Source organism: Sphingomonas sp. P3_C6, assembly GCF_056402595.1.
This window is the reverse complement of the sequence record NZ_JBFUHB010000003.1, coordinates 171247-227185: the sequence shown is the minus strand read 5'-3', so window position 1 is coordinate 227185 and position 55939 is coordinate 171247. Positions and strand designations below refer to the sequence as shown.

General features: G+C 65.7%; 51 protein-coding genes, 2 tRNA genes, 1 pseudogene and 1 other annotated feature (2 of these 55 running past the window's edge). Of the genes and pseudogenes, 32 read left to right on the top strand and 22 right to left on the bottom strand.

Annotated features, from left to right (window positions below):
• From AC1DT7_RS06000 to rnc, 9 genes are all read left to right on the top strand, one after another.
• A protein-coding gene (locus AC1DT7_RS06000; protein ID WP_478034901.1) for an MFS transporter crosses the window boundary here: on the top strand, positions 1-639 show its final stretch. The gene continues 669 nt to the left of window position 1, outside the view; the window shows 639 of its 1308 coding nt (coding positions 670-1308); its start codon lies off the left edge, out of view; its stop codon occupies positions 637-639.
• Between the two features lie 241 nt (positions 640-880).
• Positions 881-1729, top strand: coding sequence for a 4Fe-4S dicluster domain-containing protein (locus AC1DT7_RS05995; RefSeq protein ID WP_478034900.1), 849 nt, complete (start codon positions 881-883; stop codon positions 1727-1729).
• Positions 1726-2409 (top strand): hypothetical protein, encoded by a 684-nt coding sequence (locus tag AC1DT7_RS05990; RefSeq protein ID WP_478034899.1) that lies wholly within the window; start codon positions 1726-1728, stop codon positions 2407-2409. Before AC1DT7_RS05995 ends, AC1DT7_RS05990 begins: the two co-directional genes overlap by 4 nt.
• An 18-nt stretch (positions 2410-2427) precedes the next feature.
• Positions 2428-2694: a hypothetical protein gene (locus AC1DT7_RS05985; RefSeq protein ID WP_478034898.1), complete on the top strand. Its 267-nt coding sequence runs from the start codon at positions 2428-2430 to the stop codon at positions 2692-2694.
• A gap of 200 nt (positions 2695-2894) precedes the next feature.
• Complete coding sequence (locus AC1DT7_RS05980; RefSeq protein ID WP_478034897.1) at positions 2895-3116, top strand: hypothetical protein; 222 nt, start codon at positions 2895-2897, stop codon at positions 3114-3116.
• A gap of 54 nt (positions 3117-3170) precedes the next feature.
• Complete coding sequence (locus AC1DT7_RS05975; RefSeq protein WP_478034896.1) at positions 3171-3434, top strand: hypothetical protein; 264 nt, start codon at positions 3171-3173, stop codon at positions 3432-3434.
• 62 nt (positions 3435-3496) lie between these two features.
• Positions 3497-3745, top strand: coding sequence for a hypothetical protein (locus AC1DT7_RS05970; protein ID WP_478034894.1), 249 nt, complete (start codon positions 3497-3499; stop codon positions 3743-3745).
• Positions 3746-3859: 114 nt separating this feature from the next.
• Positions 3860-4723 carry a signal peptidase I gene (gene lepB, locus AC1DT7_RS05965; RefSeq protein ID WP_478034986.1) on the top strand — a complete coding sequence of 288 codons (864 nt, stop codon included), beginning with the start codon at positions 3860-3862 and terminating at the stop codon, positions 4721-4723.
• Positions 4720-5406, top strand: coding sequence for a ribonuclease III (gene rnc / locus AC1DT7_RS05960; RefSeq protein WP_478034892.1), 687 nt, complete (start codon positions 4720-4722; stop codon positions 5404-5406). Before lepB ends, rnc begins: the two co-directional genes overlap by 4 nt.
• Positions 5407-5529: 123 nt before the next feature.
• Here rnc and AC1DT7_RS05955 read toward each other — a convergent pair whose 3' ends face one another.
• The gene (locus tag AC1DT7_RS05955) at positions 5530-5928 is read right to left on the bottom strand and encodes a ribosomal maturation YjgA family protein (protein WP_478034890.1); all 399 of its coding nucleotides are present in this window, start codon (positions 5926-5928) and stop codon (positions 5530-5532) included.
• 179 nt (positions 5929-6107) lie between these two features.
• On the opposite strand from AC1DT7_RS05955, the gene era reads away from it, so the two are divergent.
• On the top strand, positions 6108-7004 hold the full coding sequence (gene era / locus AC1DT7_RS05950) for a GTPase Era (RefSeq protein ID WP_478034889.1): 897 nt from the start codon (positions 6108-6110) through the stop codon (positions 7002-7004).
• 36 nt (positions 7005-7040) lie between these two features.
• Here era and AC1DT7_RS05945 read toward each other — a convergent pair whose 3' ends face one another.
• Both AC1DT7_RS05945 and AC1DT7_RS05940 read right to left on the bottom strand, forming a co-directional pair.
• Entirely contained in the window at positions 7041-7739 is a 699-nt protein-coding gene (locus AC1DT7_RS05945; protein ID WP_478034888.1) for an NAD-dependent deacylase, read from the bottom strand.
• 33 nt (positions 7740-7772) lie between these two features.
• Positions 7773-7949, bottom strand: a complete 177-nt coding sequence (locus tag AC1DT7_RS05940; RefSeq protein ID WP_478034887.1) for a hypothetical protein — start codon at positions 7947-7949, stop codon at positions 7773-7775.
• A 118-nt stretch (positions 7950-8067) separates the two neighbouring features.
• Here AC1DT7_RS05940 and AC1DT7_RS05935 point away from each other — a divergent pair, with 118 nt between their 5' ends.
• The 6 genes from AC1DT7_RS05935 (at position 8068) to AC1DT7_RS05910 (ending at position 13137) form a co-directional block, all read left to right on the top strand.
• Entirely contained in the window at positions 8068-10380 is a 2313-nt protein-coding gene (locus tag AC1DT7_RS05935) for a TonB-dependent receptor (protein ID WP_478034885.1), read from the top strand.
• 8 nt (positions 10381-10388) lie between these two features.
• A complete protein-coding gene (locus AC1DT7_RS05930) occupies positions 10389-11072 on the top strand; it encodes an acid phosphatase (RefSeq protein ID WP_478034884.1) in 684 nt (227 codons plus the stop codon).
• A gap of 136 nt (positions 11073-11208) precedes the next feature.
• Positions 11209-11937, top strand: a complete 729-nt coding sequence (gene dapB / locus AC1DT7_RS05925) for a 4-hydroxy-tetrahydrodipicolinate reductase (protein ID WP_478034882.1) — start codon at positions 11209-11211, stop codon at positions 11935-11937.
• Positions 11938-11950: 13 nt separating this feature from the next.
• A complete protein-coding gene (nth, locus tag AC1DT7_RS05920; protein WP_478034881.1) occupies positions 11951-12613 on the top strand; it encodes an endonuclease III in 663 nt (220 codons plus the stop codon).
• A 2-nt stretch (positions 12614-12615) separates the two neighbouring features.
• Positions 12616-13002, top strand: a complete 387-nt coding sequence (locus AC1DT7_RS05915; RefSeq protein WP_478034880.1) for a hypothetical protein — start codon at positions 12616-12618, stop codon at positions 13000-13002.
• 58 nt (positions 13003-13060) lie between these two features.
• Positions 13061-13137, top strand: a tRNA-Arg gene (locus AC1DT7_RS05910).
• Positions 13138-13435: 298 nt separating this feature from the next.
• Here AC1DT7_RS05910 and AC1DT7_RS05905 read toward each other — a convergent pair.
• Together AC1DT7_RS05905 and AC1DT7_RS05900 are read right to left on the bottom strand one after the other, a co-directional pair.
• Positions 13436-13739: pseudogene (locus AC1DT7_RS05905) on the bottom strand (IS3 family transposase); the annotation flags it as partial.
• Positions 13442-13556, bottom strand: a sequence feature (AL1L pseudoknot). Its footprint overlaps the pseudogene before it by 115 nt.
• 226 nt (positions 13740-13965) lie before the next feature.
• Positions 13966-14051: transfer RNA gene (locus AC1DT7_RS05900), tRNA-Tyr, on the bottom strand.
• Positions 14052-14194: 143 nt separating this feature from the next.
• Here AC1DT7_RS05900 and AC1DT7_RS05895 point away from each other — a divergent pair.
• From AC1DT7_RS05895 to AC1DT7_RS05885, 3 genes are read left to right on the top strand one after another with little or no spacing between them, the layout of a single operon-like run.
• Positions 14195-15805, top strand: a complete 1611-nt coding sequence (locus AC1DT7_RS05895; protein WP_478034879.1) for a M20/M25/M40 family metallo-hydrolase — start codon at positions 14195-14197, stop codon at positions 15803-15805.
• Between the two features lie 44 nt (positions 15806-15849).
• Positions 15850-16596, top strand: a complete 747-nt coding sequence (gene rlmB / locus AC1DT7_RS05890) for a 23S rRNA (guanosine(2251)-2'-O)-methyltransferase RlmB (RefSeq protein ID WP_478034878.1) — start codon at positions 15850-15852, stop codon at positions 16594-16596.
• Between the two features lie 25 nt (positions 16597-16621).
• Positions 16622-17395 (top strand): hypothetical protein, encoded by a 774-nt coding sequence (locus AC1DT7_RS05885; protein WP_478034876.1) that lies wholly within the window; start codon positions 16622-16624, stop codon positions 17393-17395.
• Positions 17396-17509: 114 nt separating this feature from the next.
• On the opposite strand, the gene AC1DT7_RS05880 is transcribed toward AC1DT7_RS05885, so the two are convergent.
• Positions 17510-17827: a 2Fe-2S iron-sulfur cluster-binding protein gene (locus AC1DT7_RS05880; protein ID WP_478034875.1), complete on the bottom strand. Its 318-nt coding sequence runs from the start codon at positions 17825-17827 to the stop codon at positions 17510-17512.
• Between the two features lie 66 nt (positions 17828-17893).
• On the opposite strand from AC1DT7_RS05880, the gene AC1DT7_RS05875 reads away from it, so the two are divergent.
• On the top strand, positions 17894-18517 hold the full coding sequence (locus tag AC1DT7_RS05875; RefSeq protein WP_478034874.1) for a DNA-3-methyladenine glycosylase family protein: 624 nt from the start codon (positions 17894-17896) through the stop codon (positions 18515-18517).
• A gap of 39 nt (positions 18518-18556) precedes the next feature.
• Here the strand turns inward: AC1DT7_RS05875 and AC1DT7_RS05870 are convergent, their stop codons facing one another.
• Positions 18557-18973: a DUF2147 domain-containing protein gene (locus AC1DT7_RS05870; RefSeq protein ID WP_478034873.1), complete on the bottom strand. Its 417-nt coding sequence runs from the start codon at positions 18971-18973 to the stop codon at positions 18557-18559.
• A 130-nt stretch (positions 18974-19103) separates the two neighbouring features.
• Between AC1DT7_RS05870 and AC1DT7_RS05865 the strand changes: the two genes are divergently transcribed.
• From AC1DT7_RS05865 to AC1DT7_RS05855, 3 genes are all read left to right on the top strand, one after another.
• A complete protein-coding gene (locus AC1DT7_RS05865) occupies positions 19104-19457 on the top strand; it encodes a hypothetical protein (RefSeq protein ID WP_478034872.1) in 354 nt (117 codons plus the stop codon).
• Positions 19454-20323 carry an S-methyl-5'-thioadenosine phosphorylase gene (locus AC1DT7_RS05860; protein WP_478034870.1) on the top strand — a complete coding sequence of 290 codons (870 nt, stop codon included), beginning with the start codon at positions 19454-19456 and terminating at the stop codon, positions 20321-20323. Before AC1DT7_RS05865 ends, AC1DT7_RS05860 begins: the two co-directional genes overlap by 4 nt.
• A 61-nt stretch (positions 20324-20384) precedes the next feature.
• Positions 20385-21740 carry an Nramp family divalent metal transporter gene (locus AC1DT7_RS05855; protein ID WP_478034869.1) on the top strand — a complete coding sequence of 452 codons (1356 nt, stop codon included), beginning with the start codon at positions 20385-20387 and terminating at the stop codon, positions 21738-21740.
• A 31-nt stretch (positions 21741-21771) separates the two neighbouring features.
• Here the strand turns inward: AC1DT7_RS05855 and AC1DT7_RS05850 are convergent, their stop codons facing one another.
• From AC1DT7_RS05850 to AC1DT7_RS05835, 4 genes are all read right to left on the bottom strand, one after another.
• Positions 21772-22611, bottom strand: coding sequence for an HpcH/HpaI aldolase/citrate lyase family protein (locus AC1DT7_RS05850; RefSeq protein ID WP_478034868.1), 840 nt, complete (start codon positions 22609-22611; stop codon positions 21772-21774).
• 64 nt (positions 22612-22675) lie between these two features.
• Positions 22676-23455, bottom strand: a complete 780-nt coding sequence (locus AC1DT7_RS05845; protein ID WP_478034867.1) for an SDR family NAD(P)-dependent oxidoreductase — start codon at positions 23453-23455, stop codon at positions 22676-22678.
• An 11-nt stretch (positions 23456-23466) separates the two neighbouring features.
• Positions 23467-24657: a zinc-dependent alcohol dehydrogenase gene (locus AC1DT7_RS05840; protein WP_478034866.1), complete on the bottom strand. Its 1191-nt coding sequence runs from the start codon at positions 24655-24657 to the stop codon at positions 23467-23469.
• Positions 24658-24661: 4 nt separating this feature from the next.
• The gene (locus AC1DT7_RS05835; RefSeq protein ID WP_478034865.1) at positions 24662-25252 is read right to left on the bottom strand and encodes an SRPBCC family protein; all 591 of its coding nucleotides are present in this window, start codon (positions 25250-25252) and stop codon (positions 24662-24664) included.
• 183 nt (positions 25253-25435) lie between these two features.
• Between AC1DT7_RS05835 and AC1DT7_RS05830 the strand changes: the two genes are divergently transcribed.
• Positions 25436-27145: an ATP-binding cassette domain-containing protein gene (locus AC1DT7_RS05830; RefSeq protein ID WP_478034864.1), complete on the top strand. Its 1710-nt coding sequence runs from the start codon at positions 25436-25438 to the stop codon at positions 27143-27145.
• Positions 27146-27379: 234 nt separating this feature from the next.
• On the opposite strand, the gene AC1DT7_RS05825 is transcribed toward AC1DT7_RS05830, so the two are convergent.
• A complete protein-coding gene (locus AC1DT7_RS05825) occupies positions 27380-28207 on the bottom strand; it encodes an arylamine N-acetyltransferase family protein (protein ID WP_478034863.1) in 828 nt (275 codons plus the stop codon).
• A gap of 77 nt (positions 28208-28284) precedes the next feature.
• Positions 28285-30630: a GH92 family glycosyl hydrolase gene (locus AC1DT7_RS05820; RefSeq protein WP_478034862.1), complete on the bottom strand. Its 2346-nt coding sequence runs from the start codon at positions 30628-30630 to the stop codon at positions 28285-28287.
• Positions 30631-30851: 221 nt separating this feature from the next.
• On the opposite strand from AC1DT7_RS05820, the gene AC1DT7_RS05815 reads away from it, so the two are divergent.
• The 3 genes from AC1DT7_RS05815 (at position 30852) to AC1DT7_RS05805 (ending at position 35842) form a co-directional block, all read left to right on the top strand.
• Positions 30852-31874 carry a LacI family DNA-binding transcriptional regulator gene (locus AC1DT7_RS05815; RefSeq protein ID WP_478034861.1) on the top strand — a complete coding sequence of 341 codons (1023 nt, stop codon included), beginning with the start codon at positions 30852-30854 and terminating at the stop codon, positions 31872-31874.
• 135 nt (positions 31875-32009) lie between these two features.
• Complete coding sequence (locus AC1DT7_RS05810; protein ID WP_478034860.1) at positions 32010-34526, top strand: glycoside hydrolase family 3 protein; 2517 nt, start codon at positions 32010-32012, stop codon at positions 34524-34526.
• Positions 34523-35842, top strand: a complete 1320-nt coding sequence (locus AC1DT7_RS05805; RefSeq protein ID WP_478034859.1) for an MFS transporter — start codon at positions 34523-34525, stop codon at positions 35840-35842. Before AC1DT7_RS05810 ends, AC1DT7_RS05805 begins: the two co-directional genes overlap by 4 nt.
• Before the next feature lie 47 nt (positions 35843-35889).
• On the opposite strand, the gene AC1DT7_RS05800 is transcribed toward AC1DT7_RS05805, so the two are convergent.
• Positions 35890-38091 carry a penicillin acylase family protein gene (locus AC1DT7_RS05800; RefSeq protein ID WP_478034858.1) on the bottom strand — a complete coding sequence of 734 codons (2202 nt, stop codon included), beginning with the start codon at positions 38089-38091 and terminating at the stop codon, positions 35890-35892.
• Positions 38092-38139: 48 nt separating this feature from the next.
• On the opposite strand from AC1DT7_RS05800, the gene AC1DT7_RS05795 reads away from it, so the two are divergent.
• Positions 38140-39399 (top strand): metal-dependent hydrolase family protein, encoded by a 1260-nt coding sequence (locus AC1DT7_RS05795; RefSeq protein ID WP_478034857.1) that lies wholly within the window; start codon positions 38140-38142, stop codon positions 39397-39399.
• Between the two features lie 458 nt (positions 39400-39857).
• Here AC1DT7_RS05795 and AC1DT7_RS05790 read toward each other — a convergent pair whose 3' ends face one another.
• Complete coding sequence (locus AC1DT7_RS05790) at positions 39858-40790, bottom strand: Gfo/Idh/MocA family oxidoreductase (protein ID WP_478034856.1); 933 nt, start codon at positions 40788-40790, stop codon at positions 39858-39860.
• A 10-nt stretch (positions 40791-40800) separates the two neighbouring features.
• The gene (locus AC1DT7_RS05785; RefSeq protein ID WP_478034855.1) at positions 40801-42369 is read right to left on the bottom strand and encodes an alpha-N-arabinofuranosidase; all 1569 of its coding nucleotides are present in this window, start codon (positions 42367-42369) and stop codon (positions 40801-40803) included.
• Between the two features lie 93 nt (positions 42370-42462).
• Between AC1DT7_RS05785 and araD1 the strand changes: the two genes are divergently transcribed.
• The 3 genes from araD1 (at position 42463) to AC1DT7_RS05770 (ending at position 47544) form a co-directional block, all read left to right on the top strand.
• Entirely contained in the window at positions 42463-43446 is a 984-nt protein-coding gene (gene araD1 / locus AC1DT7_RS05780; RefSeq protein WP_478034854.1) for an AraD1 family protein, read from the top strand.
• Between the two features lie 60 nt (positions 43447-43506).
• Entirely contained in the window at positions 43507-44247 is a 741-nt protein-coding gene (locus AC1DT7_RS05775) for a FadR/GntR family transcriptional regulator (RefSeq protein WP_478034853.1), read from the top strand.
• Between the two features lie 348 nt (positions 44248-44595).
• Positions 44596-47544: a TonB-dependent receptor gene (locus tag AC1DT7_RS05770; protein WP_478034852.1), complete on the top strand. Its 2949-nt coding sequence runs from the start codon at positions 44596-44598 to the stop codon at positions 47542-47544.
• Positions 47545-47758: 214 nt separating this feature from the next.
• On the opposite strand, the gene AC1DT7_RS05765 is transcribed toward AC1DT7_RS05770, so the two are convergent.
• Together AC1DT7_RS05765 and AC1DT7_RS05760 are read right to left on the bottom strand one after the other, a co-directional pair.
• The gene (locus tag AC1DT7_RS05765; RefSeq protein ID WP_478034850.1) at positions 47759-49558 is read right to left on the bottom strand and encodes an IlvD/Edd family dehydratase; all 1800 of its coding nucleotides are present in this window, start codon (positions 49556-49558) and stop codon (positions 47759-47761) included.
• Positions 49558-50694, bottom strand: a complete 1137-nt coding sequence (locus tag AC1DT7_RS05760; protein WP_478034849.1) for an aldose epimerase family protein — start codon at positions 50692-50694, stop codon at positions 49558-49560. The genes AC1DT7_RS05765 and AC1DT7_RS05760 overlap by 1 nt, the downstream gene beginning before the upstream one ends.
• Before the next feature lie 105 nt (positions 50695-50799).
• On the opposite strand from AC1DT7_RS05760, the gene AC1DT7_RS05755 reads away from it, so the two are divergent.
• Complete coding sequence (locus AC1DT7_RS05755; RefSeq protein WP_478034848.1) at positions 50800-52140, top strand: sugar MFS transporter; 1341 nt, start codon at positions 50800-50802, stop codon at positions 52138-52140.
• A 5-nt stretch (positions 52141-52145) separates the two neighbouring features.
• On the opposite strand, the gene AC1DT7_RS05750 is transcribed toward AC1DT7_RS05755, so the two are convergent.
• From AC1DT7_RS05750 to AC1DT7_RS05735, 4 genes are all read right to left on the bottom strand, one after another.
• Entirely contained in the window at positions 52146-53672 is a 1527-nt protein-coding gene (locus tag AC1DT7_RS05750; RefSeq protein WP_478034847.1) for a M28 family peptidase, read from the bottom strand.
• 119 nt (positions 53673-53791) lie between these two features.
• On the bottom strand, positions 53792-55498 hold the full coding sequence (locus tag AC1DT7_RS05745) for a cation acetate symporter (RefSeq protein ID WP_478034846.1): 1707 nt from the start codon (positions 55496-55498) through the stop codon (positions 53792-53794).
• Positions 55495-55806 carry a DUF485 domain-containing protein gene (locus tag AC1DT7_RS05740; protein WP_478034845.1) on the bottom strand — a complete coding sequence of 104 codons (312 nt, stop codon included), beginning with the start codon at positions 55804-55806 and terminating at the stop codon, positions 55495-55497. Before AC1DT7_RS05740 ends, AC1DT7_RS05745 begins: the two co-directional genes overlap by 4 nt.
• Positions 55807-55922: 116 nt before the next feature.
• Positions 55923-55939: the 3' end of a TonB-dependent receptor gene (locus tag AC1DT7_RS05735; protein ID WP_478034844.1), read on the bottom strand. 2437 nt of this gene lie beyond the right edge of the window; only the last 17 of its 2454 coding nucleotides appear in the window; its start codon lies off the right edge, out of view — the gene reads right to left on this strand; the stop codon is at positions 55923-55925.

Genomic DNA, 55939 nt, shown 5'->3' with positions numbered 1-55939 from the left:
AGCCGCGCGGTCAGGGTGCCGTGGTCGAAGCTGCTGGGCAACAGCCAGATCTGGACGCTGTCGGCGATGTATTTCTGCTATGCCTACAGCATCGGCATCTTCCTCACCTGGTTCCCGACCTATCTGAAGGAAGTGCATTCCTTCAACCTGACCAGGATGGGCCTGTACGCCAGCCTGCCGCTGATGGCCGGCGTGGCGGGGGACGTCGCCGGCGGCTGGATCTCCGATCGCATGGCGCATCGGTCGGGCAACCTCACCATGTCGCGGCGGCTCGTCGCCATGGTCGGCTTCCTGATCGCGGCGGCGACCATCCCGATGGCGGTGCTGTCGGCCGATCCCATGACCAGCGTCGCCTGGTTCTGCCTCGCGGTGTTCGGGCTGGAGCTGACGGTCGGCGTGTCCTGGGCGGTGACGCTCGATATCGGCGGCAATTATGCCGGATCGGTCTCGGCGGTGATGAACAGCTGCGGCAATATCGGCGGCGCGATCGCGTCCTTCGCGACCGGCTATATCGTCACCTATGCGGGCTGGAACCCGGCTTTCTTCGTGCTGGCGGTGCTGTGTTTCGCCGCCGCGCTGCTGTTCCTGCGGATCGATGCATCGACGCCCCTCTACTCGGGTGAGCCGATCCCCGCATGACGGGTTTTCGTCTCGCAAGGTGAAAGGTTTGCCCGGAATCGACCATCAAGACCATTGACTCGATCAGCCAATGGCTTGATGCATACAAACGGGTATTTTAGTATGCAATAAGCCCGGAAGCCGGACCGGCGGCGGCACGGGCTGCCACCGGTGAGTGGGGAGTACCCGCTTCGACGCGATGGGTAAGGCCGGCAGGGGAAGGGCATTTTCCCCACCGGCAGTCTGGGGAGGTCAGGCAGGTATGAAGATCGACGAAACGAAATGCGTCGGGTGCGGCAATTGCACCTACGCCTGCACGATGGGGGCGATCTATATCGACCCGAAGACACGCAAGGCGACCGTCAACAGCGACGAATGTGTCGAATGCTATGCCTGCTATAACGGGCTGAGCAAGGAGCACCTGCCGCCCAGGACGGTTCGCTTCACGCGCCGCATGATGTCCAAGCTGTGGCTCCGGTTCGAGCCGGATCCCGATATCTGCCCGACCGACGCGCTGCTGCCCGACGAGCTCAGTTGGCCGCGCGTCGTGCGCCGCGCCTTTTCCGATCCGCGCGTGCCGCATGAATCGACCGGCGTCACCGGCCGCGGCACCGAGGAGGTGAAGACCAACGAGATCTCCAACCGCATCGCGGTCGGCATGGTCGGCTTCACCATCGAATTCGGCCGGCCGGGGGTGGGCGTGCGTTTCCACCAGATCCAGGAAATGAGCATGGCGCTCGCTGCCCTGGGCGTGAAGATCCAGCCGAAGAATCCGGTCACCGCGATGATGAGTGATGTCGAAACCGGCAAGATCCGCGACGACATCCTGAACGAAAAGGTGCTGTCGGCGATCCTCGAGATCACCGTGCCGGTGGAGCGCACCGAGGAGATCGTGCGCACCGTCTGGGCTGTCGAGAAGAAGATCGACACCATCGTGGTGCTCGGCGTCGGCACGCGCTGCGACGAGGATGGCGAGGAGCGCGTCGTCGCCCCGATCCTGGAGAGCCTCGGCTACACGCTGAAGCGCGCCAAGACCAATCTCGGCCTGGGCAAGCTGCAGATCCGCGAGCTCTCCCATGAAGCCCCGGCCAAGGAGGCAGTGACAGCATGACCAACACCCTGCACCGTTATGGCACTGCCGAGAGCTTCAAGGACGATTATGTGATCTTCGCGCTGCCGGCCAAGGGAGGCGCGCAAAAGGGCGATCCGAAGCCGGCGCTCAAGCGCTTCCTCGAAATCGCGATGGAATATAATCCGGTGAACATCGGCGATGCGATGCACGGCGGCGCGACCCGTCCGACCGAGCACACCCATGCGCTCGAGCATTTCGCCAAACGCCCGACCAAGCCCGATTTCCAGCAGGTGATCGACGGCGCCGGGGATCCGACGACCTTCTCCGCGGTGTTCGCCACGAAGGAGGATGCGGAGGCGTTCGTGACGCGCATCGTCGCGGAGGATCTGGGCCTCAGCATCAACATCTCCTCCTCGATCGCCAACGCGCTCGGCTGCTGCAAGGCGGCCGGCATCACGCGGCACAGCGTCGGCTATTCGCTGGGTTTCGAGGGCATCCAGGACAATGCGCCGAACCGGCACGTCCTGTCGCTGTCGACCATGTGCGGCCACGGCATGATCAGCCAGTCGCTCGCCAAGAAGATGATCGACATGGTCAAGGAGAACCGCCTCTCGCCCGACAAGGCGACGGCATCGCTCAGCCGCTTCTGTTCGTGCGGCATCTTCAACCCCGTGCGCGCCAAGCGGATCATCGAAGAGGCGCGCGGAAAGATTTTCTAGCCCTACGGAGCATATCTTGTGAGCATGTCAGCAATCGACCATCGGCCCGATACCCCTTCCTCGCCAGGCGTAATCCCCGCCGGACGCTCGGGCCGGGCGCAGCTCTGCTACGTCCATCCCGATCTGGTGCGTAATGCCCGCAACCGCCTGCGCGCCCAGACCGCCGATTGCGTGATGGAGACGTTCGGCATCAGCGTGAACACCTGGGTCAAGATGCGCGACGGCAAGCCGATCCGCATGTCGGTCGCCGAACGGTTCGTGCAGCGCGTGGGCTCGGCACGCTGACCGGCGACATGCCGCTAAAGTCCCCGGCGGAAAAGTCGTTACGCTACCGCAACTTGTAAATGAAACTAGTGGCCCCATATTCGGTCTATCGCCTGCTTCGTCACGAGCATGGGGGCGACTGAGAGATGCTTCATGCTCCCGCTCCGGCTGGGGCCCCATGTCCTCCGGGTAATGGCCCGGCCTTTTTGGGGAAGCTTCGCATGTCTCGTGCAATCAATATCGACGCAACGCACGACGAAGTCGTGGCGATGGCCGCCAAACACTCCGCCGCCATCAGCGCCATCGAGGCGCTCCAGCCCAGCGGCACGCGGGTGGTCTTCGTGAACATGGATGGAACCGCCCTTGTCGCCAAGGCATTCGGGTCGCGCGTCATCAAGGGTCCGGTGGTACGCACGCCCTGGGCCGCCGCCCGCTTCCTCTAAGCCGGGCACGGCGAGCGCCGACGATCCCCATCCTCTCCTTTCGAAGGAACAGCCATGCAGCCAAGCGCCCTTTTCTGCCGCACCCAGGAATCACTGCAACGATCGCGCGGTGCCGCGTCCACTCTCGACAACGTCAAGGCGGTCGCCTCCGCCGCAGCACTTGCCTGGGGCAAGGAAGCGGCTCTTGCCGAGCGGCGGGAATCCCGCCTGTCTCGGGCGATTGTCGAAGAAGCGACCGGGTGCGGGTCCGAGCCATCCGCGTGCGACCGCTCGTTCAGCGAGAATCCCGATCGCGGCTTCTCCGCCGGTGGAAAATGAACGGGGCGGCAACGCCTCGATGACCAGGACATGACGGCCAGCCCGGCATATCGGAGTAATTCATGAACCGATCGATACCGTCGGATACCGTCGAGCAGTGGATGACGCATCTCCGCCTGCAACGCACACGCGCGCGCGACATGGTATGGCTGATCGAACGCGGCGCCACCTTGCATGACGGGCATGAGGGTGCGGTGATGGCCGACGCCACCCAGCGCTGGCTGTCGGAGCAGAAAGACGTCATCGCCGAGACCGACCGGCTATTGGAGCTCTACGAAAGCATCAATATCGAGGACCAGCCCGGCCGGTAGCTCCAATCGCGCCCGCGTCCCGTAGCCCGGCCATGACGTGATTCCGCCTGTTCGGGCACTGGCGCGCAACGGGCCGGCTTGACGCCCCGCGCCCGCAACCCCAAACCGCCACGCATGCCCGATACCGACGACATGCCCGCATCCGACTCAGCCGCCGCGCCCCAGCCCGGCGCGACCATCAAGACGGCCAAGCCGCGGTCGGAGACGCGCGACACGATCTTCTTCCTGGTGAAGCTCATCCTGGCGGTGCTGATCTTCCGCAGCTTCATCCTGTCGCCGTTCAACATCCCGTCGCAATCGATGCTGCCGCGGCTCTACATCGGCGATTATCTGTTCGTATCGAAATGGAATTACGGCTATTCACGCCACTCGCTGCCGCTGAGCCTGCCGCTGATCCCCGGCCGCGTCTTCGGCCGCGATCCGGCGCGGGGCGACGTCGTCGTGTTCCGCGCGCCGACCGGCGACCATGACGTGATCAAGCGCGTGATCGGCCTGCCCGGCGACACGATCCAGATGCGCCACGGCCAGCTCATCCTGAACGGGACCGCCATTCCCAAGGAACGCGTGGCCGACTTCACCCTGCCGATCACCCCCAATTATCCGGCCGGCAGCGAATGCCCGTCCGAATTCCTGGACAATGGCGCCGACGGCAAGCCGATCTGCCGGTACCAGCAGTTCCGCGAGACACTGCCGAACGGCAAGTCCTACATGGTGCTCGACCGTGGCGAAAATGTCTCGGCCGACGAGACCCAGGTCTATTCGGTGCCAACGGGCACCGTGTTCGTGATGGGCGACAATCGCGACGACAGCGGCGACAGCCGTTTCGATCCGCCGGCGGGCATGGGTTATGTCCCGATGGACCATATCGAGGGCAAGGCAGTCGTCACCTTCTTCTCCACCGACGGCAACGCCAACTGGTTCCTGCCCTGGACCTGGGTCACCGCGGCGCGCTGGTCGAGGATCGGGGAAGGCTTTTGAGCGCCCAGAAAGTCGAGAGCGAGCTCTCCGACTGGATCAGGGAAAGTTTCGGCCACAAGCCCCGCGACCTGGCCGGGTTCGAACGCGCGCTGACTCATGGCAGTCAGGCAGCGGCGAACTACGAGCGGCTTGAATTCCTGGGTGACCGGGTGCTCGGGCTGGCCATGGCCGAATGGCTGTTCGAGACCTTTCCCGGCGAGCCCGAAGGCGCGCTGTCGAAACGGCTGAACGCCTTGGTGACCGGCGCGGTCTGCGCCGACGTGGCGCGCGATCTCGGGGTGAGCGCGCAGCTCAAGCTCGGCAAGCAGGCGCGCGACGACGGCGCCGCCGACAGCGACAATGTGCTCGGCGACGTGATGGAGGCACTGATCGGCGCGCTCTATCTCGATGCCGGGCTCGAAGCTGCACGCACGGCGATCCGCAAGGCATGGGGAGACCGGGTGAAGACCCAGGGGTCGGCGGCACCGCAGCATCCCAAATCGGCGCTACAGGAATGGGCCGCGGCGAACAACCGGCGCACGCCCGCTTATGATGTGGTGGACCGGTCCGGCCCGCACCATGCGCCGCGCTTCACCGTGAAGGCCTCGGTCGGCACGCTTGCCGAAGCGACCGCGACGGGCAGCTCGAAGCAGGAAGCGGAGACGGCGGCGGCGGCGGCGCTGCTGGAGAAAGTGAAGGGCTGAGCCCTATCCCAAGCGCGGCCTGTCCTTGCCCTCCTGCTTGGCGCCATAGAGCATCGCGTCGGTCGCCGGGATCGAACGTTGCGTGATCATGAGCCCAATTCGTTAACGATGGGCGACTTTCGGTTAAGGCGCGGGCCTGGGTCTGCGGTGTTGCAGCCAAAAAGAGGACATCGCCCCCACCGCGACGACGCATGATGCGCCGGCCGCATAGGCGACGAAATCCATCGGATCGAAACCGGTGCCGAGCACTATTCGCGCAACCGGATTGCCGCGCAGCCCGAGCATGTCGAGCACGCCGAAGAGTTGCCCGAATTCGACGGCAAAGGCGGTCGCGAGGGCAAGAGCGAGGGCCATGCCCCCGGCCAGCGGCGTCATCGCCCGCAGCGCGCAATAGACCAGAATGACGGCGAGGCCGTCACCGACAAAGGGCCGCACCACGGCGTCATCCACGAACACGGCGATGATGACCTCGATCAGGAACAGCGCGGCGGCAGCGGCGGCATAAGGCGGTCGGATCGTCATGGGTACGTCCCTACCCTGCGCCGATGCAGAAGGGATGGAGGCCCCGACCGGATCGCGTGCAGCCGTTGCGTCCCCATCCGGCACCTCGCCAAGATCCGGTTACAAGCCCAGAGCAAAAGGTGTAGGAGCGTCCCGTTCGCCCTGGCCCGGTGCCGGGACGTTGATCACCTGAGGATCCTATGACTGCACAACATTGCGGCCTTGTCGCCGTGCTCGGCGCGCCCAACGCCGGCAAATCCACCCTCGTCAACGCACTGGTCGGCCAGAAGGTCGCGATCGTCAGTCCCAAGGCGCAGACGACACGCGCGCGGCTGATGGGCGTCGCGATCGAGGGTGAGACCCAGCTGCTGCTGGTCGACACGCCCGGCATCTTCGAGCCGAAGCGCCGGCTCGACAGGGCGATGGTCTCGGCCGCCTGGGGCGGGACCGAAGGCGCGGACGTGATCGCGCTGGTGGTCGACGCCAAGGGCGGGCTCGGCCCCAAGGTGATCCCGATCGCGGAGTCGATCGCGTCGCGCACCGAGCCGAAATATCTGATCCTCAACAAGGTCGATCTTGCCGACAAGGCCAAGCTGCTGCTCCATGCCGAGAAGCTGAACGGTATCGTCGATTTCGCCGAGACCTTCTTCGTCAGCGCCTCGACCGGCGACGGCCTGCCCGAGCTGAAGACGGTGCTGGCCAAGGCGATGCCCGAAGGACCATGGCATTTCCCCGAGGATCAGGTGTCCGACGCGACCGAGCGCAGCCTCGCCTCCGAAGTGACGCGCGAGCAGCTCTATCTGCAGCTCCATGCTGAACTCCCTTATGCCAGCGCGATCGAGACCGAGCAGTATAAGGAGCGCGAGGACGGATCGGTCGAGATCCACCAGCAGATCCTGGTCGAGCGACCCACGCAGCGCGCGATCGTGCTGGGCAAGGGTGGCGCGCGCATCAAGGAGATCGGCGCGCGGGCCCGGGCCGAGCTGAGCAGCATCATGGGCCGGCCGGTGCATCTCTACCTTCACGTCAAAGTGAAGCCGGGCTGGGACGACGAGCGGGATATCTACCGCGAGATGGGCCTCGACTGGGTCGAGTGACCCTTCCGCCCTGACTATTCCTCCCCGGGGGAGGAACTAAGGGAGCAGTGTCTCCATCCACGCCGGCACCAGTTCGCTCGCCGCGCCGAGCCGTGTCTCGTGGAAATAGGCGCTGCCGGCCGAGGGCTCCAGGTTCATCTCCAGCGTCTTCGCGCCGTGGTACCGCGCGGTCTGGACATAGCCGGCCGCGGGATAGACCGCGCCCGAGGTGCCGATCGAGACGAACAGATCGGCATCCGACAGTGCACGCTCGATCCGGTCCATCTCGTACGGCATCTCGCCGAAGAACACGATGTCGGGCCGCATCATCGGCGCACCACAGGCGTCGCACCGCGTGCCGGGCGGCAGATCGCCAGTCCAGGGCGTCCGCGCCTCGCACACGGCGCAGAGCGCCGAGTTCAGTTCGCCATGCATGTGCAGCAGCCGCACCGCCCCGGCCCGTTCATGCAGGTCATCGACATTCTGGGTGACGATCAGCAGTTCACCCGGCCATTCGGCATCGAGCCGCGCTAGCGCGCGGTGCGCCGCATTGGGCTCGACCGCCGCCAGCGCCGCGCGGCGGGCGTCGTAGAAACGGTGAACCAGATCGGGGTCGTGCGCGAGCGCCTCCGGCGTGCACACATCCTCGACGCGGTGCCCCTCCCACAATCCACCCGGCCCGCGAAAGGTGGCAAGGCCGCTTTCGGCGGAGATGCCGGCGCCGGTCAGAATCACCAGGTTTCGGATATCGGTCATCGTCTCCACGATAGAACCGGTATCCGATAAGGGCTATGCTTGGGACTTGATCGACGCGACATAGCCATGGACGCCGGACACCCCAGCTTCCGTGTAAATGCCCATCAGCACGTTGTCGTAGATGCTGTTGCCAGTGGTGGTGGCTGCCCCCGGGGAGGAATAGGGCACCCATGCCGGGCCACGCCTCCAGCCGGTTTGCGGTGCAAACATTACAAATGTGTCATGTTGGCATTTGACGCGAATCTGCAACGTTACGGTAGCGAAAGAGTCACATGGCCTGAATAGGCCGGCGCCGCGCCGATGGGTGGCGTCAGGGAAAACCACATCAATGTCGACGTCCACCAGGCCGCAGCAGCTGCTGCTCGGCGTGAGCATGCTTGCGCTCTCGCTTCCGTCCACCGCCGCCTTTGCGGAAACGCCCGCGGTGTCCCTTTCCGCTGATGATACCGCGCCCGACCAGAAACCGAAAAGCGACCTGGCAGAAGGCTCCGACATCGTCGTGACCGCGACACGCGCGAACGAGATCGCCCCCGTCACCGCGTCGTTGCAGACCACCCAGCCGCAATCGATCATCTCGCGTTCCTTCATCGAGGATTCGCTGCCCGCGACCGCCGACTTCAACCAGATCGCGCTGATCTCCCCCAGCGTCTCCGGCTATGGCAATGCCAACGGCCCAGGCCTGTCCGAATCCAAGGCACAGATCCGCGGCTTCCAGGACGGCGAATACAACATCACCTATGATGGCGTGCCGTTCGGCGACACCAACGACCCCACGCACCATTCGAACACCTTCTTCCCGTCCAACACGATCGAGACGCTGATCGTCGATCGTGGCCCGGGCAATGCCAGCCAGCTCGGCCAGGCGACCTTTGGCGGCAACATCAACCTCTTCTCCCGCGCCACGCGCGAGGATGCCGGCATCGAGGCGAAGGCGACATATGGCAGCTTCAACACCTGGATGCTCCGCGGCGTCGCGCAAAGCGGTGTGATCGACAAGCTGGGCGGGACGGAGATCGTCCTGAGCGGCCAGCATGTCGGGTCCGACGGCGCCCGCACCTTCAGCCCGTTCAAATCGAACAACCTGTTCGGCAAGGTGATGATCCCGATCGGCCCGGACGCGAAGCTGACGATCCTCGGCACCTATAACGAGAACAGCTTCAGCCAGCCCGACAAGGACGGCGCAACGCTGTCGCAGGTCGCGCAGTTCGGCAAGAATTTCAGCCTGAACAACGACCCGACCTCGCAGAGCTATTATGGGTACAACCACACCCACAAGACCACCGATTTCGAGATCGTGAAGTTCGAGGCGAACATCGCCCCCAATTCGGTGTTCGAAAACCGCGCCTATACCTACAGCTATGACAATGAGACGCTGAGCGGCAGCGACGTGACGCTGTTCGCCACCGCCAGTGCGGCCGACATCGCCAGCGCCAACAAGGTCGTTCTGACGCCCGGCGGCGCCAAGACGACCGGCGTGCCCGGCTATACCAAGACCAACAAATACCGGATGTTCGGCGACATCGCGAAGACCCGCATCGATTTCGGCTTCGGCGCGATCACCACGGGTGCGTGGATCGAATGGTCGAACACCTATCGCCAGCAGCGCGATGTAGATCTGCTGACCGGCAATCCGAACTATGCCGAAAAGGCGGTCAAGGATCCGGTGACCGGCGTCGCGACGCCCGCCAACGTCAAGTTCGACCAGAACAGCCACACCAACCACACAGAGGAGTTCGTCGAGCTGGAGCTGCGGCCGATCGCCGGGCTGAAGATCACGCCGGGCTTCAAGCACGTCGACTTCAACCGCCGGGTCGATGCGCTGTACAACCAGACGACCCGGATTCCGCAGAAGCTGAGCGACACCTACGGCGCCAACCTGCCCTTCGCGACGGTCAATTATGCCGTGAACGACAGGCTTGCGGTCTATGCGCAATATGCGCGCGGCTTCCTCGCCCCGTCGCTCGGCGTGCTCTACGTCGCCAACCCGTCGCTCTCGACCGTGGAGCCCGAACGCTCGACCAACTATCAGGCGGGCGTCGTCTATCATGGCGGCAATCTGTCGATCGACGCCGATGCCTACAAGATCGACTTCACCAACAAGTTCGCCTCGATCAACGCCCCAAATGCCGCTGACGGCGTGCTCTGGATCAACCAGGGCGCCGTCCAGTACAAGGGTCTCGAAGGACAGGTCACCTATGCCCTGCCGCACGGCATCGCGGTGTTCGCGAACGGATCGCGCAACTATGCGAAGACGAAGAATCCGGACTCGCCCAACCTCCAGGTCGCCAACGCGCCCGAATGGACCGCCGCCGCCGGCATTCTCTACAAGAGCGGTCCAATCCGCTTCTCGCTGATCGACAAATATATTGGGCAGCAATGGTTCACCGACCCGACGAGCGTCACCGACCTCAACGTCGGCAAGACGCTTCCGGTCTATAACAGCTATCGGAGCAACGGGTATAACAGCGCGATCCTGTCGGCGCGCTACGATATCGGCCCGGTCCGGATCGGTATCGAGGTGGACGATCTGTTCAATTCGCGGGCGGTGACCAATATCAACACCGGCAAGACCACCCCGTTCGACCAGTATTTCTATCAGGTCGGCCGGTCCTTCACCGGCGATGTCACGCTGACTTTCTGATAGTGTTCATGCTTCTGGCGGCGGCGGCGCTTGCCGCCGCGTCCCCTGGCGCCGGATTGGGACCGGCCCTTTCCGGCGCGATCGACCCGGCCAGCGTGCTGCCGCCCCCGCCAGCGGCCGGCAGCCCGCAGGCACTGGCCGAGCTTGCCGAGCTCCATGCGATCGAAGCCATCCGCTCGCCGGCGGAGGAGGCCGATGCGCGCAGCGACGGCGATACCAAGAACGGGTCGATCTTCGCCTCGACGCTTGGTCCTGCCTTCGATCTGGCCAAACTTCCCGCAACAAGGGCGCTGCTCGACAGAGTCCGCGCGGCCGAGAAGGCGACGGTCGATCGTGGCAAGGATGAATTCAAGCGGCCACGGCCCTATATCGTCGATACGAACTTGAAGAGCTGCAAGCGCAACGACGATCCGCTGTCGAGCTATCCCAGCGGGCATACGTCGATGGCCTTTTCTATGGGCGAGGTGCTGGCGCGGCTGGTGCCCGAAAAGGCCGGTCCGATCCTCGCCCGCGCCGCGCGCTATGGACAGAGCCGGATCGTCTGCGGCCAGCATTTCCGCAGCGACGTCAGCGCCGGGCAGATGCTTGGCCTGCTGATCGCCGAACGCTTGATGGCTGACCCGGATTTCCGGGCGGCGTTCGACGCAGCGCGCCGGGAACTGGTTCGAACCGGCGTCACGTCAGCCGCCTAACTCGCCGAGACTCGACGCCTTGCGCAAGGAGCTTTTCGACATGCGAAGCCCTGTCCCATCGCGATGCTTTGTGGCATCTGGCCGCCGACACTAGGGGCCGCCCCGCGCGGACGGCCGGCATTTTCGGGAGCACCCCATGACCAGCATCGGCATCATCGGCAGCGCGGGACGCATGGGTCAGGCGCTGGCCCGCGTCGCCCCCGATCTCGGCGCGACGATCGCCGGCGGGATCGATGCCGGCGGCGATCCGGCAACGCTCGCGCATGGGTGCGAGGTACTGCTGGACTTCTCCGTGCCCTCGGCGCTCGAAGCGAACCTTGCCGCGGCGGTGGCGACCGGTACGCCGATCCTGGTCGGCACCACGGGGCTCCAGCCGGCCCATCATGCGATGATCGACGAAGCGGCGAAGAAGGTGGCGGTGCTGCAGACCGGTACCGTCTCGCTCGGCGTAACGCTGATCGCTCGGCTGGTACGCGAGGCGGCGGCGCGGCTTGGGCCCGACTGGGACATCGAGATCGTCGAGACCCATCACCGCCACAAGGTGGACGCCCCTTCGGGCACCGCCCTGCTGCTCGGCGAGGCGGCAGCGGCCGGGCGCGGCAGCACGCTGGCCGAAGCGAAGGTGACCGATCGTGCCGGCCTCGTCGGCGCACGCGCGGAGGGCACGATCGGCTTCGCGTCGCTGCGCGGCGGATCGGTCGCGGGCGACCATCAGGTGATCTTCGCCGGCACCGGCGAGCGGGTCGAGATCGGCCACCGTGCCGAGGATCGCACCATCTTCGCCAAGGGCGCGATCACCGCTGCCCTGTGGCTCGCCGACAAGCCGGCCGGGCGATACCAGATGGCCGACGTGCTCGGTCTTTGAAGGGACTGGAATTTTGAAGAAGGCGGATGTCGTCGAGTTCTTCGCGCGGCTTGCGGCCGACAATCCGCATCCCGAAACCGAGCTCGAATACACCAACCCCTATACCCTGCTGGTCGCGGTCGCGCTGTCGGCGCAGGCGACCGATGTCGGCGTCAACAAGGCCACTCGCCGCCTGTTCGCCGAGGTGGATACGCCGGAAAAGATGGTCGCGCTGGGTGAGGAGGCGCTGAAGCAGCACATCAAGACGATCGGCCTGTTCAACACCAAGGCCAAGAACGTCATCGCCCTCTCCGAAAAGCTGATCGCCGATTTTGGCGGCGAGGTGCCGGCCGACCGCGACGCGCTGGAGACGCTGCCGGGCGTCGGCCGCAAGACGGCGAATGTCGTGATGAACACCGCGTTCGGCGCGGAGACCTTCGCGGTCGATACCCACATCTTCCGGGTCGGCAACCGCACCGGCCTGGCGCGCGGCAAGACGCCGCTGGCGGTCGAACTCGGACTCGAAAAGGTCGTGCCCCAGCCCTTTCGACTCCACGCGCATCATTGGCTGATCCTGCACGGCCGCTATGTCTGCAAGGCGCGGACGCCCGAATGCTGGCGTTGCGTGGTAGAGGATCTGTGCGCTTATAAACCCAAGACGCCGGCCCCGAAGCGCGGCGCCGCTGCGGAGAGCTGACCATGCGTATGATCGCGATCGCCCCTGCCGTTGCCGCTCTCGTCGTTGTCGCCGTTGCGGCACCGGGAGGTGCGAAGGATCGCGCGCGCGTCCCCGAGGCGATACCGGCGGGCAAGGCTGAAAGCTGCATCTCGACCAATCGGATCCGCACGAGCCATGTGCGCAGCGACCAGGTGATCGATTTCGAAATGATCGGCGGCCAGGTCTACCGCAACACCCTGCCCTATGCCTGCCCCAGTCTCGGCTTCGACCAGGCCTTCGGCTATGAGACTCATACCGGCCAGCTCTGCTCGGTCGATACGATCACCGTGCTTCAGACTGCATCCCGCACCGGCGGCCCGACCTGCGGCCTGGGCGACTTCCAGCCGGTCACGCTGAAGAAGAAATAGCAGCGCACGCAAAACGGCTGGCGCAGCTCCGCCGGCTTTGCTAGGCGCGACCGTCCAGGCACCCGTAGCTCAGCTGGATAGAGCGCTGCCCTCCGAAGGCAGAGGCCACAGGTTCGAATCCTGTCGGGTGCGCCAGCTTTTCAATGACTTAGCAGGCTTTGAGCACCGTCTTACGAAAAACGTGCGGAAAAGATTCTCCGACGGCTTGAGGCGAATCAATCCACAGCCTCCCGATTCAACAGTTTCGGGAGAGCGAATGTCCGCCTTCGGTGCCGCGTCGGTCGATCGGATTCGAATTCGCGGGAGGAATGCCAAATTCCAGCATATGGATTTGATTTAACATCGGAATATTCAAGGCGGCTGACGGATACCTCACTGTTCCCCTACATTGGGCGTGAGATTGTGTGGGCTGGTGCGAAACAGCCCGCATCTAGGTGGATGGAGCGATAGGCAGAACCCGGCAGATCGGCTCGACCCCATATCACCCCGATGCTTATCACTGAAACTGATTATCGCTTGAACGGGCGGTCGAGCTCCGCCTGGGCAAATATGCGGAAGCCTTGCGCAGGGATCCCATTGGCCTGGCGCAGCTCACGGTTCTCGCGCTCCATTGTCTCGAGGCGGTCTGCCAGTTCGGAGCCCGCCGCCGCGCTCGCAGCTGTTCACCTCGGCCTTCTTCACGCATTCAGCAGCGTGTGCCCCGAACAGCTGATCTTCTCGGCAATGGATGTGATCGCCTGTGCGGGTAGAAGCAAAATCATGCTGACACTGTGAGAATATTCATTGTGCGGTTGAGGGTGTGCTGTCGCTGACGGCTTCCCGATCGGCAAATATTCCCACATTTCTTCCCACACGCCAACTCGGTCACGGGCGGAAAGCCACGGATGAGTGGAAATCCGAATCATCGCAAAGTCCCCGAAACCTTGGTTTCGGGACATCTGCGGATTCGTGAGAATGAAGAGTTGGTGGACAGGGCTGGATTCGAACCAGCGTACGCTTGCACGGGCAGATTTACAGTCTGCTGCCTTTAACCACTCGGCCACCTGTCCACTGGGCCGCTCAAAAGCGAGGCGGTCCAATGCCGACCGAACGCCACGCTGTCAACGGCGGAAACACCTTGGGCGGCCCTTGCGCGGGACGACGGCGCAGAATACGCCTCGCAACAATCTTTCAACGTCTTCGTGGGGCCCCAATGCGTCGTCCGATTCTGCTCGCCACTGCCCTGGTCGCCATCGCCTCGCCCGCCTTTTCCCAGGCGGTCGACCGCAGCCAGGTGAATCGACTCATCGACGAAGGCACGACGCGCAGCCAGGTGATGCTGACCGCCGAACATCTGTCCGACGTGATCGGCGCGCGGCTGACCAATTCGCCCTCGATGCGCCAGGCCGAGAGCTGGACCCAGGCGAAGTTCACCGAATGGGGCCTGAAGAACGTCCACAAGGAAGGCTATGAGTTCGGCCGCGGCTGGTGGATCAACAGCTCGAGCGTGCGCATGGTCACCCCGCGCCCGATCGTGCTGACCGCCATCCCGATCGCGTGGACGCCGTCGACCAACGGCACGATCAGCGCGCCCGTCTTCGTCGCGCCGATGTCGAAGGAGCGCGATTTCGACAAATGGCGCGGCAAGCTGAAGGGCAAGATCGTGATGATCACCCAGCCCAACAGCGGCGGCGAGCCGGGCGACCCGGCGTTCAAGCGCTACACGGCCGAGGAACTGGCCAAGCTCGATCAATATCAGGAGCCGACCTATGATCCCGAGACCGCCGACCGCCGGCTGAAGCGGCTCGACTATTCCAAGAAGCTCGACGCCTTCCTGAAGGCCGAGGGCGCCGTCGCCTATGCCACCATGTCACGGCTCGACTACAAGCTGGTCCACGGCGAAGGCTATCTGTTCGGCGTCGGCGAGACCCAGGTGGTGCCCGGCGTCGAGATCGCGGCAGAGGATTATCGCCGCCTCGCCCGTCTCGCCAAGATCGGCACCGCGCCGACGATCGAGATCAACAGCGACGTCCGCTTCGACGACAGCGATGCCAAGGCCTACAACATCTTCGCCGAGATCCCCGGCACTGACCCCAAGGCGGGTTATGTGATGGCCGGCGCGCATCTCGATTCATGGGTCGCGGGCGACGGCGCCGCCGACAACGGCGCGGGCACCGCGATGATCATGGAGGCAGCGCGCATCCTTTCCGCCAGCGGCATCCGCCCGAAGCGCACGATCCGCTTCGCCTTGTGGACCGGCGAGGAGCAGGGCCTGCTCGGCAGCCGCGCTTATGTCGAGCAGCATCTCGCCACCCGCGGCAAGCCGAGCGATCCCGTGCTGACCGGCATGAAGAGCTATTATAGCTGGTCGACCCGCTGGCCGATCACGCCCAAGGCCGGCTGGGGCGATCTCGCCGCCTATTTCAACCTCGACAATGGCTCGGGAAAGATCCGCGGCATCTATGTCGAGAACAACCAGGCGGTCGCACCGATCTTCCGCGACTGGCTGGCACCGTTCAACGCGATGGGCGCGAAGGACGTGGTGATCCGCAAGACCGGTGGCACCGACCATGTCTTCATGCAGGCGGTCGGCGTGCCCGGTTTCCAGTTCATCCAGGATCCGCTCGATTATGGCAGCCGCGTGCACCATACGAGCATCGACACCTTCGACCATCTGAAGGGCGACGATATGCGCCAGGGGTCGATCATCCTGGCTTCTTTCCTTGCCAACGCCGCCAACGCCGACAAGGCGCTGCCCCGGCCGCCGCTGCCGACCGAACCGGTCGTCACCGATCCCTTTGCCTATAACAATGATGATGATTGATATGACCAAGACGCAGATCCTCCCCGCTACCGGGGGGCATTGAGATGGCCCGTAAAGGACATCGTCCGTCCCAGGCGCCCGCCGGCCGTCCCCGCTTCTGGGGCCGGCATGCGGTGACGGCGGCGCTCGCCAATCCCGAGCGTGTCGTGCGCAAGATATGGGCGACGCGCGAGGCGCTGGCCTCGCTGGACATCCCGCCGATCATCCCGATCGTCTTCGCCGAGGTCACCGATCTTGCGCGGCTTGTGCCCGGCGATGCCCCGCATCAGGGGCTGGTGGCCGAGGTCGATCCGCTCGAGGACATCTGGCTGGGCGATCTGCTGCAACAGGGTGCCGACGACAAAAGGCCGCTGATCGTCCTCGACCAGGTGACCGATCCGCACAATGTCGGCGCGATCCTGCGCTCGGCTGCAGCGTTCGATGCGCTCGGCATCATCACGCCCGATCGCCACTCGCCACCCGAATCGGGGACGATCGCGCGGTCGGCATCCGGCGCGTTGGAGATCGTACCTTGGGTCCGCGTGGTGAACCTCGCCCGCGCGCTCGAGGAGATCGCCGAAGCCGGCTTCTGGCGCGTCGGCCTGACCGGCGAGGCGACCCAGACCCTGGCCGAGGCAATGGGTGAGACCCGCGTCGCGCTGGTGCTCGGCGCCGAGGGCGAAGGTATGCGGCAGAACACCGCGGCGCATTGCGACGAGCTTGCGCGCCTGCCGATCTCGCCTAAGGTCGAAAGCCTGAACGTGTCCAATGCGGCGGCGATCGCGCTTTACGCGGTGACGACACGGGGCTGATCGCAGACCAACCGGGAACAAGACCATGGCAAGACTTTCGCGGCTGGTACTCGTGCTGCTGATGCCGTTCGCCCTGGCGAGCTGTATTGTGACGCCGGGCAAGTTCGTCTCGACCCTGCGCATCGATGCCGACCGGCACTTCACCTTCACCTATGTCGGAGAGGTGCTGGCGCTCGATATCGGCGACGACATGATGAAGGGGCTTGGCGACCCGTCCCCGGACGCGCCGACCGATCCTGCCAGCGGAGATGGCGAGGCGACGCTGCAGCAGCTTGCCTTCCAGAAGGACGGCGACGCGGAGAAGGATGGCGACGCCAAGAGCGCCGCCGCCAAAAAGGCTGCGGCCGACGCCAAGAACCGCACGATCGCCGAGATGCTGTCGAAAGAGGCGGGCTATCGCAAGGTGGCCTATCTAGGCGACGGCAAGTTCAGCATCGATTATGCGATCTCGGGCACGCTCGATCACGCCTTTCTGTGGCCGTACAATGTCGATGCCGAGCTGATGTTTCCCTTCATCGCGATCGAGGTGCGCGCCAACAACACGGTGCGGGTGAAGGCCCCGGCCTTCGCGAATGACAACGGCAAGAGCAGCAGCGCCATGGGCATGCAGGGCGTGGACAAGGCATCGAGCCAGCTCGACGGCACTTTCACCCTCGACACCAATGCCGAGATCGTCAGCCAGAATAACGAGGAGGGCGCGGTCGCCGCGCCGGGCGGCCGCAAGACGATCACCTGGAAAGCGACCCCGCTGACCAAGGACGCGCCGAGCGCGGTGCTGCGGATGGCTGCGGCGAAGTGACCTTGATCCCCCTCCCGCGTGCGGGAGGGGCGGGGGAGAGACTGTCCTCCCGAGCGTCGCGAGAATGGCCAGCACAGGCCCTTCCCTAGCCCCTCCCGCAAGCGGGAGGGGAACTCAGTCCTCGGCGGCGATCGTCACGCGCAGGCCGTCGAGCGCATCGGTCAGTTCGATCTGGCACGACAGGCGCGAATTCTCGTCGCGGTCGGATGTGGAATCGAGCAGGTCGTCCTCGTCCGGGCTCATCTTCGGCAGTTTGGCCGCAAATTCCGGATCGACATGGACATGGCAGGTGGCACAGCTGCAGCAGCCGCCGCACAGCGCCAGGATCTCGTCGATCCCGGCGTCGCGAATCGCCTCCATCGCCGAAAGCCCGGTATCGCCCATGATCTCCCGTTCTTCCCCTTCACGGGTCACGACGATAAGCTTGGGCATCAAATCCTCCTCGGGGGTTCGGCCCCGCCATGCCGCCCCCGGCGCTGCTAATCAAGGGACCACAATATGGGCCTGAGCGCCGACCAGCTCCGCGCGGCGCTCGACGCGCTGGCCGAGGGCGAGCCCTGCTTCGCCGCCGCGATCGAGCGTGCCGGTTATCCGCCACCGCGGATCCGCGCGCGCGGCCATGCCACCCTGTTGCGTACCATCGTCGGGCAGCAGGTCAGCACCAAGGCGGCCGATTCGGTGTGGCGCAAGCTCGAGGAAATCGTCGGCAGCCTCGACGATCCGCACAATATCGCGCGTGCCAGCGACGAGCAGCTACGCGAGGCCGGCATGTCGCGGCAGAAAGCGAGCTATGCCCGCAGCCTCGCCGACGAAGTGACCAGCGGCCGGCTCGACTTCGACAATATCCCCGTCGATGACGAGGAGGCCGTGGCAGCGCTGGTCAGCATCAAGGGCATCGGTCGCTGGTCGGCCGAGGTCTATCTCCTCTTTGCCGAGGGGCGCCCCGATATATGGCCGGCAGGCGATCTGGCGGTGCAGATCGAGGTCGGCCGTATCCTCGGCCATGCCGAGCGGCCCAGCGAGAAGCTGACGCGGGAGCTGGCAGAGGCCTGGCGCCCGCACCGGGGTGCCGCGGCGATCTTCGCCTGGCATCATTATGCCGCCGACATGAAGGTGATCTGACCGGCCAGGTCAGACAGGAGCCCCGTCAGACAGGAAAGGTCAGTTTGCGGCGGGCCATTTCACGGTGCGGCAGATCACCAGCCAGCAGCCCTGGACCTTCAGGCTGCGCTCGGAATCGCGGCTGATATAGGCGCGGTAGGTCCTGCCCTGGAAAGGATAGTAGATCTTGCCTTGCCATTTCCCGTCGCTCTGCGCCGTGAAATCGGACAGCACCTGCACACCGACGAGCGAGCGGTTGCGTAGCGCAGGGTCCGGGTTGTTGCTGTCGGTCGTCGGACCTTCGATCCTAGCCTTTTCGGTCAGGCGGCTGATGTGACCGCACAACGCCTTGCCGCACGGGGCGATCGTGACGACGCCTTTGCCGTCCTGCGAAACCCAGTCGCCTGTGATGCGATCGGCGGCCTGGGCCATGGCCGGAAACGCGAACGACAACAGAAAAATCAACACGAAACGCATGCGACGGCTCCCGAACGGAACAAATGTCCCGCACGACATCGATAAGGTGTGCACTCCGAAGGGCAAGATGATTCAGTCCCTTGCCCTGTGCGTGGTTGACGCAATCCTCATCCCATCTAGGGGAGTCGCGATGGCCAAAGCCGACCGCCTTGCCCGCCTCGATGAGCGGCGAACCGAGACCGAGGCGGAATATCGCGCGGCGCTGATCGCTGCTCTGCGCCTGACGGCGGCGGGGCGCTGGGGGCTGTTCGGCCACAATCAGGACAAATGGACGCGCGCCAATGCAGCGCCAGTGATCGACGGCCTGATCGAACTGGGCGACGAGATCGACCGGATGCGCGACCAATTGTCGATCGAGCCCTTTGCCCTCCACCAGGAATTCCTCGCCGCGCGTGGCCCGGCCAAGGCGCATGCGGTGGGCGAACCGAAACAGGCCCAGGCATGGCTCGACCGCCTGGAGGCAACGAACGGGAGCAGTGAATGAGCGGAAAGTGGAAGATCGGGATCATCGGCGGATCTGGCCTGTATGCGATCGATGCGCTGGAGAATCCGGAATGGGGCCGGGTCTCCACGCCCTGGGGCGATCCGTCGGACGATCTACTGTTCGGATCGATCGGTGACGTAGAGCTCGTCTTCCTGCCCCGCCATGGCCGCGGCCACCGCATTCCGCCGTCGGAACTGAACTTCCGCGCGAACGTCGATGCGCTGAAGCGCAGCGGCTGCACCGATATCCTTGCGATCTCCTCGATCGGATCGTTGCAGGAGGAATTGCCGCCGGGGAATTTCGTGGTGGTCGACCAGTTCATCGACCGGACGGTCGCGCGGACATCGAGCTTCTTCGGCACCGGCATGGTCGCCCATGTCTCCATGGCCGAACCGGTCTGCCCGCGCCTGTCGGCCTTTGCAGCCGAAGCGGTGAACGCGGCCGGCGGCAAGGTCACCAAGGGTGCGACCTATCTTGCGATGGAGGGGCCGCAATTCTCCAGCCGCGCCGAGAGCCTGCTCTACCGCCAATGGGGCGCCGACGTGATCGGCATGACCGCGATGCCCGAGGCCAAGCTCGCCCGCGAGGCGGAGATGCCCTACGCGCTGATCGGCATGGTCACCGATTATGATTGCTGGCGCGAGGAAGCGGCGTTCGTCGAGGTGAGCGAGGTCATCAGGCAGATGTCGGCCAACGGCACCATCGCCCGCAAGGCAGTACAGGAATTCGTCGCCGCGCTGCCGGCCGAGCGAACTCCCTCCCCGCTCGATACCGTGCTCGACCATGCGTTGATCACCGCGCCCGATGCTCGCAACCCGGCGATGCTGGCGAAACTCGATGCTGTCGCCGGCCGCGTGCTCCGCTAAAGGGCGCTCGAGATGCGGCACCGGCAATTGACGGCATGACACGCATACGAGAGGATATCGCATGTCGCCGCCGCCTTCAGCCACCACTGCGCCCGGATATGACGGCATGAACGACATGCGCCCGCCGCGCCCGTCGCTGTCCGAAAGCTATCGCACGGTGGCGGTGCCGCTCGGCAAGGGCGGCTTCTGGCGCAAGACCGCTGCCTTTGCCGGGCCAGGGTATATGGTCGCGGTCGGCTATATGGATCCGGGCAACTGGGCGACCGATCTGGCCGGTGGATCGGCGTTCGGTTATACGTTGCTCTCGGTCATCCTGCTGTCGAACATCATGGCGATGGTGCTCCAGTCGCTGTCGGCGAAGCTGGGCATCGTCACCGGGCATGATCTCGCCCAGGCGTGCCGCGCCAACTACAATCCGGTGGTCAATGTCTGCCTGTGGGCGCTGTGCGAGCTGGCGATCATCGCCTGCGACCTGGCCGAGGTGCTCGGCACCGCCATCGCCCTGCAATTGCTGTTCGGCCTGCCGCTGGTTGCGGGCGTGTGCCTGACGGCGTTCGACGTCCTGCTAATCCTGGCGCTGCAGCGCTTCGGCTTCCGCAAGCTGGAGGCGTTCATCGTCGCCCTGCTCATCGTGATCGCCGGCTGCTTCGCCTATGAGCTCGCCATGGCCCAGCCCAGCGTCGCGGCGATCATGGGCGGGCTCGTCCCCTCGACCCAGATCGTCACCAACCCGGCGATGCTCTATATCGCGATCGGCATCCTCGGCGCGACGGTGATGCCGCATAATCTCTATCTGCACAGCTCGATCGTGCAGACCCGCCGCTTCGGGCAGGACGATGCGGGCAAGCGCGACGCGGTGAAGCATGCGACCATCGACAGCACGGTCGCGCTGACCCTGGCGCTGTTCATCAACGCCTCGATCCTGATCCTCGCCGCGGCAGCCTTCCACGTCAACGGACGCACCGATGTCGCCGAGATCGACCAGGCCTATAAGCTGCTATCGCCGACGCTCGGTGCCGGCGCGGCGAGCGTGCTGTTCGCGGTGGCGCTGCTCGCCTCGGGGCAGAATTCCACGGTGACGGGCACGCTGGCCGGCCAGATCGTTGCCGAGGGGTTCCTCGACCTGAAGCTGCCGATGTGGCTTCGCCGCATGGTGACCCGCCTGCTGGCGATCATCCCGGCGGTGGTCGTCGTCGGCATCATGGGCGATTCGGGCGCGACCAAGCTACTCGTGCTGAGCCAGGTGGTGCTGAGCCTCCAGCTGCCCTTCGCGATCGTGCCGCTGGTCAGCTTCACCAGCGACAAGCGCCAGATGGGCGCACTTGCCAACCCGGTCTGGCTGAAGATCGCGGCCTGGGTGATCGCCGCCACGGTGATCGGCCTGAACATCAAGCTGCTGACGAGTTTCTTCCTCTGATCCTACCCATGCGATGGATCAGCGGCGCGGATCAGCGGCGGGCCATCGCAACGATCCGTTGCGCCTGCTCCAGATGCAGCAGCTCGACCATCTCCCCCTCGACGCGGATCACGCCCTTCCCGGCATTCTCCGGCAGCGCGAAGGCGGCAATGACGCGATCGGCCCAGGCGACCGCCTCGGGGGTCGGCCCATAGGCACGGTTCGCGGCGGCGATCTGCGCCGGGTGGATCAGCGACTTGCCGTCGAAACCGAACATCGCCCCCTGCGCACATTCGGCGGCGAGCACCGGCCCGTCCTCTATCACGTTGCACACCCCGTCCAGGGCCAAGATGCCGGCGGCACGCGCGGCGGTGACGATCATGGCGAGATGCCCAAGCAGGGGGGTACGGTCCGCGCCGGGCGTGCAGCGCATCTCCTTGGCGAGATCATTGGTCCCTGCGAGCAACCCAGCGAGCTTGGTCGCCGGTGCCGACGCGACGATCGCCGGCAGATCGAGGATACCGGCACAGGTCTCGATCATTGCCCAGAGCGGCACGCCGTCGAGCAGCGCACTGGCCGCGTCGAGATCGGCAGGACGAGAAACCTTGGGCAGCACGACCGCCTCGAACCCTGCGCCGACCACCGCCCGGCAATCATCGGCGCCCCATTGCGTGTCGAGCGCATTGACCCGGACGAACAGCGATCGCTCCCCGAATCCGCCCGCCGCCGCAGCGGCAACGGCCTGGTCTCGCGCCGCCGCCTTCAACTCGGGCGCGACCGAATCCTCGAGATCGAGGATCACGATATCGCACTCCAGGTTGCGCGCCTTCTCCACCGCCCGCGCATTCGAGGCCGGCATGAACAAGGCGCTACGGCGCGGACGGACGGTCATCGGGGCGGCTCCTGCACATGGTTTGCCCGCTTACAGGATGTTGCCGCCCCTGGCGCAAGACCGATCAGTCCTTGGCCGTGCCCGGCTCCGCCATGTGGCGATGCTGCTCGGCCAGGATGGACGCAGGCGTGACGTTCGCGACGGCCTGCTGAACCTTGTTCTTCCACCCGGAGACGATGCTCGCCTTGCCGGACATTACGGCGTCATAGCCGTCCTTCGCGACATCGGCCGGATCGCTCTTGTTCGGGTCGGTCCCGACCTGCGTGTCCATCATATCGCCGCGCTCGAAGAACTCGGTATCGACCGGCCCGGGCATCAGCGTGGTGAGCGTCACACCCTTCGACTCCTTGATCTCGTTCCGGATCGCGTCGGTGAAATTATCGACGAACGCCTTGGTGCCGTTATAGACGGCCTGGAAGCTTCCGGGAATGAAGCCGGCGATCGATCCGGTGACCAGGATCTTGCCCTCGTCACGGCCAACCATCTGTTTCAGGACCTTCTGCAACAGATACACCGTGCCGGTGACGTTGGTGTCGATGACGTGCCGCCACTCACCCGGATCCTGATCCAGAAAGGCGCGGCCCAGGCCATGGCCTGCATTGGCGCACAGCAGATCGATCGGACGCCCGCCGGCTGCCTCAAGCAACCGGTCGACGCCGTCAAAGGTTGAGAGGTCGGTTTCCAGCGTCTCGACGCTACCGCTGCTGCGTAGCCCGGCAGAGGCATCGACAAAGGGCGTATCGGCAACGACGAGCAGGTCGTACCCGTCCTGCGCGGCAAGCTTCGCCAGTTCCAGGCCGATACCGCTCGATGCGCCGGTGATGATCGCAAACTTGGTGGACATAGTTTCTCTCCTCAGGCGGCGATGCGATCGAGACCGGGCTTAAGCACGATCTTGGTCACATCGTTCTGCTTGTCGTGGAATATCTTGTAGCCCTCGGGCGCCTGCTCGAGCGGCATCCGGTGGCTGATCAGGAAGGTCGTATCGATCTTTTCCTCGACGATCGCATTGAGCAGGCCCGGCATATAATGTTGCACATGGGTCTGCCCGGTCTTGAGCGTCAGGCCCTTCTCCATGAAGGCGCCGAGCGGGAACTTGTCGACGAAGCCGCCATAGACCGCCGGCATCGAGACCCGCCCGCCCTTGCGGCAGGCGAGGATCGCCTGACGGATCGAGTGGGTTCGATCGGTGCCGAGGAAGGTCGACGCCTTGATCTGGTCGATGACGTTGTCGACGAAGAAGCCGTGCGCTTCCAGCCCGACCGCGTCGATCACCGCGTCCGGCCCGATCCCGCCGGTCATCTCCATCAGCGCCTCATAGACGGCGCTCTGTTCGAAATTGATCGTCTCGGCGCCGAACTTCTTCGCCAGGTCCAGACGGCGCGGGAAATGATCGATGGCGATGACGCGCTCCGCCCCCATCAGGAACGCCGACTGGATCGAGAACAGTCCGACCGGACCGCAACCCCAGACCGCCACCGTGTCGCCGGGCTCGATCCCGGCATTCTCGGCCGCCTGCCAGCCAGTCGGCAGGATGTCCGACAGGAACAGCACCTTGTCGTCGTCGATCCCGTCCGGAATGACGATCGGGCCGACATCGGAAAAGGGCACGCGGACATATTCGGCCTGTCCGCCGGCATAGCCCCCGGTCATATGGCTATAGCCGAACAGGCCCGACATGGGCTGGCCGTACAGCTCCTGCGCGATATCCTGGTTGTCGGCGGGCAAGCCGTTGTCGCACGCCGAATATTGATGCTTGCCGCAATGATAGCAGCTGCCGCAGGCGATGGTGAACGGGACGACGACGCGCTGCCCCTTCTTCAGGGTCGATTTCGGGCCGACATCGACCACTTCACCCATGAATTCATGGCCGAGCACATCGCCCGCCTTCATGGTCGGGATATAGCCGTCATAGAGATGCAGATCGGAACCGCAGATGGCGGTCGACGTGACCTTGATGATCGCATCCCGCGGGTTGAGAATCTCGGGGTCGGGGACGGTGTCCATGCGAACGTCGTGTTTTCCGTGCCAGGCAAGTGCGCGCATCGGATCAATCCTTCTCTTCATCTACTTGGGCGCGCGTCCAGGAGGAGGTGGCGATTTCACCCGTTTCCATCAGCTGCTTGAATCGGCGCAGGTCGCGACGCGCCTGAATGGCGGGCTCTCGCTGGAACATCTTGGCGATCAGCTTGCCGATCGCGCCGGCCGGCGGATCGTAGAGGATGGTCGCCGTGACGACCGTGCCGCGCGCGCCGGCATCGCGAAAATCGATCCGCCCGCTATTGGGCACATCCGCCCCTTCCTCCGACGCCCAGGCGATGAAACTGTCGGGCTGTTCCTCGGTAACGACCGAATCCCATTCGACCGTCTTGCCGCCCGGCGCCTTCACCACCCAGTGCGAGCGTCTGGCATCGAGCAGTTCGACCCGTTCGACATTTTCCATGAAGGTCGCCAGGTTGGCGAAATCGCGCCAATAGGCGAACAGTTCGGCGCGCGGCCGGTTGATCGTGACGGCGCGGCCGCTCAGCGAATCGCCCTTGGGCTCGATCAGCGTTTCCGTCGCCTGGCCTATCGCGTCCTTGCGCTTGGATGCTGCAAGGGGAGCATCGTCCGTCGGGTGTTCCCGGACATCATCGGGCATCGTGCGTCTCCTGTGCTGAGCGGTCTCAACCGACCCGGCACAGGTGAGTTCCTATCGTTTCGCGTGGGAAATCTTATATTTACGGAGAATTGCGACCGAAGCCGAATGGCGGCCGGGTCAATGGATCACCGGCGGCAAACACAGCCGCTCGACGGCGAGGCGTCCGCGTGGGAAAGGGCGGCAATGACGATCGCATCGATGACTGGCCTATGGCGCTCGGCCGCCCGGTTCTTCGGGACCTTCGCGCGTTTCGCGGGCATGCGCGGCTGGATCGCGGTCGCGCTGGTCGGCCTGTCGGCGGTTCTCGATGGGACCGGCCTCTTGCTGCTGATCCCGATCGTCGATGCCGTCGTCAGCCCGGACGGCGGGCATCTGCCGATGCGGGCCATCTTCGACACGCTCGGCGTGCATAGTGCGATGGGCCGGCTCGCCGTGCTGATCGCCACCTTCGTCGTCATCTCGGTGACCCGCGCGCTGGTGCTCTATGCCCGCGACATGTACCTCGCGCTGCTTCAGGGCGATTTCGCACAGCATGAACGCAACCGGATCATCCAATCGCTTGCATCGGCGCCCTGGAGCCGGATCGCCGCGCTCAGCCATGCCCGCGTCACCAGCCTGGTCAGCGTCGAGGTCAACCGGATCGGAACAGGCGCCCAGTTCCTGATCCAGGGCAGCATCGCGATCGTGATGCTGATCGTACAGGGCGCCCTCGCCTTCGTGCTCGCACCGGCCCTTGCGCTGACCATCACGATCATCTTCGTGATCGGCGGCGGCGCGATCCTGATGGCGCAGGAGCGTATCCGCAATCTCGGCACCGGGCTGGTCGATGCCAACCACCGGATGATGGGCAGCGCGACCGGCTTTCTCGGCGGGCTGAAAGCAGCGACCGCGCAGAATGCCCAGCACGGCTTTGCCGAGGAATTTGCCGCGATCCAGCATTCGGTGCGGGCACGCCAGCTCGATTTCAGCCAGCGCCAGGCACGCGGCCGGCAGGTCTTCGCGATCGGATCGGCGCTGATGGGCGCGGCCGTGGTGCTGACCGGCTATGCCGCGGCGATCCCCCCCGCGGTGCTGATCACCCTGGTGCTGATCTTCGCGCGGATGAGCGGACCGGCGATGCAGATCCAGCAGTCGGTGCAGAATTTCTTCTTCGGCCTCCCCGCCTTCGAGGCGATCCGCAAGCTGGAGCAGGATCTCGATGCCAGCGCCGCCCCCGCCCCGCCCCCCGTCGCGCCGCCGGCCGGCGCGATCGAACTGCAGGGTGTGTCCTTCCTCCATCCCGGCGGCGGTGGCCTCCATCCCGCCGATCTGCGGATCGAGCATGGATCGTTCGTCGGCGTCACCGGGCCATCCGGCGCGGGCAAGACGACGCTGATCGAACTGCTGACCACGTTGCAGGAACCGCAGACCGGCCGGATGCTGGTCGGCGGCGAGCCGCTCGACGCGGCGCGGCGGGCCGGCTGGCGCGAGAGCCTCGCCTATGTCCCGCAAGAGGGATTCCTGTTCAACGACACGGTGCGCCGCAACCTCGTCTGGGGCACGACCGGCGTCGACGATACGCGACTGTGGGAGGCACTGCGCCTCGCCGGCGCCGAGGCGATCGTCGCGCGATTGCCCGATGGACTCGATTCCATGGTCGGCGAGCGCGGCACCGCGCTGTCCGGCGGCGAGCGCCAGCGGCTGGCGATCGCCCGCGCGCTGCTTCGCGATCCCCGCCTGCTCGTGCTCGACGAGGCGGCCAACGCCATCGACGCGGCGGGCGAGGCAGCGTTGCTCGAGCGGCTCGCGGCGCTCGATCCGCGGCCGACCATCATCATGATCTCGCACCGCGCGGAGAGCCTGGTGCGGTGCGACCGGGTGGTTACGGTCGAGCTGGGGCAGCTTTCGGCCTAGCGATCGCGCGGGTCGAGTGGCGCGCCGCGACCCGGTCGAATTCCCTGTTCCTGCGCAGTAACAGGGAAATTATCAGGGAATTCCCCCCAGGGAACAGGGAAATCTTCCGCTGGATCAGGGAAATCACCGTCCGGCGCATGAGAAAGAGCGGGATCGGCCGTAAGAACCGTTCCGGCATCATGGTGCGACAGGTCGCGATGATGTTGAATCGACGACAGCGGTTTTGCGGTCCCGCTATGCCGCGGGGAACAGCTCCAGCGCGGCCACCTCCTCCACCGTGAAGTCGATGCCGAACATCAGGCTCAGCCGCATGCGATAGACGCGCGGATCGGCGATCTCGGCGATCGTCTCCTCTTCGCCCGTGCGGCGGCGATACAGGCGGTCGGTCAGGCTGGCGAGGCCGCGCGGCAGCACGATGCTGACGATGCGAAGCTGGGTGAAGCGGCTCTCCGGCGCGGTCGAGGTCCAGCGGTTGCTCAGCTCCAGGTCGGCATCCCAGACCTGGCCGAGGGTGAAGCTGTATTGCGGCTGATACCCCTCGCCGGTGCCGCGCCCGTCGGTCGTGCCGGGATGGCCGTCGCGCAGCAGCATCCAGCCGTGCAGCGTATCGCGCTCGATCCGGAAGCGGGCGCCGTCCGGGGCCTCGGCCGTCGCGCCGTCGACCAGCGGCACGATCGGCGTGTAGCTGCCGCCGAAGCCGGCATCGGCGACCCAGTCCTGATCGTCGATCGTCACCAGGGTGAAACTGTGGTTGAGCGGCGGCGTTTCGGTCGCGGCAAGCCAGACCCGGGCGAGCAGCGGCCGCGCCTGGAAACCGAGCGCCGCCAGCGCATCGAGGAACAGCCGGTTATGCTCGAAGCAATAACCGCCGCGGCGCGCCGTCACCAGCTTGGCGAACACCGACGCGCTGTCGATGCGGATGCCGCGGCCGAGGATGACGTCCAGATTCTCGAACGGAATGGCAAGACGGTGCGCGCGCTGGAGCGCGGCCAGCCCCTCGGCATCGGCGAGGGGCCGCTCCTTGAGGGCGATGCGGGCGAGATAGGCGTCGAGATCGAACATGGGGCGGCCTATAGTTTGGGATGAGCTCGTCGTCAGCCTCGTTTCCCTGTCCACCCTTTGGGAGAGGGAGGTTGGCGTCACTTGGAGTAACCCGTCATCGAGTAGGGCCGATCCTTTTCCGTGGTCGCCCAGGTCGCATTGGGTGTCGCCTGCATCACGAAACGCAGATCCCCGCCGGCGACGATCTCGCTATGGCGGATGAACCCGCGGGGCAGCGGTTTGCCGTTGAGCAGGACCTGGCCGACATAGCGGTTCCTGTCCGACAGCCCCTCGGTGCGGATCGTGAAAGTCTTGCCATTGGGAAGGTTGAGCACCGCGCGATCGACGAACGGCCGGCCGATGACATAGTCGCCCGTGCCCGGCGCGACGGGATAGAAACCGAGCGAGGTGAAGACGAGCCAGGCCGACATCTGGCCGAGATCGTCATTGCCCGATAGGCCCTCGGGCGTCGGCTTGTACTGGCTATCGACGATCTGCTTCAGCCGTTCCTGGGTGCGCCAGGGTGCGCCAGCGTAGCTGTAGAGATAGGCGACGTGATGGCTCGGTTCGTTGCCATGGATATACTGGCCGATCAGGCCGGCAATGTCCTCGGCATGGCTGTAATCGACCTTTGAATTGTCGAAGTCGAACATCGCATCGAGCTTCTTCACCGTCGCCGCATCGCCGCCGAGCACGCGGATCAAGCCGCCCTGATCCTGCGGGGCGAACCAGCTATATTGCCAGGCATTCCCCTCAGTATAATCGCTGCCATAGTTGATTGCGGTCGGATCGAACGGTTCGCGGTAGCTGCCATCGGCCTTGCGCGCGCGGAGGAAGCCGGTCTTCACGTCGAAGCTGTTGCGCCAGTTGAGCGCGCGCCTGTCGAAGCGGTCAGCGATGTCCTTGCGTCCCATCGCCCGCGCCATCCGGGCGATCGTCCAGTCGTCATAGGCATATTCAACCGTCTTCGACGCCGCCTCGGGCTCATGGTCGATCGGCACATAGCCGAGCTTGATGTAATCGCCGAGGCCGCCATAGGGCGCATAGTCAGCGCTCGCGACCATCGCATCCAGCGCTGCCTTTGCATCGAAACCCTTGATGCCCTTCAGATAGGCATCGGCGATGACCGGGACGGCGTGATAGCCGATCATCGTCCAGGTCTCGCGGCCGTTGAACTGCCAGACGGGCAGGATGCCGAACGGGCTGTCCTGCCGGCTGGCGATCAGCGAATTGACGAAATCCGCGTTGCGCTTCTCGGGCTGGATCAGGGTGAGCAGCGGGTGCTCGGCGCGGAACGTATCCCATAGCGAAAAGGTCGAGTGATAGGTGAAGCCGGTCGCCTGATGGACCTGATCGTCCGGCCCGCGATAGCGGCCATCGGCGTCGCCATAGACGCCCGGGGCGAGCAGCGTGTGATAGAGCGCGGTATAGACCGTTTTCCTCATCGGCGCCGACGCATCGATGACCACCGCGCCGAGCGCCTTTTCCCATGCCGCGCGGGTCTGGGCCCGGATCGTGTCGAAACTGCCCGGCTCGCTGGCGAGATTGGCGAGCGCTCCAGCCTCGTCCACGCCCGAGATCGCGACATGGACTTCGAGCGGCTTGGTCAGCGTGCCGAAATCCAGCCGGGCGACAAGCGCCCTGCCCGCGAGCGCTTCCACGGAGTCATCGCCGCGACCGGGACCCTGGAAGCCCTTGTACGGCACATCCTCCTCACGGTTGAGGAAGGCATGGCCAGTCAGCGGCGCCGAGAAGCGCATCGCGAAGAACAGTTTCCGTGCAGGCGCCCAGCCGCGCGTCTCTCGCATGCCGGTGATCGTCCCATCCGGGCGCACGCGGACCGACGACCAGAGGATCTTGCCGGGATAATTATAGATGCTCGATCGAAGATCGACGACGAGGTGCGCCGCCTTGCCGGCCGGGAAGCCGTATCGATGCACGCCGACCCGCGTGCCGGCGGTCAGCTCGGCGCGGACACCGGGATCGTCCAGGGTCACCGCATAATAGCCCGGCATCGCGACCTCGCTGGCATGGCTGAAGCGCGAGCGGTATCCCGAGCCGGGCTTTGCCGCATCGCCGGGCTCCAGCGGGACCGTGTCGCCGACCGCAGGCGTGACCAGGATATCGCCGAGATCGCTGTGCCCCGCGCCGGAGAAATGGGTGTGCGAAAAACCGAGGATCGACGAATCCTCGTGCCGATAGCCCGCCGCCCATTTGTAGCTCTGCTTGAACGGCTTGATCTCGGTGTCCGGGCTTAATTGCACCATGCCGAACGGTGCGACCGCGCCGGGGAAAGTATGCCCTTCCCCGCCGGTGCCGATGAAGGGATCGACCGACTCGATCGGCGTGCCCTTCGAAGGCATGGGAGTGGGCGCCGTCTGGGCCGTGGCGATGCTGGCCGCAGTGCCGAGGCACAGCGCAGCGATGACCGTGATACGATTCATCGGAGCGTTAGACCACAGCAGCCGGGACTGGTGAAGCGGCCTTCCCTCCGAAATCGGATCACGCCCACCGAAACCGGATCAACGTTGTCATATTTCGCCCCGTCGTCACAAAACACCTTGTTTCGTCGCCGTTCCGGAAGGCAATATGGCGCTCGCCTGCTGAAGACACGCCACGTTGCGTGGGCTACCGCAGCGACATTTCCCATGCTAGCGGAGCGGATATGGACCTGGGTCGGCGCGCAACCATTATCGATGTGGCCCGCGAGGCGGACGTATCGATCAAGACCGTTTCGCGCGTGTTCAACGATGCACCCAATGTCACGCCCAAGACGCGCGACCGGGTGATGAAGGTCGCGACCGCGCTGCATTACCACCCGAACGTCGTCGCGCAGGGCCTGGTCGGCCGCCGGTCCTATCTGCTCGGCCTGCTCTACGAGAATCCCAGCCCCAACTATGTCGTCGAGCTGCAAGAAGGTGCGCTGGCCCGGTTGCAGGGCGAGAAATACCGGCTGGTCGTGCTGCCCGTCGGCCAGGTGTCGGCCATCGCCGACAAGATCGTGTCGCTGGTGCGCTCGGCGGCGCTGGACGGCGTCGTGCTCACCCCGCCTGCGTCCGACCATCCCGTGGTGCTGGAGCAGCTGACCGCGGCACGATTCCCGTTCGTGCGCATCGCGCCGACCCGTTTGCCCGAGCTCGGCCCGCGCACGCTGACCGACGATGTCGGCGCGGCGCGTCTGATGACCGAATATCTGCTCTCGCTCGGCCACAAGCGCATCGGCATGATCAAGGGCGATCCGAGTCATCCCGCGAGCGAGGCGCGGCTGCGCGGCTATTCCGAGGCACTGGCCGGGGCCGGACTGTCGACCCGGCCGGACGATATCGAACAGGGCATGTTCAACTTCGAATCCGGGCTTCAGGCCGCAGCCCGGCTGCTTGGCCGCCGCGACCGCCCGACCGCGATCTTCGCGCAGAATGACGACATGGCCGCCGGCGCGATCATGGCCGCGCACGACCTTGGCATCGACGTGCCGCGCGACCTGTCGGTCGCCGGTTTCGACGACAGCGCCATTGCCCAGATCGTCTGGCCGCGCCTGACCACGATCCACCAGCCGGTGTTCGACATGGCGCGCGACGCGACCGCGATGCTCGTCTCGATGCTCGAGAAGAAGCCGCATGAGGACCTGGTCGAGCATCCGGTCGCCCTGATCCACCGACAATCCACCGGACCGGCTCCGGCCTCCTAGACAGATCGACCAGTTCGGAACGCTGACCCAGATGCCGGTCGATTGGAATTGACAACGTAGGTCAGGAAATGATGTAACGATGGTCATGACCCGATTGATCGGGCGAATTGACCGATGGGTGGGGAGAGTGATGCAATGCTCGGCAGGCGCAGGCTGAAGATGGCGCTCGGCGTCGCAAGCCTCATGACCATCGCCACGGCGACGGAAATCGGCGCGGCGCAGACGCCGACGGCGGTGTGGCCGCATGTCGGATCGCCGTTGCCGGCCGACCCGGCGATGGAGAAGCGGATCGATTCGCTGCTCGCCAAAATGTCCGACGAGGACAAGGTGGCGCAGGTCGTCCAGCCCGATATCGGCAGCCTGACGGTCGACGACATGCGCCAGTACAAGTTCGGATCGATCCTGGCCGGCGGCAGTTCCGGCCCGAACCGCGACGACAAGGCGCCCGCGGCCGCCTGGCTCGCCTATGCCGATACGGCGTGGGACGCGATCACCACCCGCACCGACGGACATCCGGTGATCCCGCCGATCTGGGGCATCGATGCGGTGCATGGCCATGCCAACATCATCGGCGCGACGATCTTCCCGCAGAATATCGGGCTTGGCGCGATGCGGAATCCGGACCTGATCCGGAAGATCGGTGACGTAACCGCGAAGGAGATGGCGGTCACCGGCATCGACTGGGATTTCTCGCCGACGCTGGCGGTGGTGCGGGACGATCGCTGGGGCCGCAGCTATGAGGGCTTTTCCGAAGACCCGTCGGTGGTGCGCGACTATGCCGGCGCGATCGTCGAGGGGCTTCAGGGCAAGGCGGGCACCAAGGGTTTCCTGCGCGACGGCAAGGTGATCGCGACCGCCAAGCATTTCGTCGGCGACGGCGGCACGGCCAACGGCATCGACCAGGGCGACAACCCCTCCACGCCCGAGCAGATCCGCGACATCCATGGCGCAGGCTATCCCCCGGCGATCGCCGCCGGGGTGCAGGCGGTGATGGCAAGCTTTTCCAGCGTGCGCGGCACCAAGCTGAGCGCGGACAAGGAATTGCTGACCGGCGTGCTGCGCGACCAGATGGGGTTCGACGGGCTGACCGTCGGCGACTGGAACGCGCATGGCCAGGTGCCGGGCTGCTCCAACACCTCCTGCCCCGCCGCGATCAATGCCGGCATGGACATGGTGATGGCGCCGGACAGCTGGAAAGGCTTTTACGCCAGCACGCTCGCCCAGGTGAAATCGGGGGAAATCCCCAAGGCGCGGCTCGACGAGGCGGTGCGGCGCATCCTGCGGGTGAAGATGCGGGCCGGCATGTTCGAAAAGGGCAAGCCGTCGTCCCGCCCGTTCGCCGGCAAGTTCGAGCTGCTGGGATCGCCCGAGCACCGCGCGGTCGCGCGCGAGGCCGTGCGGGAATCGCTCGTGCTGCTGAAGAACCAGGGCCATGTGCTGCCGCTGTCGCCGAAGCTCGACATCCTCGTGGCGGGCGACGGCGCCGACAATATCGCCAAGCAGAGCGGCGGCTGGACGATCAGCTGGCAGGGCACCGGCATGACCAATGCCGATTTCCCGCACGCCCAGTCCATCTATGCCGGCATCGCGGAGGCGGCGAAGGCGGCGGGCGGCAGCGCGACCCTGAGCGTCGACGGCAGCTTCACCAAGAAGCCGGGCGCCGCGATCGTCGTGTTCGGCGAAGACCCCTATGCCGAATTCGCCGGCGACCGGCCGACGGTAGAATACCGCCCCGGCGAGACGCGCGATCTGGATCTGCTCAGGAAACTGAAGGCGCAGGGCATTCCGGTGGTCGCGGTGTTCCTGTCCGGACGGCCGCTGTGGGTCAACCCGGAGATCAACGCGGCCGATGCGTTCGTCGCGGCGTTCCTGCCGGGCGGCGAAGGCGGCGGCCTGGCCGATGTCCTGCTGGCCGGTGCCGACGGCAAGCCGCGCCACGATTTCCGGGGCAAGCTTTCCTTCTCCTGGCCGAAACGGATCGACCAGACACCGCTCAACCGGGGCGACGCCCATTACGACCCGCTGTTCGCCTTCGGTTATGGGCTGACCTATGCCGACCAGGGCAACCTCCCGGTCCTATCGGAGGACAGGCCCCCGGCCACCACGCGACCCGACGGCACCGTGTTCGCGCGCGGCACCCTGCCCGCGGGCTGGCGCTTCGACCTGGCAGAGCCGGGCGGGGTCGCGGTGCCGGTGCACGGCAATGCCGGATCGACCGGTGCCGGCGGCGTCCGCCTGTCGAGCGTCGATCGGCGTGCGCAGGAGGATGCCCGCAGGATCATGTGGGGCGCGGCCGGCGGCACGGCACGGATCGCAGCCGACAAGCCGATCGACATCGGGCGGGAGGCCAATGCGCAATATAATCTGATCGTGGAATATCGGGTGGATGCAGCGCCCACCGGCGCCGTGCGGCTGGGCATGCAATGCGGCATCGATTGCGCCGGGACTGCGGCGATCACCGGGGTGCTGCACGCGGCGCCGGCCGGCCAATGGACCACCCTGACCGTGCCGCTAAACTGCTTCGCCGCGGCCGGGCTCGATCCGCGCCGGGTGACCGCACCCTTCACCCTGATCAGCGAGGGAGCCCTGACCCTGTCGATCTCCGACGTTCGCTTCGTCAGCGCCAGCGCTGCGACGGGTTGCCCGCAATGACCGTGAACGGGGGCGGCAGGGGCCCCACCGACCGTGGCGCCGGTGCGGGCGCCGCTTTTGCGGTGGTGACCTGCCTGTTTTTCGCCTGGGGCTTCATCACGTCCAACACGGACCCGCTGATCGCGGCGATGCGCGGCATCTACACGCTCAACGTGGCGGAAGGCATGCTGACCCAGTTCGCCTTCTTCCTGGCCTATTTCGTCGTGTCGCTGCCCGCCGCGGCGCTGCTCGCGCGGCTCGGGCACAGCCGCACGATCATCACCGCGCTGATGGTGATGATCGGCGCCTGCGGGCTGATGCTCGTCGCGTCGCACATGCAGGCCTATGCCATGGTGCTGGTCGCCCTGTTCGTGATGGCGGGCGGCATCACCGTGCTCCAGGTCGCGGCGAACCCGCTGGCCGCCTCGCTCGGCACGCCGGAACGGAGCCATTTCCGGCTGACCTTCGCGCAGGCGTTCAACTCGCTCGGCGTGGTGCTCGGCGTCAGCATCGGATCGAAGATCATGCTGCGATCCGACGTGTTCGGCGCGGGCGGGCATATCCTGCCGCATGTGCCGCGCAGCACGGCGCTCGGCGCGATCGACCATGCCTTTGTGCTGATCGCCATCGCGGTCGCGGCGCTCGCGCTGCTGATCTTCGCCTTTCGCCACCGGATCAACACCTCGGCGGCCGACATCACCATCCAGGGCGCGTCGCCGCTCAAGGCGCTGAAATCCGGCTGGGCGGTGTTCGGCGCGCTGGCGATCTTCCTCTATGTCGGGGCCGAGGTGACCATCGCCAGCGTGATGATCAACTTCCTCAACCGGGCCGATGTGCTGGGCCTCGCGCTCGACGCCGCCGGTGGGGTGCTGGCCTTCTATTATTGGGGCGGCGCGCTGGTCGGCCGGTTTATCGGCAGCGTGCTGCTGACCAGGGTCCGCGCGAGCCGGTTGCTGGCCGGCGCCGCGACGGTCGCCGCGTGCCTGAGCGCCGCGGCGTTCACGCTGCATGGACCGGCCGCCGCCTATGCGGCGCTTGGGGTCGGCTTCTTCAACTCGATCATGTTCCCGACGATCTTCAGCATCACCATGGAGCGGTCCAAGGTCTCGAACGCATCGGTATCCGGGCTGTTGTGCATGGCGATCGTGGGCGGCGCGCTGCTGCCGCTGTTCTCCGGCTGGATCGCCGACGTCACGTCGATCGGCATGACCTTCGTGCTGCCGGCCATCGCCTATGTCGGGATCGCCTTGTTTGCGGCGCTGGGCAAGCGGTCCCGCCTGTCGGGCGAGGATGCGGACGAGGATGCGGACGGGGCGGCTCCGATGATGGCGCATTGAGCGCCCGGTAGCGCGGGCGGATCACCGGTTGAATCGATCCGCCCGGCTCACTGCCCCGGCTGGTATTTCCGCTCCACATGGCCGGTCAGGTCCTGCGGGTAGAAATAGACCGGGCGGAGATTGCCGTCGGCGTAGCGCTGGGCCTGGTCGTTGAAATGCTTCGACGCCGGGTTGCCGCTCTCCCCGCCCGCGGTGACCGCCCAGGCCTTGAGGCGCGGGCCGAACTCGACCACCGCGACGAAGCTGTTGCCGCTGGTGCCGTAATAGTTCTTGGTGTTGGCATAGGGCCGCGCCCCGAACGAGGCGAGCGAGCCCCATTGTGCCGAGGTGAAGGGCACGGCGATGCTCGGCTTCGAATCGTCGAAATGGGCGTCGATCGAATCGTCGAGCCGCTGGAACCGGTTGATCCGCCCCCAGGCGACGCGCCAGTCGCCGAAGTCGCGGGTCAGCCGGTCGGTCGCCTGGACAAGCGCATCGAGCTTCGCCTCGGGGGTTACCTTCGAAGCGATATAGTCGGGTACGTTCATCGCCTCGGCGCGGGCGAAGCTGCCGACTTCCTTCCATAAGGTATCGCCCCAGAAGACGGCGAGCGCGGTCGGTTCCGAGGTGGCCGACCAGCGATAGTCCCACCCCTTGAGCAGCGCGACCGGGGCGGCGAGCTTCGCGCGGCGGGCGTCGCTTGCGGGGAGCGCGTCCCATGCCGCCACGAGCTGCGGGATCAGCCTGGCAAAGGCCGGGAGATAGGAATCATAGGCGGCCGCGCGCAGGCTTTCGGGCGTGAAGCCGGTCTTGCCGGTCAGCACCAGATCGGCATGGGTGCCGCGCGCATTCGGGCCGGCCTGATCCATGTAGCGCGGATAGTCCTTGGCCTTGGGGCTGTCGGGGCCGGCGGCCTGCCACGGCCAGTCATTGGTGTTCTTCGCCCAGCCGACCGGCGGGTTGATGACGTTGGGCAGGGTGGCAATCGTATGAAGCCCCTTCCAGTCGGTCGTCGGATCGGCGCCGTCGACCGCTTTGGTGTAATCGAACCGGTCATCGCGGATCGGCACGAATTGCGGGTGAAGATAGGCGATCTCGCCCTTTGAATCGGCGAACAGCGTGTCGTTCGAGCTGTTCGCCTGACGCTCGGCCACCGCCATGTAGGAGGCGAGATCGGTCGTCTTGGTGCGCAGCCAGCTCTGCTCGAGCGCGGGGATCGGTTTCCACATCATCGAGGTGGCGATCCATTTGCCGTCGCGCTTCGCGACGATCGGGCCGTGATGCGTGCGCTGAACGGTGAAGGAGCGGGTGTCCATGCTGCCGTCCGGCTTGCGAAAGGCGATGGTGATCCGGCTGCGGTCGACCGGGCGAAGCTTGTCGCCATAACGATAGGAGAGCTTGCCGGATCGGTAGACGAACGACTCGGCGAACTCGTCGACATTGTCGACGCCGGACGAGGTATGCATCCAGCCGGCATTGGCGTTGAAGCCCTGATAGATGAAGAACTGCCCCCAGGTGGAGGCGCCATAGGTGTTGAGCCCCTCCCCGCTGGTCATCTGCAGCTCGGAGCGGAAATAGAAGCTGGTGTGCGGGTTGATCAGCAGCAGGGCGTGGCCGCCCGCCGTGTTCTTCGGCGCGATGGCGATGCCGTTGGAGCCGCGCGGCTCGCGGGGCACGCGGCCGAGCTCCTCGTCGGTCATCGCGACCTGGCGCTTGCCGTACAGGCTTTCCAGTTCCGACAGCGAGATGCGTTCGATGTCGCCGCCGATACTGCCCTCGGTGAAGGACAGGGCCATCCAGGGCTCGAAGCGGGTCAGCACCTTCGGATGCACGTCCGGATGGGTGGCGAGATAATAGTTCAGCCCGTCGGCCCAGGCCTGCATCAGCGACCGCAGCCAGGCCGGGCTTGCCGCATATTGTTTCTGGAGATTGGCCGGATCGACATAGAGGCGCTGGCGCAGATCGGCCCAGATGGCCCTATCACCGTCGGCGCCGCCCTCTGCTTCGGCGGTGCGGCCGAGTGCGGTCAGGTAATTGGCCTCGATCCGGCTGAAATCATCCTCTGCCTGGGCGTAGATTGCACCGAACACCGTATCGGCGTCGGCCTTGCCGACGACATGGGCGATGCCCCAGTCGTCGCGCGTGATCGTCACCTGCGCCGCCCGTTTTTTCCAGCCGGCCATGTCGTCGGACGCGGCGTGCGCCATGGACGGTACGACAAGCGCAAGAACGAGGAGCGGCTTGCGAAGGTGGCGGCTGAGTCTATCCATGGCGACAGGGCTATCCGGCGCGTCGGGGCGCCGCAAGGAGAACGGGCGATGAAGTGGTTGCTGGCGCTGTCTGTCGCGATTGCCGGCCCCGCCATGGCGGCCGAACCGCCCGCGATCCTGCTGCGCCCGGCACAGGTGTTCGATGGGATCGACCCGAGGCCACATGCGGGCTGGGAGGTGCTGATCGAGGGCGGGAAGATCGTCTCGGTCGGGCCGAAGCTGACCGCGCCTGCCGGTGCGCAGACCATCGACCTGCCCGGCCAGACGCTGATGCCCGGCATGATCGAGGGCCACGGCCATCTGTTCCTCCATCCCTATAACGAGACGAGCTGGGACGATCAGGTGCTGCACGAGCCGCTGGCGCTGCGCACCGCGCGGGCGGTGGCGCAGGCGCGCGCGACGCTGATGGCCGGCTTCACCAGCGAGCGCGACCTTGGCACCGAGGGGGCGGGCTATGCCGATGTCGGGCTGCGCCAGGCGATCGACCAGGGCGTGGTGCCGGGGCCGCGGATGAGCGTGGCGACGCGCGCGATCGTCGCGCTCGGCGCCTATGGCCCCAAGGGGTTCGAGCCCGGCGTCGCCATTCCGCAGGGCGCCGAGGAAGTGAGCGGCGTCGACGATATCGTCCGCGCGGTGCGCAGCCAAATCGCGGCCGGCGCCGATGTGGTGAAGCTCTATGCCGATTATCGCTGGGGCCCGGGCGAGCCGAGCCGCGCGACCCTGTCGCAGGCGGAAGTGACCGCCGCGACGGAGGCGGCGCATGATGCCGGCCGCACCGTCGCCGTCCATGCCTCGACCGCGGAGGGGATGCGCCGCGCCATCGCCGCCGGTGTCGACACGATCGAGCATGGCTATGGCGGCACGCCGGAGATCTTCAAGGCGATGGCGGCAAAGGGCATCGCGCTGTGCCCGACGCTCGCCGCCTCGGACGCGGTCGCGCATTATCGCGGCTGGAACGGCGCCGACCCCGCCCCGGCAAGCGTGGCCGAGAGCCGCAAGAGCTTCGCGCTCGCCCGCGCGGCCGGGGTGCCGATCTGTGTCGGCGGCGATGTCGGCGTATTCGCACATGGCGAGAATGCCCGCGAGATGGAGCTGATGGCGGCAGCCGGCATGCCGGTGGCGCAGGTGTTGGTCGCCGCGACATCGGGCAATGCCAAGGCGTTCCACCTCGACGGCAAGGTCGGCGCGATCAGGGCCGGGCTGCTGGCCGATCTGGTCGCGGTGAACGGCGACCCGACCCTGACCATCGCTGCGGTGCGCGACGTGCGGCTGGTGATCAAGGGCGGCGTGGTGGTGAAGGGGCCCTGACGGCTGGGGCGACCGCAAGTAATGGTGTTGGAAACGGTCGGGGACCGGTGAGTAATCGCCGATTTTTGCGACCCACTTACGAGGGGCCCGAATCGCGGCTCTATTATAGGCCTGCAGGCGATATATTTGAGCGGGTTGAACAGGTGTTGGAAACGCAAGAAACGGCGTGCGAAAAACGGCGTCACCGGCACTTGACGAATAGCTGACGAATTTCGCGAGGGGTATCAGTATTAGTTTCGGCTTTTCATGGCGGGATTTGGGCGCCGAAATCTGTACTGGCATGACGCGTACCCCTCTCCACCTTCCCGCCTGAAGCGGCGGGCGCTGGACGGTAAGCGCCGGCGGCGGGAGGTTGAATCGTCCCTCCATTTCCGCGGCAAAGGCGTGCCCGAGAGCGCCGTGGACGACGCACCGCGGATCGGCGCGTCGATACCGCCGCGCCGCCCGGGACGGCGGCGTCAGGCGAAGGCGAAGGCCTCCACCTCGCGCCGCACACCGATTTCCAGGGCTTCGGTCACCAGCCTTAGCGGCGCCAGATCCACGTCGCTCTCCCCGCGCGCCACGAGATCGGCGAAGCGCGCATAGAGCCGCGGATATTCGACATTCCTGCCCACCGGAATCGCGTCGCCCGCGATGGTCAGCTCGGCGCCGCCCATGGCGAGCTTGAGCATGCCGTCGGGCGTATCGACCTCGATGTCCCAGCGCTGCACGCCCTCGTGCAGGAAATCGAGCTCGACCGCGACCGGCACCTCGCCGCTGCGCAATGCCAGCGTACCGGCGATCGGCTGCGACCGCCCCGCCGGTATCGACAGCTCGGCCGATTCGACCGAGAGCCGCGCCGGCAGGATGTCGGTCAGGATCGACAGGGCGTTGATCGCCGGGTCGAACACGCCGAAGCCCCCCGCTTCCAGGATCCATTCCTGCCCCGGATGCCAGACCCTTATGTCCTCCATCCAGGTCACCCGCACCGCCTCGATCGTGCGGCCGGCCAGCCAGTCGCGCGCCGCATCGACGCCCGCCGCTTCCTGCGAATGCCAGGCCGTGAACAGGGTGACGCCGGCATCCCGCGCCAGCGTCTCGAGCCCGGTGACGTCGCCGATGGTCAGGCCGGGCGGCTTTTCCAGCAGCACGTGCAGCCCGGCCGCGATTGCGTCGCGCGCCGCCGCGACGCGGGCAACGGGCGGGGTGCAGATCGACACCGCCGACGGCGCATCGCCGGCGGCGTCAAGGGCGGCAAGATCGGGATAGACCGGCACGTCGCCGGGCGGCGCATGGGGATCGACCGCGCCCGTCAATCGGAATCGCTGGTCGGCGCGGATCGCGGGGACATGCTGGTCCCGCGCGATCTTGCCGTATCCGATGATGGCGATCGGGATGGCGATCGGAAGCATCAATTGCCCTTCACTTCAGCGCAACGACGGTGACCGACTTGGCCGGCAGCGTCAGCACTGCCTTGCCGCCGGTGACCGAGACAGGGGCGATATCGCGTGGCGCAATCGCCAGCGGCTCGCCGATGCGGTTATGCGCATCCATCCGGTCGGCGGTCAGCACCTGCCCGGTCAGGGTCGAGCCCGTGGCCCCGGCCAGGTTCAGCGTCACGGTGAGCGGCTTCTCCGGATCGAGATTGGCGAGCGACACATGGATCGCCCCATCCTTGCCGCGGACGGCCGAGGCATTGAGCGCCTGCATGGTCCAGGCATCCTTGGCGTACCAGGAACTGGTCAGGTCGATCGGCAACAGGGTGGAATCCTGCCACGGCACGTACATGCCGAACACCTGATAGGTCGGCGTCACCACCATCTTGTCGCCGTCGGTCAGGATCATCGCCTGAAGCACGTTCACCATCTGGGCGATGTTGGCCATCTTCACCCGATCGGCATGGTGGGTGAAGATATTGAGGTTGATCGCCGCCACCAGGGCATCACGCAGCGAGTTCTGCTGCTGCAGGAACCCGGGATTGCTGCCCGGCGTCGGATCGTACCAGGTGCCCCATTCGTCGACCGCCAGCCAGACGCGCTTCGCGGGATCATATTTGTCCATCACCTCGCTGTGCTTGGTGACATATTCGTCCATCTTCAGCGTCTTGGACAGGGTGCGGGCCCAGGCCGCTTCGTCGAAGCCGGTTGCCGGGCCCTTCTTGGTCCAGTCGTCCGGCAGGGTGTAATAATGAACGCCGATACCGTCGATGGTGCGACCGGTCTCGCGCATCATCACCTCGGTCCAGTCATATTTGGAATCGCTGGCGCCGCTGGCGATCTTCAGCGTCTTGGTGCCCGCCGGGATCTTGACGAAGGTCGAATACCGCTTGGTGACGTCAGCCGCATATTGGGGGGTCATGTTGCCGCCGCAGCCCCACAGTTCGTTGCCCAGGCCGAAATAGGGCAGCTTCCACGGGTCCTTGCGGCCATTGGCGCGCCGCTCATTGGCCAGCGTCGAGTTGGTCGGCGAGGTCATGTACTCGACCCAGTCGGCCATTTCCTGCGGCGTGCCGTTGCCGACATTGCCGGAGACATAGGCCTCGGCCCCGACCGCTTCGGTGAAGTCCATGAACTCGTGCGTGCCGACCGCATTGTCCTCGGTCACGCCGCCCCAGTTGGTGTTGACCTTGACCGGGCGCTTCGTGCCGATGCCCTCACGCCAGTGATATTCGTCGGCGAAGCAGCCGCCGGGCCAGCGGATCAGCGGCACCTTGATCGCGCGGAGCGCCGCGATCACGTCGTTGCGGAAACCATTGGTGTTGGGGATGCGCGACTTCTTGCCGACCCACAGCCCGCCATAGATGCCGGTGCCGAGATGCTCGGCGAACTGGCCGAAAATCTCGCGCTGCACCTTGGCGCCGGGCTTGTCGGCATGGATGGTGATGCTGGCCTCTTGAGCCGAAGCCACGCCCGACGTCAGCGCAAAGGCGCCGGTCAGCACGGTCGCCAACGCGAGTCGCGCAGTCCTTTTCCACTGGCTCGTTCCAGACATCGCCCCGATCCTCCCTCATGCCGCCGTAACCCGGCTAGCTTTGCTGTATTGTCTGAGTATATGAATGCGCAAGTGCTAATCCAGGAGAGGGTAATGCGTACGTCGCTCGTGCAGTTCATCGATGCCGGAAACACGCGCGGCGTGGCTATATTGCGGGGGGACGAACCGCCGCAGCGCCTGGCAGGGGTGGAGAGCGTCCGGACCCTGGCTGAGGCCGCCCTGGCCGCTGGCGTGACGCTGGCCGAACAGGCCGCGCTGGCGGGCGATGCGGGCGCGGTCGACCTTGCCGCCGTCACCCTGTTGTCGCCGATCGACCACCAGGATCCGGCGCATCTGCTGCTGACCGGCACCGGCCTCACCCATCTCGGATCGGCCGAGGGTCGCGACAAGATGCACCGGTCGATGACCGAGGCGTCGCAGCAGACCGATTCGATGCGCATGTTCCTGATGGGCGTCGAGGGCGGCAAGCCCGAGGCAGGCGAGACGGGTGCCCAGCCCGAATGGTTCTACAAGGGCAATGGCGAGCAGCTTGTCGCGCCGGGCGCGCCACTGCGATCGCCTGGCTTCGCCCTGGATGCCGGCGAGGAGCCCGAGATCGCGGGCATCTATCTGATCGATGCGGATGGCAATCCGGTCCGGCTCGGCTTCGCCGTCGGCAACGAATTCTCCGACCATGTGACGGAGCGTGGCAATTATCTCTGGCTCGCCCATTCCAAGCTGCGGCCGGCGGCCTTGGGGCCGGAACTGCTGCTCGGCGACCTGCCTGCCGACATGCGTGGCACCAGCCGGATCGTGCGCAACGGCGAGACCCTGTGGGAACGGCCTTTCGTGACGGGCGAGGCGAACATGTCGCACAGCATCGCCAATCTCGAGCATCACCATTTCAAATACGACCTGTTCCGCCATCCCGGCGACGTGCACGTCCATTTCTTCGGCACCGCGACCCTGTCCTTCTCCGACGGAATCCGCACCGAAGCGGGCGACGTGTTCGAGGTGGCGCTGCCGCCTTTCCGCCTCCCGGCGCGCAATCCGATCGAAATCGAACCGGTACGTGATGTTCGGATGCGAATGCTCTAGGGTACCGGTTCACCAGCCTCTTCCGCACGAACGGCACGGGGCCGATCGGACGGAAAGCATATGGCGGATGGGGGACACGTGACGCCGGTAACGACACCAAAAGGTCGCCGCATTCACGGGACGATCGCGCATGACCTTGGCGTCGCGATCGTCACCGGGGTCCACAAGCCGGGCGACATCCTGCCCGGCGAAATCGAGTTCGCCGGCAAGTTGCAGGTGTCGCGCAGCGTCTATCGCGAGGCGGTGCGCATGCTGATGGCCAAGGGCCTGGTCGAGAGCCGGCCCAAGGCGGGCACCAGCGTCAGCCCGCGCAGCCGCTGGAACCTGCTCGACCCCGATGTGCTCGCCTGGATGTTCGAGGGCGAGCCGAGCGAAGCCTTTATCCGCAGCCTGTTCGAACTGCGCATGATCGTCGAGCCGGCCGCCGCGGCCCTGGCGGCGGAGCGGCGATCCGGTCGCGAGCTCGCCCAGATGGGCCATGCGCTCGAAGAGATGGGCCGCCATGGGCTCGCCACGCCGGAGGGCCGGGCCGCCGATCAGCTGTTCCACCACCTGATCCTGGAGGCGACGCGCAACGAGCCGCTGACGACCCTGTCCAGCACCATCGCCGCCGCCGTCGGGTGGACCACCCTGTTCAAGCAGCGCAACCGCAAGCTGCCACGCGATCCGCTGCCCGAGCATCAACTGCTCTATGATGCGATCGCCAACGCCGATCCGGAAGCGGCGCGCGCCGCGATGGCCGAATTGATCCGGCGCGCCCGCGAGGACACGGAATTGTCGATGGAACCGGCCGCAGCCTAGATCGCGTCTCACCTTCTGGTGCGAGCCAAGCCGGCGTGTCCGGTGCGATCACCCTTCATGCCCAGTCCGGGTCACTCGGCGGCGCCACGGTCGCGTTGAAGGGCGTAGCCGCGAGATAGCGCTATCGCCTTGCGGGCCTCCGCCATCGCTTTTCAGCGGGAAGCCTGACCTGTCGCGTTGCACAAAGAGACGAAATGTTTCTGCGCCGCGCCGAACCGAATGGCGACGCTTGACAGATTTTACCCCGACAATTAGCGGCCCGATTTGGTAGCGCTAACAGCGCTGCCGTGTTCGTTTAATCTGGCGACCCCATCGACGAATAGGGCCGCTTCGGAGAGGAAAATCAATATGTTCCTGCGTAATCAGTCCATGCGGACAGCGTTGCTGGCCGCAACCGCTCTTGGCGCCCTGACGACTGCGGGAACTGTCTCTGCTCAGGAAATGGCCGCTCCGGCCGGAAATACTCAGAGTAAAAATGATGCTCCGGGAGTTGCTGCGCCGCAGAATGATGCCGCCGCACAGGCGGACGCCGACGGCCCCGATATCGTCGTAACCGGAATCCGCGCCTCGCTGCGCAGCGCGACCAACGCGAAGAAGGACGCGATTGCGTTCGGCGACTCGATCTTCGCCGAGGACATCGGCAAGCTGCCCGCGACCAACCTCGCCGAAACGCTGAACCGCATGCCCGGCGTGAAGCTGAACCGCGACATCACCGGCGAGGGCCTTCAGGTCTCGATCCGCGGTCTCGGCCCGAGCTTCTCCAAGGTGCTGCTCAACAATACGCAGATTTCGATCGCGTCGGACGGCGGCACCACCGGCAGCAGCTCCAACCGCGAGGTCGATCTCGACTTCTTCCCGTCGGAGCTGTTCACCCGTCTCGACGTCGCCAAGAGCCCGGTCGCCTCGACACTTGAGGGCGGCATCGCGGGCACTGTCAACCTGCGCAACGCGCGGCCGTTCGACAACCCCGGGCAGCATATCACTGTCATTGCGCAAGGCCAGTATACCGACCCGAACGAGCGGGTTAGCCCGCGTGGCGCGATCGTCGCCAGCAAAACCTGGGACAATTTCGGCGTCCTGCTCGGCGTGTCCGGCGTGAAGACCAAGACGCGCGTGGACGGCTTCGAGACGATCGGCTGGACCGACGCGAACCTTTCCTGCCCGACCCCGAGCTGCAATTCGGGCGGCAATGGCTTCTCCTATGCCACGACCACGCCGAACAATGTCGGCCACGGCCTGACGCCGGGCGCCCCGCTCGATCTTGCCGCCACCTCGGGCCTGTCGCTCGACCAGCTTTCCAAGGCGATCATTCCGCGCCTCGGCCGCAACAGCCTCACCGATGGCGACCGGTCGCGCATCTCGGCCCTAGCCTCGATAGAGTGGCGGCCGACCGACACGCTGAGCTTTGCGATCGATGGCCTCTACGCCAAGTCGAAGCGCGACTATTCGCGACTCAGCATGAACTGGTATGTCCGCAATTCCGGGCCCGGCACCTCGCCGACCTCGACCGGCGGCATGGTGCCGATCGGCCTGACCGTCGACCAGAACAATGTCGTGACCAAGGGCACCTTCGCCAACTCCAGCTTCTTCCTGGAGAACGACGTCTACCATCAGACCACCGAGTTCTGGAACATCAACCCGAACGTCTCGTGGCAGCCCGCCAGCAATGTGAAGATCGACGCGCAGGTCAATTACGGCCATTCGACCTTCTTCCGCGAACAGCCTCAGTTCGATTTCCAGACCCCGCGCGAATCCGGGCTTGAGGTCAATTTCGACAACACCGGTGGTGCAACGCAGCCGCTCATCACCGCCAACCGCGATCTGGGCGACCCGAATCTCGGCTGGCAATGGTACCGCGTGAACGTCCAGAACGTGAAGCGCGAGACGACGACCAAGGGCGCGCATCTCGACACGACGATCGGCGACAAGCAGACCAACTTCAAGTTCGGCGTGGCCTATGACGAGGCATCGCGCTCGATCCGCGCCTTCGACAACAGCGCCGCGTTCCAGACCTCCGTATGCGGTGCGACGTGCGACGGCCTGTCCGGCTCGGTGCCGAATTCGCAGGTGGCGCAATATCTGTCGCGCATGAACATCGACAATTTCGGCCATCTGGCGGGCGGCAATGTCGGCTATACCAGCATGATCATGCCGAACCTGGCGGCCCTGGAGAAGGTGACCAACTATGCCGCCTTCCGCGACAGCGCGCCGGAAAGCAGCGGTGCGGTAACCGGCGGCGCGACCGGCGACATCAACGAAAAGACCTTCGGCGCCTATGCCGAAACCAACGCGGTGGCGACGGTTGCCGGCAAGGACCTGCACTTCAACGCCGGCATCCGGTACGTGCATACCGACCAGACGGTGGCCGGTCCCACCCAGACTGCGACGGGCCTGGTCGATGTCACGCTGAAGACCAGCTATGACGAGTTCCTGCCCTCGTTCAACATGACCTATGACCTGAGCAGCCGGATCAAGCTGCGCGTCGCCGCATCGCGCAGCATGACCCGCGCCGACGCCAGCCAGCTGCTGCCCGGCCTGACCTTCTCCGATCCGTCGGCGCAGATCGCGACCGCCGGCAATCCGGACCTGAAGCCCTACACGTCGAACAATATCGATATCGGCGGCGAATATTATACCGGCGGCATCGGTTATGTCGGCCTCGCCCTGTTCCACAAGAATGTCGACGGCTTCACCGTGGTCCAGCAGTCGACCGTTCCGTTCACCTCGCTCGGCATCAATTTCAGCGATCTGACCACCACGCAGCAACAGGCGATCGTCGACCGTACCAATGGCAACCCGGATGCCGCGACGGTGACGGTCAACCGGCCGGTCAACCTGCAGAACCTGGTGCTCGACGGTATCGAGGGCACCTGGGTCCAGCCGCTCGACTTCGCGGTGAAGGGCCTCGGCTTCTCGGCCAACGCGACCTACATCAAGCAGAGCTCGTCGAGCGGCTTGGTCGCCCCTGGCGTGGCGCCGTGGAGCTATAACCTCCAGGGCTTCTATGAGGGCCACGGCGTGTCGCTCAGCCTGAACTATGTGTGGAACGACAAGAATATCGGGCAGAACGGCCCGCAGAACAACTTGCCGGTCGGCCTCATCAACGATGCGCGCGGCCAGCTCGACATGTCCGCCAGCTATGAGCTGCCCTTCATGGACAACGCGTTCCGCCTGACGCTCGACGTGCTCAACATCAACAACGCGCCGATCCGCACGACCTTTGGCTTCGATAACGCGACCTACAGCGTCTATTATCCGGGCCGCCAGATACTGGTCGGCGTCCGCGCCAAATTCTGATCCCTTTCCTCCCCTCCCCCCTCTGGGCCGGCCTTTGTGCCGGCCCTTTTTTTGGCTTCGGCGAGGTAGGGGAGCGTCGAGGCCCGGCACCTTCCGCTCAGTGCCGGGGCTGGATAGTCTAGCGGGCAGCGGCATCCCCAACCATTGCCGTCACCCCGGACTTGTTCGGCAATTATGCCCTTCCGGCATGTACCTGTTCCCCGGCGGGTGGAGGTCAGTGATTGTCCCGCGGGAGCCCTCTGGTCTGGGCGATGCGCTGATAGTGCTCCGACCCTTCGAGGATGGCGCCCGTGTCCATCTGGCCGACAATGGCGCGCTGGATTTCCTGCCACGGGGTCTGCGATGCGGGATAGGCATAGCCGCCCGCCTCCATCAGCACGCGCCGACGCTCGGCCAGTTCCTCGTCGCCGATCAGCACATTGGCGGTGCCGGCGCGCAGGTCGATGCGCACCCGGTCGCCGGTGCGGAGCAGTGCGAGCCCGCCATTGGCCGCTGCCTCGGGTGACGCGTTGAGGATGGAGGGCGAGCCCGACGTCCCCGATTGCCGCCCGTCGCCGATGCACGGCAGGGCATGGACGCCCTCGCGGATCAGATAGGCGGGTGGGCGCATGTTCACGACCTCGGCGGCACCCGGATAGCCGATCGGGCCGGCGCCGCGCATGAACAGCAGGGTCTCGGCCGTGATGCCGGTCGCCGGATCGTCGATCCGCGCATGATAATCCTCCGGTCCGTCGAACACGACCGCCGGGCCCTCGAACGCATCGGGCTGGTTGGGGTTGGAGAGATAGCGTTCCCGGAACTCGGGCGAGATCACGCTGGTCTTCATGATCGCCGCGTCGAACAGATTGCCCTTCAGCACGACGAAGCCGGCATCCGCCATCAGCGGCGTGGCAAAGGGGCGGATCACGTCCAGATCCTCGATCGTCGCATCGCGGCAATTGTCGCCGATCGTCTTGCCGTTCGCGGTGATCGCGTCCTCGACGATCAGGCCCTGTTTCATCAGCTCGGCCACCACCGCGGGCACGCCGCCGGCATGGTAGAAATCCTCGCCGAGATATTCGCCGGCCGGCTGAAGGTTGACCATCAGCGGCACCTTGTGGCCGTGGGTCTGCCAGTCGTCGAGCGGCAGATCGACGCCGATATGGCGCGCGATCGCGGCAAGATGGATCGGGGCATTGGTCGATCCGCCGATCGCCGAATTGACCACGATCGCATTGCGGAACGCATCGCGCGTCAGGATGTCACTTGGCTTCAGGTCTTCGGCGACCATCTCGACGATGCGCTTGCCGGTGCGGTACGCGACTTCCTGCCGGTCGCGGTACGGCGCGGGGATCGCGGCCGATCCGGGCAGCTGCATGCCGAGCGCCTCGGCCAGCGAGTTCATCGTCGTCGCCGTGCCCATGGTGTTGCAATAACCGGTCGAGGGCGCCGACGAGGCGACGAGCTTGACGAAGCCGGCATGGTCGATCTCGCCCGCGGCGAGCAGCTCGCGCGCCTTCCACACGATCGTGCCCGATCCGGTGCGCTCACCCTTGTGCCAGCCATTGAGCATCGGCCCGACCGACAGGGCGATGGCGGGAATGTTCACCGTCGCCGCCGCCATCAGGCAGGCGGGCGTGGTCTTGTCGCAGCCGATGGTCAGCACCACGCCGTCGAGCGGATAGCCGTACAGCACCTCGACCAGCGCCAGATAGGCGAGGTTGCGGTCGAGGCCGGCGGTCGGGCGCTTGCCGGTCTCCTGGATCGGATGGACCGGGAATTCGATCGCGATGCCGCCTGCCTCGCGGATGCCCTCGCGCAGCCGCTCCGCCAGCACGAGATGGTGCCGGTTGCAGGGGGACAGGTCGGAACCGGTCTGGGCGATGCCGATGATCGGCCTGCCCGACTGAAGCTCCTCCTGCGACAGGCCGAAATTCATGTACCGCTCGATATACAAAGCGGTCATGTCGATGTTCGCAGGGTTGTTGAACCAGGCGCGCGAACGCAGCCCCGAGGGTGGTGTTTCTGTCGTCATCAGCGAGGCGCCACCGAAACCCGATAGATCATCAGGTGGCGATAAGGCTTGCCCGGATCGACCCGTGCCGAGCCGAAGGCCGGCTGGTTGGGCGTATCGGGGAATTTCTGCGGCTCGAGCGCGATGCCGTCGCCCATGCGATAGACATGGCCCTGCTTGCCGACCAGCGTGCCGTCGAGGAAGTTGCCAGTGTAGAGCTGAAGCCCGGGCTCGGTGCTGAGCACTTCGAGCACGCGGCCCGACGCCGGGTCCTCGAGCCGCGCCGACAGCTTGGGCTCGGCGGTGAGGCCGGCATCGATCGCGAAATTATGATCATAGCCGCGGCCGGCGATGATCTGCTCGTCCCGCCCGTCGCGCAGGCCGTCGGCCAGGGTCCGGGCCTTGCGGAAATCGAACACGCTGCCGGCGACCGGTTTCAGCTCGCCGGTCGGGATCAGCGCCGCGCTGACCGGCGTATAGGCCTTGGCCGGCATGGTCAGCCTGTGGCCCATCGCGCCCATCGGCGATCCCTCGCCAGCGAGGTTGAAGATCGCATGGTTGGTCATGTTGACGATGGTCGGCTTGTCGGTCGCCGCCTTGTATTCGATCGACAGCGCGCCCTTTTCGTCAAGGCCGTAGGTGACGGTCACGTCGAGCTTGCCCGGATAGCCCTGGTCGCCGTCCGGGCTGACATAGCCGAAGGTCACGCGGGCGACCGGACCGTTCTCGACCGAAACGACGCGCCAGACGACCTTGTCGAATCCCTTGGTCCCGCCGTGCAGCGTATTGGGCGCATTGTTGATCGGCAGCTGATAGGTCTTGCCGTCGAGCACGAACTGGCCCTTGGCGATTCGGTTGGCATAGCGGCCGACCGTCACGCCGAAATAATTGGGATGATCGACATAGCCGGCCAGGTCGTCATAACCGAGCATGATGTCGGCCAGCTTGCCGTTGCGGTCGGGGGCGATCAGCGATTGCAGCGTCGCGCCATAGCTTAGGATCCGCGCCTTGACGCCCTTCGCATTGGTCAGTGTGACCGCCTCGACCTTCGCGCCGGCGACGTCGCCGACGGTTTCGCGGGCGGCGGACGCGGCATTGGCATCTGCCGCCACGGTGACGGCGCCGATGGCGGCCAGCAAGATCAACCCATTTCGCATGAAAAAATCGCCCTCCAACACGGCTGCTCGAACGGGCGCCGTTGACCGCGATTTTGCTTACATATACTCAGACAAAAAACAAGTGACGCAGCAGAGGACGTGCAAATGGCGGGACCGATACTGAATACGACGGCACCGCTGGGGGCGGGTTCCGGCACGGGCGCGGGGCCCGGCTACCGGGCGACGCTCAGCCTGCTGGCAACCCTGTTCTTCATGTGGGGGTTCATCACCGTCATCAATGGCACGCTGCTGCCGCATCTGCGCAGTGTGTTCGATCTCAACTATACCCAGACGACCCTGATCGAATCGGTGTGGTTCATCGCCTATTTCATTGCGTCGATCCCCTCGGCCAAGCTGATCGAGCGGATCGGCTACAAGGCATCGATCGTCGCCGGCCTGATCATCATGGCATTCGGCGCGGTGCTGATGGTGCCTGCCTCGATGATCCCCTCTTATGGAGTCGTGCTGGCCGCTTTGTTCATCATCGCCGCGGGTATCACCCTGCTGCAGGTCGCCGCCAACCCCTATGTCGCGGTGATCGGTTCGCCCGAAACATCGTCGTCGCGCCTGAACCTGGTGCAGGCGTTCAACTCGATGGGCACGACCTTCGCGCCCCTGTTCGGCGGCTATCTCATCCTCGGCCGCAGCACCTCGGGCAATGCGGCCGCAGGCGCGGTGCTGACCCCGGCGGAACGGCTCGCCGATGCCCAGTCGGTGCAGCTTCCCTATCTCATCGTCGCGGGTGTGCTCGTCGTGCTCGCCGTGGTGATTGCCCGGTTCCGCCTGCCCGACATGAACGCCTCGACCCGCGGCCGCGCGCGAGAAGAACGCCATGGCCACAGCCTGTGGCGGCACCGCAACCTGGTGTTCGGCGTGCCGGCGATCTTCATCTATCTGATCGCCGAGATCGGCGTCGGCAACCTGTTCATCAATTTCGTTTCCGCACCGGAGATCGGCAATCTCACCCACACCCAGGCCTCGAACTATCTGTTCGTGCTGTGGGGCGGGATGATGATCGGTCGTTTCCTTGGCAGCTACCTCATGCAGCGCATCCCGGCCGAAACCGTGCTGGCCGCCTTCAGCGTCGGCGCGCTCGTCGTGATGCTGATCGCGACCTTCACCACCGGAACCGTCGCGATGTGGGCGCTGATCTCGGTCGGGCTGTTCCACTCGATCATGTTCCCGACGATCTTCACCCTCGGCATCCGCGGCCTGGGGCCGCTGACGGAGGAAGGATCGGGCCTGCTGATCATGGCGATCGCCGGCGGCGCACTGGTCATCGTGCAGGGCTGGCTGGCAGACCGATATGGCCTGCAGATGTCGTTCCTGCTGACCGCTGCATGCGAGCTCTATGTGCTGTTCTACGCGCTCTGGGGTGCGAAGTCGGTGGAGGCTACGGCATCACCCTCCGGACGCGATCTGCCCGAGCGGCCGGTTCTGGACTAAGTCGATCAGTTAGCGGCGGACCGGAGCGCGCTGCCGGCTTTCCAGGCCGGGGCCGTTTCCTTGTCCGCGACGCGGTCGACCAGCTGACGGAAGAAGCGGTTGAAATCCGCCGCTGCCTTCCAGTCGATCCGCTGGTGCAGGTCGTCCTTCGGCGTATGGTATCCGGTCCGGTACCATTGGCGATAGATGCGCTCGCTCTCCGTCCCTGGCCGATAGCCGAAAACAAAGGCGGTGGCGGGAATGCCGGCCTGCAGAAACGGCCACTGATCGGATCGCCGCAACAGGTTGCGCGCGGGCTCGGGATCGCGCTGCACGGCGATGTTCAGGCTGGCCGCGACGGCCCGGGCATCGTCGCCCAGGCTGGTATCGTCCAGCGCATGGACGGTGAGCAGGTCGAGCGGGAAGATCGGGCGCAGCTGATCGAGATTGATGTTCGCCGCGATCGACGCCCTTGGCAGGGTGGGGTTGGCGACGAACCAGCGTGATCCCAGCAGGCCTTTCTCCTCGCCCGTGAAGATCGCGAAGACGATCGGGCGGCGATATCCCTTGCCATGGCGCTGCTCCGCCAGCTGGATCAGCAGCGCAACATAGGCGGCGTCGTCCAGCGTGCCGTTGTAGAGCCCGTCGCCATCGACCGGCGTTCCGAAACCATAGCCGTCGAGATGGGCGGACAATATGATTGCCTCGCCCGCCAGTGCGGGATCGGTGCCGGGCAGAAGGCCGATCACGTTGGATGCCGCGATCTGCCGCCGCTTCAGCACGAACGTCGCGTGAAACGGATCGGGGAGGTCGAAAGCAGGCAGGGGCTCGCCCGCGCTTCCCTTGACGATCAGGCCGTCCGCATCGGGCCCCTGGCTGCCGATCGCCGTCTTGAGAGCTTCGGCCTTCAGCCTGAGGCGCAGGAAACCATCGGTATCGGGAGCAGCGTTCGCAAGCGTCACGGTTCGCGCATAGGCGAAGGGCCAGCGCGGGGGCTCGATGGCGAAGCCCGGATCGGCAATCGTCGCCAGACCGATGCCGCCGGCGGCCTTGACCGCCGCCGTCCGCTGCGCGGCGTCGGGAAAGCCGGGCCGATTCACGCCGTGGCAAATCACGATCTTGCCGCGCACGTCGCCGAGCACCGCTGCGCTGCAATAGCCGCGATAGGCAAGCGGCGCATCGACCGTCGGCGGCAGGGCGCCGGACGGGTCGACGGTGACCTCCTGCAGGAAGGCGAGCGGCCGATTGCCGACGCTGATCTCGGCATGATCGACGCTGATCTCGTTCATCGCGACCGGCTGGAACCAGCTGCCCTTGTCGCCGAGCGGCTTCAGCCCGACTGCCTTGAACCTGTCGGCGACCAGCCTGGCGGCGCGATCATAGCCCGCGGCGCCGGTGTCGCGCCCCTCCATGCCGTCGGCCGACAGCGTCTCGGTGATCGCCCACCAGGCGCGGGTTTCGGGATCGGCCGCCTGTCCGGGCGCCGCGGCGGCGTGCCACGCGGCCAGCATCGTCGCCGGAAGCACCATCATCGTCGCTGTCGAGAACTTCATGCCGGCCCTGCCTTGTTGCGGGGAAAATCTACCGAATGATCATTGCGATAGCGAGGGATCGCCGGTGCGCGGGCGCAGAATCCCGTTCCCTGCCCATGAAACGGCGATCCGCGCCGGATTCAGTGCGCCGACGCCCCTTCCGCGCCGATTCCCGTCTCCGACCGCACCCGCTGTTCGAGATACGCCCCCCGATCCACCGCCGCGCGCTTCGACGTATCGAGCACCGACACCAGCCAGATCGTGAAGAACGCCAGCGGCACCGTGAAGATCGCCGGCGATGAATAAGGGAAGATCGCCGTGTCGTGGTGCAGGATCGCGACCCAGATCGCCGGCGACAGGACCGTGAGCACCAGGGCCGTCACCAGCCCGAGGGACCCGCCCACCACCACGCCGCGCGTGGTGCAGCCCTTCCACAGCAGCGACAGCAACAGCACCGGGAAATTGCCGGACGCCGCCAGCGCGAAAGCGAGGCTGACCATGAAGGCGACATTCTGCTTCTCGAACAGGATGCCGAGCAGGATCGCGACCACCGCGAGCACCAGCACCGTCCGCCGCGATACGCGCAGCTCAGCGGCCGAATCCGCCGCGCCCTTGCGGAACACCGTTGCGTACAGGTCGTGGCTCACCGCCGATGCGCCCGACAGGGTCAGCCCCGCCACCACCGCGAGGATCGTCGCGAACGCCACTGCCGAGACGAAGCCGAGGAAGATATTGCCCCCGATCGCCTGAGCCAGATGGATCGCGGCCATGTTGCTGCCGCCACGCAAGCCGCCCGCCGGATCGAGATAGCCCGGATCGGTCGCCACCAGCACGATCGCGCCGAAGCCGATGATGAAGGTCAGCAGGTAGAAATAGCCGATCCACCCCGTCGCCCACAGCACGGAGCTACGCGCGGCGCGGGCGTCGGGCACGGTGAAGAAGCGCATCAGGATATGCGGCAGGCCCGCCGTGCCGAACATCAGCGCCATGCCGAACGAGATCGCCGAGATCGGGTCCTTGATGAAATTGCCCGGGCCCATGATGGATCGCCCGCGCTCCGCCGCTTCGGGCGCGGACAGGCCGGTCGCCACGGCGAGATCGGTCTTCACCTGCACCGCGCGGGCGAACAATGCCTCGGGCGAGAAGCCGAACTGCGCCAGCACCATGAACGCCATGAAGCTCGCGCTGCCGAGCAGCAGCACCGCCTTGATGATCTGCACCCAGGTCGTCGCGGTCATGCCGCCGAACAGGACGTAGAGCGTCATCATCACGCCGACGATGACGACGGCATATTCGTAGCGCAGCCCGAACAGCAATTTGATCAGCTGCCCCGCGCCGACCATCTGCGCGATCAGGTAAAAGAGCACGACGACGAGCGTGCTCAGCGCGGCGAAGGTACGCACCGGCGTCTGCGCGAAGCGGAACGAGGCGACATCGGCAAAGGTGTAGCGGCCGAGATTGCGCAGCCGCTCCGCCATCAGGAACAGGATGATCGGCCAGCCGACCAGGAAGCCGATCGAGTAGATGAGGCCATCATAGCCATCGGCGAAGATCTGCGCCGAGATGCCGAGGAACGACGCGGCCGACATGTAATCGCCGGCGATGGCGAGGCCGTTCTGGAAGCCGGTGATGCCGCCGCCCGCAGTGTAGAAATCGGAGGCGGTGCGCGTGCGCCGCGCGGCCCAGCGGGTGATGCCGAGCGTCAGGATGGCGAAGGCCGCGAACATGGTGATCGCGGTCCAGTTGGTCGCCTGCTGCACCGTCTGACCGGCGACGCCGTCGGCAAGGGCGGGGGTAGCGATCAGCAGGGCGGCGGAGGCGACGGCGACGGCGCGGGCGAGGTTCATTCGCCTTTGCTCTCGAGCAGGCTCTGCACGAGTGCGTCATAATCGCGATTGGCGCGGCGCACATACAGGCCGGTCAGCCCGATCGCGAGCAGGATCACGCCGAGCCCGACCGGAATGCCGATCGAGGTGACGCCCGATCCGATCGGCGCGGCGAGCGCGCCCTTGTCGAACGCGATGAGCAGGATGAAGCCCAGATAGGCGGCCAGCATGACGATCGTCAGCGTCCAGGTGAAGCGGCCGCGCTGGCGGGTCAGCGCCAGATAGCGCGGGTCGGCCGCGATGCGCGCCAGGCGTTCTGAATCGGCCAACTCTCTCTCCCCTGCCGCTCGTTGACGGTAGCGCTACCTTGCGGGATCGGCGGCGCGATGCAAGCAACCATTGCCGATCGAACACGCCCTCTTCCCGGCGCCCCCGCGCCCGTCCGTTAAAAGCTCACGTCGA

What these genes read in the sequence shown, in the direction of transcription:
- AC1DT7_RS05955 (WP_478034890.1), bottom strand. Translation starts at nt 5,928, where the DNA reads ATGACGATCCGACCGCCTTATGCCGCCGCTGCCGCCGCGCTGTTCCTG.
- AC1DT7_RS05755 (WP_478034848.1), top strand. Translation starts at nt 50,800, where the DNA reads ATGGCGGGACCGATACTGAATACGACGGCACCGCTGGGGGCGGGTTCC.
- AC1DT7_RS05765 (WP_478034850.1), bottom strand. Translation starts at nt 49,558, where the DNA reads ATGACGACAGAAACACCACCCTCGGGGCTGCGTTCGCGCGCCTGGTTC.
- AC1DT7_RS05835 (WP_478034865.1), bottom strand. Translation starts at nt 25,252, where the DNA reads ATGCCCGATGATGTCCGGGAACACCCGACGGACGATGCTCCCCTTGCA.
- AC1DT7_RS05945 (WP_478034888.1), bottom strand. Translation starts at nt 7,739, where the DNA reads ATGACCGATATCCGAAACCTGGTGATTCTGACCGGCGCCGGCATCTCC.
- AC1DT7_RS05895 (WP_478034879.1), top strand. Translation starts at nt 14,195, where the DNA reads ATGCGTCGTCCGATTCTGCTCGCCACTGCCCTGGTCGCCATCGCCTCG.
- AC1DT7_RS05830 (WP_478034864.1), top strand. Translation starts at nt 25,436, where the DNA reads ATGACGATCGCATCGATGACTGGCCTATGGCGCTCGGCCGCCCGGTTC.
- AC1DT7_RS05885 (WP_478034876.1), top strand. Translation starts at nt 16,622, where the DNA reads ATGGCAAGACTTTCGCGGCTGGTACTCGTGCTGCTGATGCCGTTCGCC.
- AC1DT7_RS05870 (WP_478034873.1), bottom strand. Translation starts at nt 18,973, where the DNA reads ATGCGTTTCGTGTTGATTTTTCTGTTGTCGTTCGCGTTTCCGGCCATG.
- AC1DT7_RS05935 (WP_478034885.1), top strand. Translation starts at nt 8,068, where the DNA reads ATGTCGACGTCCACCAGGCCGCAGCAGCTGCTGCTCGGCGTGAGCATG.
- AC1DT7_RS05775 (WP_478034853.1), top strand. Translation starts at nt 43,507, where the DNA reads ATGGCGGATGGGGGACACGTGACGCCGGTAACGACACCAAAAGGTCGC.
- AC1DT7_RS05850 (WP_478034868.1), bottom strand. Translation starts at nt 22,611, where the DNA reads ATGACCGTCCGTCCGCGCCGTAGCGCCTTGTTCATGCCGGCCTCGAAT.
- AC1DT7_RS05975 (WP_478034896.1), top strand. Translation starts at nt 3,171, where the DNA reads ATGCAGCCAAGCGCCCTTTTCTGCCGCACCCAGGAATCACTGCAACGA.
- AC1DT7_RS05860 (WP_478034870.1), top strand. Translation starts at nt 19,454, where the DNA reads ATGAGCGGAAAGTGGAAGATCGGGATCATCGGCGGATCTGGCCTGTAT.
- AC1DT7_RS05970 (WP_478034894.1), top strand. Translation starts at nt 3,497, where the DNA reads ATGAACCGATCGATACCGTCGGATACCGTCGAGCAGTGGATGACGCAT.
- AC1DT7_RS05770 (WP_478034852.1), top strand. Translation starts at nt 44,596, where the DNA reads ATGTTCCTGCGTAATCAGTCCATGCGGACAGCGTTGCTGGCCGCAACC.
- era (WP_478034889.1), top strand. Translation starts at nt 6,108, where the DNA reads ATGACTGCACAACATTGCGGCCTTGTCGCCGTGCTCGGCGCGCCCAAC.
- AC1DT7_RS05815 (WP_478034861.1), top strand. Translation starts at nt 30,852, where the DNA reads ATGGACCTGGGTCGGCGCGCAACCATTATCGATGTGGCCCGCGAGGCG.
- rlmB (WP_478034878.1), top strand. Translation starts at nt 15,850, where the DNA reads ATGGCCCGTAAAGGACATCGTCCGTCCCAGGCGCCCGCCGGCCGTCCC.
- AC1DT7_RS05790 (WP_478034856.1), bottom strand. Translation starts at nt 40,790, where the DNA reads ATGCTTCCGATCGCCATCCCGATCGCCATCATCGGATACGGCAAGATC.
- araD1 (WP_478034854.1), top strand. Translation starts at nt 42,463, where the DNA reads ATGCGTACGTCGCTCGTGCAGTTCATCGATGCCGGAAACACGCGCGGC.
- AC1DT7_RS05875 (WP_478034874.1), top strand. Translation starts at nt 17,894, where the DNA reads ATGGGCCTGAGCGCCGACCAGCTCCGCGCGGCGCTCGACGCGCTGGCC.
- AC1DT7_RS05840 (WP_478034866.1), bottom strand. Translation starts at nt 24,657, where the DNA reads ATGCGCGCACTTGCCTGGCACGGAAAACACGACGTTCGCATGGACACC.
- AC1DT7_RS05810 (WP_478034860.1), top strand. Translation starts at nt 32,010, where the DNA reads ATGCTCGGCAGGCGCAGGCTGAAGATGGCGCTCGGCGTCGCAAGCCTC.
- AC1DT7_RS05940 (WP_478034887.1), bottom strand. Translation starts at nt 7,949, where the DNA reads ATGTTTGCACCGCAAACCGGCTGGAGGCGTGGCCCGGCATGGGTGCCC.
- AC1DT7_RS05760 (WP_478034849.1), bottom strand. Translation starts at nt 50,694, where the DNA reads ATGCGAAATGGGTTGATCTTGCTGGCCGCCATCGGCGCCGTCACCGTG.
- AC1DT7_RS05745 (WP_478034846.1), bottom strand. Translation starts at nt 55,498, where the DNA reads ATGAACCTCGCCCGCGCCGTCGCCGTCGCCTCCGCCGCCCTGCTGATC.
- AC1DT7_RS05750 (WP_478034847.1), bottom strand. Translation starts at nt 53,672, where the DNA reads ATGAAGTTCTCGACAGCGACGATGATGGTGCTTCCGGCGACGATGCTG.
- AC1DT7_RS05825 (WP_478034863.1), bottom strand. Translation starts at nt 28,207, where the DNA reads ATGTTCGATCTCGACGCCTATCTCGCCCGCATCGCCCTCAAGGAGCGG.
- AC1DT7_RS05915 (WP_478034880.1), top strand. Translation starts at nt 12,616, where the DNA reads ATGCGTATGATCGCGATCGCCCCTGCCGTTGCCGCTCTCGTCGTTGTC.
- AC1DT7_RS05930 (WP_478034884.1), top strand. Translation starts at nt 10,389, where the DNA reads ATGCTTCTGGCGGCGGCGGCGCTTGCCGCCGCGTCCCCTGGCGCCGGA.
- AC1DT7_RS05785 (WP_478034855.1), bottom strand. Translation starts at nt 42,369, where the DNA reads ATGTCTGGAACGAGCCAGTGGAAAAGGACTGCGCGACTCGCGTTGGCG.
- AC1DT7_RS05845 (WP_478034867.1), bottom strand. Translation starts at nt 23,455, where the DNA reads ATGTCCACCAAGTTTGCGATCATCACCGGCGCATCGAGCGGTATCGGC.
- AC1DT7_RS05880 (WP_478034875.1), bottom strand. Translation starts at nt 17,827, where the DNA reads ATGCCCAAGCTTATCGTCGTGACCCGTGAAGGGGAAGAACGGGAGATC.
- dapB (WP_478034882.1), top strand. Translation starts at nt 11,209, where the DNA reads ATGACCAGCATCGGCATCATCGGCAGCGCGGGACGCATGGGTCAGGCG.
- lepB (WP_478034986.1), top strand. Translation starts at nt 3,860, where the DNA reads ATGCCCGATACCGACGACATGCCCGCATCCGACTCAGCCGCCGCGCCC.
- AC1DT7_RS05855 (WP_478034869.1), top strand. Translation starts at nt 20,385, where the DNA reads ATGTCGCCGCCGCCTTCAGCCACCACTGCGCCCGGATATGACGGCATG.
- AC1DT7_RS05980 (WP_478034897.1), top strand. Translation starts at nt 2,895, where the DNA reads ATGTCTCGTGCAATCAATATCGACGCAACGCACGACGAAGTCGTGGCG.
- AC1DT7_RS05805 (WP_478034859.1), top strand. Translation starts at nt 34,523, where the DNA reads ATGACCGTGAACGGGGGCGGCAGGGGCCCCACCGACCGTGGCGCCGGT.
- AC1DT7_RS05865 (WP_478034872.1), top strand. Translation starts at nt 19,104, where the DNA reads ATGGCCAAAGCCGACCGCCTTGCCCGCCTCGATGAGCGGCGAACCGAG.
- AC1DT7_RS05990 (WP_478034899.1), top strand. Translation starts at nt 1,726, where the DNA reads ATGACCAACACCCTGCACCGTTATGGCACTGCCGAGAGCTTCAAGGAC.
- AC1DT7_RS05995 (WP_478034900.1), top strand. Translation starts at nt 881, where the DNA reads ATGAAGATCGACGAAACGAAATGCGTCGGGTGCGGCAATTGCACCTAC.
- AC1DT7_RS05820 (WP_478034862.1), bottom strand. Translation starts at nt 30,630, where the DNA reads ATGAATCGTATCACGGTCATCGCTGCGCTGTGCCTCGGCACTGCGGCC.
- AC1DT7_RS05800 (WP_478034858.1), bottom strand. Translation starts at nt 38,091, where the DNA reads ATGGATAGACTCAGCCGCCACCTTCGCAAGCCGCTCCTCGTTCTTGCG.
- AC1DT7_RS05795 (WP_478034857.1), top strand. Translation starts at nt 38,140, where the DNA reads ATGAAGTGGTTGCTGGCGCTGTCTGTCGCGATTGCCGGCCCCGCCATG.